The organism is Brevibacterium luteolum (assembly GCF_025147615.1).
In the GTDB taxonomy this organism is placed as follows: domain Bacteria; phylum Actinomycetota; class Actinomycetes; order Actinomycetales; family Brevibacteriaceae; genus Brevibacterium; species Brevibacterium luteolum.
The window spans coordinates 1-57,671 of record NZ_JALXPM010000012.1 but is presented as its reverse complement, the minus strand read 5'-3'; the positions used below and the strand labels follow the sequence as shown (position 1 = coordinate 57,671).

General features: G+C 66.6%; 42 protein-coding genes and 3 tRNA genes (1 of these 45 running past the window's edge). 30 read left to right on the top strand and 15 right to left on the bottom strand.

Features of this window, described 5'->3' with window-relative positions; genetic code table 11:
• Nucleotides 1-693, bottom strand: the 5' portion of a protein-coding gene (locus tag M3C25_RS04845; protein ID WP_311200497.1) for a carbon starvation CstA family protein. 1,632 nt of this gene lie to the left of the window's left edge; the window shows 693 of its 2,325 coding nt (coding positions 1-693); the start codon lies at nt 691-693; the stop codon falls past the left edge of the window.
• Between the two features lie 370 nt (nt 694-1,063).
• Here M3C25_RS04845 and trpS point away from each other — a divergent pair, with 370 nt between their 5' ends.
• The 3 genes from trpS to M3C25_RS04830 all read left to right on the top strand — a co-directional run bounded on the left by trpS (nt 1,064) and on the right by M3C25_RS04830 (nt 3,806).
• Nucleotides 1,064-2,080 (top strand): tryptophan--tRNA ligase, encoded by a 1,017-nt coding sequence (gene trpS / locus M3C25_RS04840; protein WP_259855226.1) that lies wholly within the window; start codon nt 1,064-1,066, stop codon nt 2,078-2,080.
• A complete protein-coding gene (locus M3C25_RS04835; protein ID WP_217007037.1) occupies nt 2,052-2,693 on the top strand; it encodes a 2'-5' RNA ligase family protein in 642 nt (213 codons plus the stop codon). The genes trpS and M3C25_RS04835 overlap by 29 nt, the downstream gene beginning before the upstream one ends.
• A gap of 63 nt (nt 2,694-2,756) precedes the next feature.
• On the top strand, nt 2,757-3,806 hold the full coding sequence (locus tag M3C25_RS04830) for an App1 family protein phosphatidate phosphatase (protein WP_259855225.1): 1,050 nt from the start codon (nt 2,757-2,759) through the stop codon (nt 3,804-3,806).
• Here M3C25_RS04830 and M3C25_RS04825 read toward each other — a convergent pair.
• The 5 genes from M3C25_RS04825 to sdhC all read right to left on the bottom strand — a co-directional run bounded on the left by M3C25_RS04825 (nt 3,798) and on the right by sdhC (nt 8,598).
• Nucleotides 3,798-4,820 carry a D-alanyl-D-alanine carboxypeptidase family protein gene (locus M3C25_RS04825; protein ID WP_259855224.1) on the bottom strand — a complete coding sequence of 341 codons (1,023 nt, stop codon included), beginning with the start codon at nt 4,818-4,820 and terminating at the stop codon, nt 3,798-3,800. The two genes, M3C25_RS04830 and M3C25_RS04825, sit on opposite strands and share 9 nt — an antisense overlap.
• 339 nt (nt 4,821-5,159) lie before the next feature.
• Nucleotides 5,160-5,951 (bottom strand): succinate dehydrogenase iron-sulfur subunit, encoded by a 792-nt coding sequence (locus M3C25_RS04820; protein ID WP_165882383.1) that lies wholly within the window; start codon nt 5,949-5,951, stop codon nt 5,160-5,162.
• Nucleotides 5,951-7,711: a succinate dehydrogenase flavoprotein subunit gene (sdhA, locus tag M3C25_RS04815; RefSeq protein ID WP_102161580.1), complete on the bottom strand. Its 1,761-nt coding sequence runs from the start codon at nt 7,709-7,711 to the stop codon at nt 5,951-5,953. Before sdhA ends, M3C25_RS04820 begins: the two co-directional genes overlap by 1 nt.
• Before the next feature lie 57 nt (nt 7,712-7,768).
• Complete coding sequence (locus tag M3C25_RS04810; RefSeq protein WP_102161582.1) at nt 7,769-8,215, bottom strand: succinate dehydrogenase hydrophobic membrane anchor subunit; 447 nt, start codon at nt 8,213-8,215, stop codon at nt 7,769-7,771.
• Between the two features lie 5 nt (nt 8,216-8,220).
• Nucleotides 8,221-8,598, bottom strand: coding sequence for a succinate dehydrogenase, cytochrome b556 subunit (gene sdhC, locus M3C25_RS04805; protein WP_102161584.1), 378 nt, complete (start codon nt 8,596-8,598; stop codon nt 8,221-8,223).
• Nucleotides 8,599-8,943: 345 nt separating this feature from the next.
• On the opposite strand from sdhC, the gene M3C25_RS04800 reads away from it, so the two are divergent.
• From M3C25_RS04800 to M3C25_RS04780, 5 genes are all read left to right on the top strand, one after another.
• Nucleotides 8,944-10,059, top strand: coding sequence for a mannose-1-phosphate guanylyltransferase (locus M3C25_RS04800; protein WP_217007040.1), 1,116 nt, complete (start codon nt 8,944-8,946; stop codon nt 10,057-10,059).
• Nucleotides 10,060-10,171: 112 nt separating this feature from the next.
• Nucleotides 10,172-11,347: an amidohydrolase gene (locus M3C25_RS04795; protein WP_259855223.1), complete on the top strand. Its 1,176-nt coding sequence runs from the start codon at nt 10,172-10,174 to the stop codon at nt 11,345-11,347.
• Nucleotides 11,338-12,534, top strand: coding sequence for a BMP family ABC transporter substrate-binding protein (locus tag M3C25_RS04790; RefSeq protein WP_259855222.1), 1,197 nt, complete (start codon nt 11,338-11,340; stop codon nt 12,532-12,534). Before M3C25_RS04795 ends, M3C25_RS04790 begins: the two co-directional genes overlap by 10 nt.
• A 23-nt stretch (nt 12,535-12,557) precedes the next feature.
• Nucleotides 12,558-13,670: an adenosine deaminase gene (locus tag M3C25_RS04785; protein ID WP_259855221.1), complete on the top strand. Its 1,113-nt coding sequence runs from the start codon at nt 12,558-12,560 to the stop codon at nt 13,668-13,670.
• 4 nt (nt 13,671-13,674) lie between these two features.
• Nucleotides 13,675-14,229: a hypothetical protein gene (locus M3C25_RS04780; RefSeq protein ID WP_259855220.1), complete on the top strand. Its 555-nt coding sequence runs from the start codon at nt 13,675-13,677 to the stop codon at nt 14,227-14,229.
• A gap of 20 nt (nt 14,230-14,249) precedes the next feature.
• Here the strand turns inward: M3C25_RS04780 and M3C25_RS04775 are convergent, their stop codons facing one another.
• From M3C25_RS04775 to M3C25_RS04765, 3 genes are read right to left on the bottom strand one after another with little or no spacing between them, the layout of a single operon-like run.
• A complete protein-coding gene (locus tag M3C25_RS04775; protein ID WP_259855219.1) occupies nt 14,250-15,077 on the bottom strand; it encodes a hypothetical protein in 828 nt (275 codons plus the stop codon).
• 17 nt (nt 15,078-15,094) lie between these two features.
• A complete protein-coding gene (locus tag M3C25_RS04770; RefSeq protein ID WP_259855218.1) occupies nt 15,095-15,844 on the bottom strand; it encodes a tyrosine-protein phosphatase in 750 nt (249 codons plus the stop codon).
• A complete protein-coding gene (locus M3C25_RS04765; protein ID WP_259855217.1) occupies nt 15,841-16,359 on the bottom strand; it encodes a MarR family winged helix-turn-helix transcriptional regulator in 519 nt (172 codons plus the stop codon). Before M3C25_RS04765 ends, M3C25_RS04770 begins: the two co-directional genes overlap by 4 nt.
• 331 nt (nt 16,360-16,690) lie before the next feature.
• On the opposite strand from M3C25_RS04765, the gene sucC reads away from it, so the two are divergent.
• From sucC to M3C25_RS04750, 3 genes are all read left to right on the top strand, one after another.
• Entirely contained in the window at nt 16,691-17,860 is a 1,170-nt protein-coding gene (sucC, locus tag M3C25_RS04760) for an ADP-forming succinate--CoA ligase subunit beta (protein ID WP_259855216.1), read from the top strand.
• A gap of 24 nt (nt 17,861-17,884) precedes the next feature.
• Complete coding sequence (gene sucD, locus M3C25_RS04755) at nt 17,885-18,781, top strand: succinate--CoA ligase subunit alpha (protein WP_259855215.1); 897 nt, start codon at nt 17,885-17,887, stop codon at nt 18,779-18,781.
• 811 nt (nt 18,782-19,592) lie between these two features.
• Nucleotides 19,593-20,153: a putative endonuclease domain-containing protein gene (locus M3C25_RS04750; RefSeq protein ID WP_259855214.1), complete on the top strand. Its 561-nt coding sequence runs from the start codon at nt 19,593-19,595 to the stop codon at nt 20,151-20,153.
• Here M3C25_RS04750 and M3C25_RS04745 read toward each other — a convergent pair.
• The gene (locus M3C25_RS04745) at nt 20,134-20,535 is read right to left on the bottom strand and encodes a universal stress protein (protein ID WP_165882405.1); all 402 of its coding nucleotides are present in this window, start codon (nt 20,533-20,535) and stop codon (nt 20,134-20,136) included. The two genes, M3C25_RS04750 and M3C25_RS04745, sit on opposite strands and share 20 nt — an antisense overlap.
• Nucleotides 20,536-20,688: 153 nt before the next feature.
• Between M3C25_RS04745 and M3C25_RS04740 the strand changes: the two genes are divergently transcribed.
• The 4 genes from M3C25_RS04740 (at nt 20,689) to M3C25_RS04725 (ending at nt 27,293) form a co-directional block, all read left to right on the top strand.
• Nucleotides 20,689-22,017, top strand: coding sequence for a class I SAM-dependent methyltransferase (locus M3C25_RS04740; protein WP_259855213.1), 1,329 nt, complete (start codon nt 20,689-20,691; stop codon nt 22,015-22,017).
• 75 nt (nt 22,018-22,092) lie between these two features.
• Nucleotides 22,093-23,901, top strand: coding sequence for an N-acetylglutaminylglutamine amidotransferase (locus tag M3C25_RS04735; RefSeq protein ID WP_259794354.1), 1,809 nt, complete (start codon nt 22,093-22,095; stop codon nt 23,899-23,901).
• Between the two features lie 82 nt (nt 23,902-23,983).
• Entirely contained in the window at nt 23,984-25,678 is a 1,695-nt protein-coding gene (gene ngg / locus M3C25_RS04730) for an N-acetylglutaminylglutamine synthetase (RefSeq protein WP_259794352.1), read from the top strand.
• 247 nt (nt 25,679-25,925) lie between these two features.
• A complete protein-coding gene (locus M3C25_RS04725) occupies nt 25,926-27,293 on the top strand; it encodes an osmoprotectant NAGGN system M42 family peptidase (RefSeq protein ID WP_259794335.1) in 1,368 nt (455 codons plus the stop codon).
• A gap of 57 nt (nt 27,294-27,350) precedes the next feature.
• Here M3C25_RS04725 and M3C25_RS04720 read toward each other — a convergent pair.
• Together M3C25_RS04720 and bcp are read right to left on the bottom strand one after the other, a co-directional pair.
• Nucleotides 27,351-27,432, bottom strand: a tRNA-Leu gene (locus M3C25_RS04720).
• Between the two features lie 180 nt (nt 27,433-27,612).
• Nucleotides 27,613-28,086 carry a thioredoxin-dependent thiol peroxidase gene (bcp, locus tag M3C25_RS04715; RefSeq protein ID WP_102161610.1) on the bottom strand — a complete coding sequence of 158 codons (474 nt, stop codon included), beginning with the start codon at nt 28,084-28,086 and terminating at the stop codon, nt 27,613-27,615.
• Nucleotides 28,087-28,288: 202 nt separating this feature from the next.
• On the opposite strand from bcp, the gene M3C25_RS04710 reads away from it, so the two are divergent.
• From M3C25_RS04710 to M3C25_RS04695, 4 genes are all read left to right on the top strand, one after another.
• Nucleotides 28,289-28,573, top strand: coding sequence for a DUF3618 domain-containing protein (locus tag M3C25_RS04710; RefSeq protein WP_102161613.1), 285 nt, complete (start codon nt 28,289-28,291; stop codon nt 28,571-28,573).
• 32 nt (nt 28,574-28,605) lie between these two features.
• Nucleotides 28,606-28,899: a GroES family chaperonin gene (locus M3C25_RS04705; protein ID WP_102161615.1), complete on the top strand. Its 294-nt coding sequence runs from the start codon at nt 28,606-28,608 to the stop codon at nt 28,897-28,899.
• A gap of 84 nt (nt 28,900-28,983) precedes the next feature.
• Nucleotides 28,984-29,056, top strand: a tRNA-Lys gene (locus M3C25_RS04700).
• 413 nt (nt 29,057-29,469) lie between these two features.
• Nucleotides 29,470-37,506 carry a CLIPPER-2 domain-containing protein gene (locus M3C25_RS04695; protein ID WP_259855212.1) on the top strand — a complete coding sequence of 2,679 codons (8,037 nt, stop codon included), beginning with the start codon at nt 29,470-29,472 and terminating at the stop codon, nt 37,504-37,506.
• Between the two features lie 248 nt (nt 37,507-37,754).
• On the opposite strand, the gene M3C25_RS04690 is transcribed toward M3C25_RS04695, so the two are convergent.
• Nucleotides 37,755-38,573, bottom strand: a complete 819-nt coding sequence (locus M3C25_RS04690; protein ID WP_259855211.1) for a hypothetical protein — start codon at nt 38,571-38,573, stop codon at nt 37,755-37,757.
• Between the two features lie 465 nt (nt 38,574-39,038).
• Nucleotides 39,039-40,703 (bottom strand): hypothetical protein, encoded by a 1,665-nt coding sequence (locus tag M3C25_RS04685; protein ID WP_259855210.1) that lies wholly within the window; start codon nt 40,701-40,703, stop codon nt 39,039-39,041.
• A 202-nt stretch (nt 40,704-40,905) separates the two neighbouring features.
• On the opposite strand from M3C25_RS04685, the gene M3C25_RS04680 reads away from it, so the two are divergent.
• The 3 genes from M3C25_RS04680 (at nt 40,906) to M3C25_RS04670 (ending at nt 45,669) form a co-directional block, all read left to right on the top strand.
• A tRNA-His gene (locus M3C25_RS04680) sits at nt 40,906-40,981 on the top strand.
• A 631-nt stretch (nt 40,982-41,612) separates the two neighbouring features.
• Nucleotides 41,613-43,913, top strand: coding sequence for an AAA family ATPase (locus M3C25_RS04675; protein WP_259855209.1), 2,301 nt, complete (start codon nt 41,613-41,615; stop codon nt 43,911-43,913).
• 265 nt (nt 43,914-44,178) lie between these two features.
• Entirely contained in the window at nt 44,179-45,669 is a 1,491-nt protein-coding gene (locus M3C25_RS04670) for an alanine/glycine:cation symporter family protein (RefSeq protein ID WP_259855208.1), read from the top strand.
• A gap of 12 nt (nt 45,670-45,681) precedes the next feature.
• Here M3C25_RS04670 and M3C25_RS04665 read toward each other — a convergent pair whose 3' ends face one another.
• On the bottom strand, nt 45,682-46,719 hold the full coding sequence (locus tag M3C25_RS04665; protein WP_259855207.1) for a GNAT family N-acetyltransferase: 1,038 nt from the start codon (nt 46,717-46,719) through the stop codon (nt 45,682-45,684).
• A 360-nt stretch (nt 46,720-47,079) separates the two neighbouring features.
• Here M3C25_RS04665 and M3C25_RS04660 point away from each other — a divergent pair, with 360 nt between their 5' ends.
• The 8 genes from M3C25_RS04660 to M3C25_RS04625 form a co-directional block, all read left to right on the top strand.
• On the top strand, nt 47,080-49,578 hold the full coding sequence (locus M3C25_RS04660) for a choice-of-anchor M domain-containing protein (RefSeq protein WP_259855206.1): 2,499 nt from the start codon (nt 47,080-47,082) through the stop codon (nt 49,576-49,578).
• Nucleotides 49,579-49,583: 5 nt separating this feature from the next.
• A complete protein-coding gene (locus tag M3C25_RS04655; protein ID WP_259855205.1) occupies nt 49,584-51,125 on the top strand; it encodes an anchored repeat ABC transporter, substrate-binding protein in 1,542 nt (513 codons plus the stop codon).
• A complete protein-coding gene (locus M3C25_RS04650; protein ID WP_259855204.1) occupies nt 51,122-52,087 on the top strand; it encodes a choice-of-anchor M domain-containing protein in 966 nt (321 codons plus the stop codon). The genes M3C25_RS04655 and M3C25_RS04650 overlap by 4 nt, the downstream gene beginning before the upstream one ends.
• A gap of 11 nt (nt 52,088-52,098) precedes the next feature.
• Nucleotides 52,099-52,866: an anchored repeat-type ABC transporter ATP-binding subunit gene (locus tag M3C25_RS04645; protein WP_259855203.1), complete on the top strand. Its 768-nt coding sequence runs from the start codon at nt 52,099-52,101 to the stop codon at nt 52,864-52,866.
• Complete coding sequence (locus tag M3C25_RS04640) at nt 52,863-53,729, top strand: anchored repeat-type ABC transporter permease subunit (protein WP_259855202.1); 867 nt, start codon at nt 52,863-52,865, stop codon at nt 53,727-53,729. The genes M3C25_RS04645 and M3C25_RS04640 overlap by 4 nt, the downstream gene beginning before the upstream one ends.
• Nucleotides 53,722-55,824: a hypothetical protein gene (locus tag M3C25_RS04635; RefSeq protein ID WP_259855201.1), complete on the top strand. Its 2,103-nt coding sequence runs from the start codon at nt 53,722-53,724 to the stop codon at nt 55,822-55,824. The genes M3C25_RS04640 and M3C25_RS04635 overlap by 8 nt, the downstream gene beginning before the upstream one ends.
• Nucleotides 55,821-56,741, top strand: coding sequence for a lytic transglycosylase domain-containing protein (locus tag M3C25_RS04630; RefSeq protein ID WP_239557014.1), 921 nt, complete (start codon nt 55,821-55,823; stop codon nt 56,739-56,741). Before M3C25_RS04635 ends, M3C25_RS04630 begins: the two co-directional genes overlap by 4 nt.
• Nucleotides 56,742-56,843: 102 nt before the next feature.
• Nucleotides 56,844-57,671, top strand: an 828-nt coding sequence (locus M3C25_RS04625) for a CPBP family intramembrane glutamic endopeptidase (protein WP_259855200.1), incomplete at its 3' end; no start/stop codon positions are given.

The window sequence follows — 57,671 nt, the reverse complement described above, 5'->3', positions numbered from 1 at the left end:
CATGTAGATGCCCATGAATACGGCGATCGGGATCGTCATCGCGATCGAGAAGACGCCCCACGGGCTCTCGGCCAGGGCGTTGATGATGACAACACCGAGCACGGCGATGAGGATGATCATGATGAGCAGGATGCCGAGGCTGGCGATGAAGCCGCCGACGGAGCCGAGCTCGTCACGGGCCATCTGGCCCAGCGACCGGCCGTTGCGGCGGGTCGAGAAGTACAGCACCATGTAGTCCTGCACCGCACCGGCGACGATGACGCCGAGGATGATCCACAGCGTGCCGGGCAGGTAGCCCATCTGGGCGGCCAGGATCGGGCCGACGAGCGGGCCGGCGCCGGAGATCGCGGCGAAGTGGTGACCGAACACGACGCGGCGGTCGGTCGGGGTGAAGTCGCGGCCGTTCTCGTTGATCTCAGCGGGGGTCGCCCGCTTGAGGTCAGGGCGGCAGATCTTCCACTCGATGAACTTCGCATAGAAACGGAAGGCGATGAGGTAGCTGCCGACCGCGGCGGCGACGAACCAGCTGGCTGAGAGGTTCTCGCCGCGCACGAACGCGACCATCACCCAGCCGACGGCGGCGATCGCAGCGATCGCAACCCACAGGACGATCTTGCCCGGAGTCCAACGCGGACGTTCGATCACGCCGACTGGAGGCAGACTCTCATCGGTTTTGACGTATTCAACCGACATACGTGCTCCATTTCTGCTCTGTCGCATGAGCCCAGCCGGGTCAGGCGGGGCATCACGGGAACTGGGGGGCATTCGCCTGGTGGTGCGGGCTCCGCACGGCACGGCGCAGCGACGCTGGGGGCCGGGGAGGCGGAATGCCCGGGAGAAGTGTGTGAGTTCCCTGAGACTGAATACATGGTGGAGCCAATTCTGTGATTTGTCTAACTTTTCGGCAGGTTCTGCGCGAACCACCGTCAAACCGTTACCAAAGCTGCGCATCTGTTCACTCTGCGGACAGTCCAGTGGTGCTCTGCGCCGCTGTCCGCCGCCGAGGCGGTGGTCGGGTGGCCGAGTCGCAGACCGCGGGTGCGGAAGTGGCACAATGGAATCCATGACCGCCACGCACGATCCGCAGACCCGCCTGCGGACTCTCTCCGGAATCCAGGCCACCTCCGACTCCCTCCACCTGGGCAACTACATAGGTGCGCTGCAGCAGTTCGTGGAGCAGCAGGAGACGCACGACGCGTTCTTCTTCATCGCGAACATGCACGCGATCACCGTCGAGCAGGATCCCGCGCTGCTGCGCGAGCGGACCCTGCGCACCGCCGCCCAGTTCCTCGCCGCCGGCATCGACCCGGAGAAGTCGACGATCTTCGTGCAGTCCCACGTGCCTGAGCACACGCAGCTGTCTTGGGTGCTCGAATGCACCACCGGGCTGGGTGAGGCGCAGCGGATGACGCAGTTCAAGGACAAGTCCGCCAAGCGCGAGAACGTCTCGCTCGGCCTGCTGACCTACCCGGCGCTCATGGCCGCCGACATCCTCATGTACCACCCGGATGTCGTGCCGGTCGGTGAGGATCAGCGCCAGCACCTGGAGCTCACCCGCAATCTCGCCGAGCGCTTCAACCACCGCTACGGGCACACCTTCACGGTGCCCGAGGCTGGGATTCCGAAGGAGACGGCCAAGATCTACGATCTGCAGGACCCGACGGCGAAGATGTCGAAGTCGGCGGCCTCCCCAGCCGGTCTCATCAACATCCTTGACGAGCCCAAGGCGCTGGCGAAGAAGTTCAAGTCCGCCGTGACCGACAACGACACCGTCATCGCCTACGATCCCGAGCGCAAGCCCGGTGTGTCGAACCTGCTGACGATCTACTCCTCGCTGTCCGGCCGGCCGATCGATGCGATCGTGACCGAGTTCGACGGCAAGATGTACGGCCACCTCAAGGTCGCCCTCGCTGACCTCGCCGTCGAGACGCTCTCACCGGTGCGCGAGCGCACCCTCGAGCTGCTCGATGACCCGGCTGAGCTCGAGCGACTGCTGGCGATCGGTGCCGATGCCGCCCAGGCGATTGCCGAGCAGACGATCAAGGACGTGTATGACCGCATCGGGTTCCTCCGCCGCTGAGTCACCGGGCCGGGTGCCCCGTCCCCACGAGCCGGGCCTCGGGCCGGCGTGGGGAACGCCGCCGGGCGTCCCTGAACTGCCGCCGGACGACGGCACCGGGATGGTCTCGATCGGGGTGACCCTCGACGTGCCCGAGCCCTACGGCTCCCAGCTGCAGTCGCTGCGGGCCTCACTCGGCGATGCCCGTGGCACGAGCGTCCCGGCTCACATCACCCTCATCCCGCCGATGGAGATCCCGGCCACCGCGTGGCCGATCGTGCGCGAGCACATCCGCAGCGTCGCGAACACAACGTCGCCGTTCACGCTGCAGCTGCGGGGGACCGGGACGTTCATGCCGACCTCGCCGGTCGTGTTCATCACCGTCGCCCGCGGCATCTCCGAATGCCAGCAGCTCTCCGAGGCGCTGCGCCACGGAGTGCTGAATCAGCAGCTGGCGTTTCCGTACCACCCGCACGTCACCATCGCCCAGGAGCTCGACGAGGAGGTCCTCGAACGGGCCTACCGGGAATCGGCCGACTACGACGTGTCATTCATGGCCCACGGCTTCGGCGTGTACTTCCACACCGCTGATGAGGAATGGCAGCTGTTCGACAATGTGCCCTTCGGTCCGTAACCCGGCCACCGCCTCGGGAACGGTGCGCCAGGCGGGTGGCATCTGCTCAGCTGAGCGGGAAGAATGGCAGATGTGAAGAAGAAGACTGCACCGCGCAATCTCGCCCCCGAGATGCTGCACACCGCCGCCCGCCTCGAAGACCGCTACCACACCTGGGCACGGGAGAAGGCGACGAAGCGCGGCTGGCACCGTACCGTCATCGCCTACGACTCCTACGGCAGCGAGAACTTCATCCGCGTCCTCGCCCGCGTCGTGCTGACCAAGACCGGCCAGCCGGCAGCCGATACGCAGGCCTCGATCCGCGGCTGGCGGTCGTTCGTCAATGTGCCGCTGTCCGATGACCACGCCTGGGTGCGCGTCAACGGCGCTGAGCACATGGTCACCGCCGATCGAGGCGGCATCGTCGACGCGATCATCCCCGGTGACTTCGAGCCCGGCAACGTCGAGATCGAACTGTGGACCAATGACTCGCTCGTCGACACCGCCAATGTGCGCATCATCGGTCAGGAGCAGGGCTTCGGGATCGTCTCCGACATCGACGACACCGTCATGGTCACCGCGCTGCCGCGTCCCTTCCTCGCCGCCTGGAACACCTTCGTCCTCGATGAGCACGCTCGCTCGCCGGTGGCCGGGATGTCGGTTCTCTACGACCGGCTGACCTATCTGCGCCCGAACTCGCCGATCCTGTACCTGTCGACCGGGCCGTGGAACGTCGCCCCGACCCTCAAACGCTTCCTCACCCGGAACATGTACCCGGTCGGACCGCTGCTGCTGACCGACTGGGGGCCGACAGCCACCCGCGCGTTCCGCTCCGGGCAGGATCACAAGCGCGCCACCCTCGAACGTCTGGCCCGGGAGTTCCCGCAGGTCAAGTGGCTGCTCATCGGCGATGATGGGCAGCATGACGAGGAGATCTACGGCGAGTTCGTCGAGAACCACCCGGACAATGTCGTCGCGGTGGCGATCCGGCAGCTGACCGTCGGCGAGGCGGTGTGGGCCGGCGGTCGCTCGAAGGGCTCCGGCCGTGGCCAGGGCGTGCCCTGGATCTACGCTCCCGACGGTGCCGGGCTTGCCTCGAAGCTCACCGAGCGCGGCATCTTCTCCTCACTCTGAGGCGGCTGCGCGCTGCCGGCGCTCGCGCCGCCGCAGAGTCGTGAACGCGATGCCACCGGCGGCGAGCACTGCCGCGGCTGCGGCGATGAGGACGACCGGGGAGCCCAGGGGGCTGGCCGGCTTCTGCGCCTCTGCCGCCGCGGTCTCCTCGTGCGTGGGTGCGGCGGGTTCCGGGCTCGGCTCCGCACTGGGCTCCGGGATCAGCGCAACGGTCGTCTCGACCGGCAGGTCCGACTGCGCGAACGACCAGTCGAGCAGGTCGATGGCCGCCTGACGGGTGCTGTTGTCCGAATGCAGGATCGCCGCCGCATAGGTCCTGCCGCCCCGTTTCGCCACCGCGACGAAGCTGCCCTTGGACTTGACCGTGTAGCCGTTCTTGAGCCCGAGCCCGCCGTCGATGCGCCCGACGATCTTCGTGTGATCCTGGATCGGGTAGCCCTTGAACTTCTCCTTCGTCTCCGGGTTCACACCACCAGGCATCTTGTATTCGGTCGTCTGCACGATCTTCATGAGGTAGTCGTTGTCCAGCATCGCCTTGGCGATGATGAGCTGGTCGCGCACCGTCGTCACCTGGCCGTCGGCATCCAGGCCTGAGGTGTTCTTCGGCACCGTGCCGGTCAGCCCGAGCTCGTCGGCCTTGGCCTCCATGAGCTCGACGGCCTTCTCCTGCCCGCCGGCGGCATTGGCCAGGGCATGGGCGGCATCGTTGGCACTCGACATGAGCATCGCGTGGAAGAGCTGGTCAACGGTGTACTCGTTCTTCTGCACGAGCCCGACCTTGGTGCCGTCGACGGCCATATCGTCGAAGACCGCCTCGTACTTCTGCTCTGGGTCATCGAGCACATCGACGAGAGCCAGAGCGGTCAGCAGTTTGATGACCGAGGCCGGAGCGAGCTGCCGGTCCATCTCGCGGGAGGTGAACACGTCACCGGAGTCGAGGTCGCCGACGACCCACGCGGAGGCCTTCGGCTGCGGCGCCGGGGCGCCGTCTTCGATGAGGGCGCGTTCGTACATCGTCTCTGTCGGAGATGCCTCTGGCTCGGCAACGACATCAGCTGCCGCGCCAGGGGAGGCTAATGCAGCAGGGGAGGCCAGAGCAGCGGCCGGTGTGAGCGCGCTGCCGGCCACGACGGCTGCAGCAGCAACGCCGGCGCAGAGGCAGGCGCGCAGGCGAGCACGCCGCGTCTGTGTGGAACGAATCGAGTGGTTCACAGGTCGCAAGTCTAACCATGCCAGCTGAGACCACCGGCACCTTATCGCCCACCGCCTCGGGAACGGGGGGCAGAACCAGGGTGAATGCACTCAGGCCCCGTGCCGCCAAGATGCGGGACGGGGCCTGATGCGCGTGGTGGGTCAGAAGGCGCGCTGGAGCAGCGCCTGCTTGACCTCGGCGATCGCCTTGGTCACCTCGATGCCGCGCGGGCAGGCTTCGGTGCAGTTGAAGGTGGTGCGGCAGCGCCACACGCCCTCCTTGTCATTGAGCACCTCCAGGCGCATGTCGCCGCCCTCATCGCGGGAGTCGAAGATGAAGCGGTGGGCGTTGACGATCGAGGCCGGACCGAAGTACTGACCGTCGGTCCAGAACACCGGGCACGAGGTGGTGCACGATGCACACAGGATGCACTTGGTGGTGTCGTCGAAGCGCTCACGATCCTCGATCGACTGCAGGCGCTCACGCGTCGGCTCGTGACCGGAGGTGATGAGGAAGGGCATGATCTCACGGTACGACTGGAAGAACGGCTCCATGTCAACGATGAGGTCCTTCTCCAGCGGCAGGCCCTTGATCGCCTCGACGGTGATCGTCTTGTTCGTATCGAGGTCCTTCAGCAGGGTCTTGCAGGCCAGACGGTTGCGGCCGTTGATCCGCATCGCATCCGAACCGCACACGCCGTGCGCACACGAGCGGCGGAACGACAGCGAACCGTCGATCTCCCACTTGATCTTGTGCAGGGCGTCGAGCACACGGTCGGTGCCGTGCATTGTGACCTTGTACTGCTCCCAGTGCGGGGCCTCGTCCTTCTCGGGGTCGAAGCGCGCGATCTGGAAGGTGCAGTCGAAGGACGGGATTTCGCCGCCGCCACCGCCGAGGTGGTCGGGGAGATCGACCTTGGATGCAGGCTCTGCAGTGTTCTGATTCTCGCTCATCAGTACTTACGCTCCATCGGCTGGTATCGGGTGACGACGACCGGCTTGGTCTCCAGGCGCATGCCCTTGATGCCCTCTGCCTCGCCGTCCGGATCGAGGTAGGTCATCGTGTGGTGCATGAAGTTCTCGTCGTCACGGTCGGGGAAGTCCTCGCGGAAGTGACCGCCGCGGGATTCCTTGCGGTGGATGGCTGCCACCGTGACGACCTCAGCGATCTCGAGCAGGAAGCCCAGCTCGATCGCTTCGAGGAGGTCGAGGTTGAAGCGCTTGCCGCGGTCGTGGATGCCGACGTTGCGGTAGCGCTCGCGCAGCCGCTCGATCTCGTCGAGTGCCTCGCGCAGGGTCTCATCGGTGCGGAACACCTGGACGTTGGCGTCCATGATCTCCTGCAGATCCTTGCGGATCGAACCGACGAGTTCGGTGCCGTTCGATGCGCGCATCGTGTCGACGAGCTCGACAGTGCGGTCTGCGGCACCCTCCGGCAGCTCCGGCAGCTCGGCGGTCTTGGCGTATTCCGCGGCGGCGATGCCGGCGCGCTTGCCGAAGACGTTGATGTCGAGCAGCGAGTTGGTGCCCAGGCGGTTCGAGCCGTGCACGGAGACACAGGCGGTCTCACCGGCGGCGTAGAGGCCGGGGACGATGTCGGTGTTGTTGGCCAGCACCTCGGACTTGACGTTGGTCGGGATGCCGCCCATCGCGTAGTGCGCGGTCGGGAACACCGGCACCGGCTCAGTGTAGGGCTCCACGCCGAGGTAGGTGCGGGCGAACTCGGTGATGTCCGGCAGCTTCGCGTCGATGTGCGCCGGCTCCAGGTGGGTGAGGTCGAGCAGCACGTAGTCCTTGTTCGGTCCGCAGCCGCGGCCCTCACGCACCTCGTTGGCCATCGACCGGGCGACGATGTCACGCGGTGCGAGGTCCTTGATGGTTGGGGCGTAGCGCTCCATGAAGCGCTCACCGTCGGCGTTGCGCAGCACCGCTCCCTCGCCGCGGGCAGCCTCGGAGAGCAGGATGCCGAGGCCCGCCAGGCCGGTCGGGTGGAACTGGAAGAACTCCATGTCCTCCAGCGGGATGCCGTTGTTGTAGGCAACCGCGACACCGTCACCGGTCAGCGTGTGGGCGTTCGAGGTGGTCTTGAAGATCTTGCCGAACCCGCCGGAGGCGAAGACGACGGCCTTGGCGCGGAAGACGTGGATCTCACCGGTGGCCAGCTCGTAGGACACCACGCCGGCCGGGCGGCGAACGCCGTCGACCTCGGTCATGATGAGGTCGAGGACGTAGAACTCGTTGTAGAACTCGACGCCGTGCTTGACGCAGTTCTGGTACAGCGTCTGGAGGATCATGTGGCCGGTGCGGTCTGCAGCGTAGCAGGCGCGGCGAACGGGCGCCTTGCCGTGATCGCGGGTGTGGCCGCCGAAACGGCGCTGGTCGATTTTGCCCTCCGGGGTGCGGTTGAAGGGCAGGCCCATCTTCTCCAGATCGAGGACAGCGTCGATGGCCTCCTTGGCCATCACCTCGGCAGCATCCTGATCGACGAGGTAGTCGCCGCCCTTGATGGTGTCGAAGGTGTGCCACTCCCAGTTGTCCTCCTCGACGTTGGCCAGCGCGGCGCACATGCCGCCCTGTGCCGCGCCGGTGTGGGAGCGGGTCGGGTAGATCTTGGTCAGCACGGCGGTGCGTGCGCGCTGGCCGGATTCGATGGCAGCGCGCATTCCAGCGCCGCCGGCACCGACGATCACCACGTCGTAGTCATGTACCTGCATAGAAATCCAATTCTCCTTGGCCGGAAAGAGCCGTTGGGGCGAGTGAGAGAGGCGCAATCACCGTGAGCAGAAGTCAGGGATGAGCGACGGATCGGCTCCGACCGGGCACGGATCGAACGTGAAGATCACGAGCGTGCCGAGCACGATGATGACCGCCGAGGCGATGTAGAGCGTCAGCAGCAGCGCCATGCGGGTGCGCGGCTTCTCTGCGTAGTCGCTGATGATCGTGCGCATGCCGTTGGTGCCGTGCAGCATGGCCAGCCACAGCATGAGCAGATCCCAGATCTGCCAGAACGGGCTTGCCCACTTGCCGGCGACGAAGCCGAAGTCGAGGCCCTGGACGCCCTCGCCCTGCCACAGGTTGACGAACAGGTGCCCGAAGATGAGCACGATGAGCACGACGCCGGAGAGGCGCATGAACAGCCAGGCCCAGAGTTCGAAGCGCGAGCGCGTGGACTTGTGCCGGTCATAGCCGGTGCGCGGTGCGGGAATGGTCGACGTCATGTTCCTCAGCCTCCGAACGTGTGCATCAGGTGTCGGGGCAGGAACGCGGCCATCATGATGACCCAGCCGATGATGACTGCCCAGAACAGCTTCTTCTGGTTCTTCGGGCCGCCGGACCAGAAGTCGACAGCGGCGATGCGCAGGCCGTTGAAAGCGTGGAACACAATGGCTGCGACCAAGCCGATTTCGCCGATGGCCATCAGAGGGGTCTTGTACGTCGCGATGACGGCGTCATACGCCTCAGGCGAGACACGGACAAGAGCTGTGTCGAGCACGTGTACGAGCAGGAAGAAGAAGATGCCGACGCCGGTCACGCGATGCGCAACCCAAGACCACATTCCTTCATTTCCGCGGTACAGAGTGCCCGTTGACGCATTGGCCACGGGGCATCCTCCAAGTGAAATGCGAACAGATGTGTACCACTTGAAATTACGCCGAACTGGGGAGAATCGCCAATCTGCCCGGCGGCATTGTTGCCGATTCGATGTGAATCCCCTCAAAGAGGCGTCCATAGAACGGACGCGAGATCTCGCGTTGGATTTAGGACATGCCAGTGTGCCGTAAACATGATGGGTCTGTGTCCGCATCGTCTGAGGCGCCGGTGAGCGTCTGCGCATGTGCTGAGCAGGAGAGGCGGTATCGTGGCCGGCAGGTGCGCGGTGTGCCGAAGATGCCTCCGGCGCCGCAGTCACGCCAGAGTTGCAGTCTGAGACGGAGGATGAGACGCGATGAATCCGCACTTCCACGCAGTGATCCCGGCCGGCGGCTCCGGCACCCGGCTGTGGCCGGTCTCCCGGGAGGCCTCCCCGAAGTTCCTCCATGATGTCCTCGGCCTCGGCCGCACCCTGCTCCAGTCGACCTGGGATCGCGTCCTCCCACTCGTCGACGCCGACCGCACCTGGGTCGTCACCGGCACCAGCCACGCCGCAGCCGTCGCCGGCCAGCTGCCCGAGCTGCGGGCCGACCGGATCATCACCGAACCCTCGCCCAAGGACTCCGCTGCCGCCATTGGCCTGGCCGCGATGCTCATCCACGACACCGACCCGCAGGCGATCATCGGCTCCTTCTCCGCCGACCACTCGATCACCAATGTCGCCGAGTTCCATGACGTCATCGGCCAGGCAGTCACCGCCGCCGAGCAGACCGGTGACATCGTCACCATCGGCATCACCCCCACCTACCCGGCCACCGCCTACGGCTACATCAAAACCGGCTCCCACCTCGGGATCCCCGGCGCCTATGCCGCCCGCCGTGCCGCCGCCTTCGTCGAAAAACCCGCCGCCTCGGTCGCCCGAACCTACGTCTACTCCGGCTCCTACCGCTGGAACGCCGGCATGTTCATCGCCACCACCGAGGCGATGCTCGCCGTGCTGGCCGAACAGGCCCCTGAGCTCTACGCCGCGCTGCGCTCGGTCGCCGACATCTGGCACGACGCGTCCGCCCGCGAGCAGAAGCTCGCCGAGGTGTGGCCGGGCCTGGAGAAGCGTGCGATCGACTACGTCGTGGCTGAACCGGCCGCCGAGGCCGGCCGGGTCATCGTCGTGCCCGGTGACTTCGGCTGGGATGACGTCGGCGACTTCGACTCGGTGGCCAAGCTGCGCCAGCCGGTGCCCGGCGAATCCTCAGCCGTCTACGCGATCGGCGAGGAATGCCAGATCGTCGACGTCGACACCTCGGGAGTGGTCTTCTCCAGCACCGACCGGCTCGTCGCCCTCGTCGGACTCGACGATGTCGTCGTCGTCGACACCGACGACGTGCTGCTCGTCGCCTCCCGCTCCCACGCCCAGGACGTCAAGGCCGCCGTCAGCCGGGTCGCCGAGATGGGCCGGGACGACCTGCTCTGACCCCGCACCCGAGGCGGGACCGCCACCCGGCACCGGCTCGCCTGAGCGGATTGTGAAGTTTTGGGACGCCCGCCCAGGATCGTCGCAGGTCGGCTGACTAGAATCGGACGCTGTGATCCAAATCCACCTTGCGCCCTTCTACGATGAGCTGCTCGAGTTCCGGCGTGACATCCACGCCCACCCCGAGCTGTCCTACGAGGAGTTCCGGACGACGGAGAAGATCCTCGGGTTCCTGCGCAACGCCGACCTCGACCCGCAGGCCCTCGAGGGCACCGGCGTCGTCTGCGAAGTCGGCGAGGGCCCGCTGGTCGCCGCTCTGCGCGCCGACATCGACGCTCTGCCGCTCGATGACCTGACCGGCACCCCGTTCGCCTCGACGGTGCCCGGCGTCGCCCATGCCTGCGGCCACGACATCCATCTGAGCTCGCTTGCCGGAGCCGGCCGGGTGCTGAGTTCCATCCACAAGGAGCTGCCCGGCGGACTCGGCGGGCGGATCCGGATGATCTTCCAGCCAGCCGAGGAGGTCACCCCCGGCGGTGCGCTCAAGGTCATCAGCCAGGGTGTGCTTGCCGATGTGCCGCGCGTCTTCGCCATCCACTGCGACCCCAACGTCGACGTCGGCAAGGTCGGCTCGCGCATCGGCCCGATCACCGCGGCCGGTGACACCGTCATCATCCGGCTCTCCGGCCACGGCGGCCACACCTCGCGCCCGCACCTGACCGAGGACCTCGTCTACGCCCTCGGCAAGCTCACCACTGACCTGCCGGCCACGCTCTCACGCCTCATCGACCCCCGCCATGCGATCTCGCTCGTGTGGGGCGAGATCCGCGCCGGCCACGCGCCCAATGTCGTGCCGTCCGACGGGTTCCTGCAGGGCACCCTGCGCTGCCTCGACGTCGACGGCTGGAACCAGGTCGCCGAGGTGCTGCCCGACCTCGTCGAACGCGTCACCGGGCCCTACGGCGTCACCGTCGACCTGGAGCACCGCCGTGGCGTCCCACCGGTGGTCAACACCGAAGAGGACGTCTCCCTGCTCGAGGCCGCCGTGCGCGATGAGCTCGGCCCGGGCAGCGTGCAGCTGACCCCGCAGTCGATGGGCGGGGAGGACTTCGCCTGGTACCTGACGAACTGTCCGGGCGCGCTCGTGCGCGTGGGCACCCGCACGCCGGGCGGGATTACGTACGATATCCACCAAGGCGATTACCTCGTCGATGAACGCGCACTGGAGATGAGCGTCCGCGTCTACACCGCGATGGCGCTTCGAGCCCTGGGAGTCCCGTGGTCTTGAAACCTGCCGCAGCCCTCACCACGGCCCTCATCGTGCCCGGAGTGGTGCTGCTGACAGGGTGCGGCTCCGAGGAGCCGGCCGAGCCGCTGCTCACCAGCGGCTGCATGGTCTCCTCACCGGCCGGCTTCGACGACCGCTCGATCGGCCAACTGAGCTTCGGCGAGGTGTCCAACGCCCAGCGCTCCGACTTCCTCGGCTCGACCTCCACCCAGCGCGTCGACTCCCTCGGTGACACCCGCCGCGCGCTGGAGAACTACGCCGAGCGTGGCTGCACGCTCACCGCGCTGCTCGGCCCCGGTGGGGCGCAGATGCTCGCCGAGGTCGCCGCCGGCCACCCCGAACAGGCGTGGATGGCCGTGGCCACCGGCGGTGCTGGAGCCGGCGGGCAGGAGTTCCCGGACAACGTCATCACCGTCGACTTCGACCTGCTCGAACCGGCCTTCATCGCCGGTTACATCGCCGCCGCCAGCTCCAAGACCGGCATCGTCTCGGCCTACTCCTCCTACGGATTCGAGAACAACCGCGGACTGCTCACCGCCTTCGACGCCGGCGTCGACCTGTTCAACGAGGACACCGATGCGGCAGACGACGAGCGCGTGCGCAGCCACCGCGCCGGCCAGATCGAGGGCCGCACCGTCTCCGACACCACCGCCGCCGGCTTCGACATCACCGCCGAAGCGATCGAGGCCGACGCTGATGTCATCGTGCCCTTCGCCTCGGGTGCGGCCAGCGGTTCGCTCACCTGGTTCCAGGAGCACTACTTCCCGCCGGTCGAAGAGACCGCCGGGCCCGAGGCGGAAGACGCCCCTGCAGACGAGCCCACCGAGGTGCCCGCAGACGAACCCAAGCGCACCCTCGTGTGGTACGGCGCCGACGGCTCGGAGGCCCTCGGGCGGGTCGGCCGCTACGTCATCGCCTCGATCGTGCCCAACATCGCCGCCGGCTTCCAGACCACCATCGAAGGCTGGCCGCAGACCGGCTTTGCCGGCGAACTCGAACCGGCCGGGCAGAAGCCGGAGCCGATCGGTGACCTGCTCGTGCGCTCCCACAGCTACCGCGGCACGATCGAAAACGGTGGCATCACGATGGTCGCCTCCGATGTGCCGCTGTCCGGAGTCGCCGGGGTCGGCCGCGAGGTCGCCGATGTGCAGGAGCGGATCCGCTCCGGGGAGATCGAACTGCCCTGAGCCCATGCCGTAAGCTGAGGGACGTGGATTCCAAACTCTTTGAGACTCCCTTCGGAGTCGACCCCGATGACCCGATCCTCGAACTGCCGAAGGTGTCGCTGCACGACCACCTCGACGGCGGCCTGCGCCCCCAGACGATCATCGATCTTGCCGCCGAGGTCGGCCATGAGCTGCCGGCCACCGATGCCGAGGCGCTGCGCCGCTGGTTCTCCGAGTCCGCGAACTCCGGTGACCTGCCGCGCTACCTGGAGACCTTCGACCACACCATCGCCGTCATGCAGACCGCCGAGGGCCTGACCCGGGTGGCCCGGGAGTGGGCGCTCGACCAGGTCGCCGACGGTGTCTTCTACGCCGAGGCTCGCTGGGCGCCCGAACAGCACGTCCAGCAGGGACTGTCGATGGACGAGGCCGTCGAAGCAGTCCAGCGCGGACTCGACGAAGCCGATGCGATCGCTGCTGACAACGGCCGCTTCATCCGCACCGGCCAGATCATCACCGCCATGCGGCACGCTGACAACAGCCTGGCTGTCGCCGAACTCGCCCTGCGCCACCGCGACCGCGGCGTCGTCGCCTTCGACATCGCCGGCGCCGAGGACGGCTTCCCGCCGGCTGACCACCTCGCCGCCTTCCACCTGCTGCACCGTGAGTGCTTCCCGATCACCATCCACGCAGGCGAAGCCGCCGGGGTGGAGAGCATCCACGCCGCCGTGCAGATCTGCCACGCCCAGCGCATCGGCCACGGCGTGCGCCTCATCGACGATATGCAGTTCACCGGGGACAACGGCAGCGGCAGCCTCGGCCGGCTCGCCGCCTGGATCCTCGACCATCAGGTGCCCCTGGAGCTGTGCCCGTCGTCGAACCTGCAGACCGGGGCGGCGACCTCGATCGAGGACCACCCGATCACCCGGTTCAAGGAGCTCGGCTACGCCATCACCGTCAACCCGGACAATCGGCTGATGTCGGCGACCTCGATGACCCGTGAGATGCGCCTGCTCGTCGACCGCGCCGGTTGGCAGCAGCCAGACCTCGAATGGGCGACCGTCAACGCCCTGGGCGCGGCGTTCCTGCCCCACGATGCGCGCAACCGGTTCCTCGATGACCTCGTGATCCCGGGCTTCGAGCGTCTGGACCTGTGATTCCATGAGCGGCAAGCGACGCAAGCGCAGCGCCGGGGGAGACGACTCCGTTCACATCCACCCGTCCGACACCGCGCCGGCCCCGTCTGCCGACGAGACCGCAGGCGCAGCCGGCAGCCCGCTGACCCCGGGCACCCCGATGGCGACCCACCCGTGGACGCTGTGGCTGGCCATCGCTATGGTCGTGCTCGAAGCGGTCGTGCTCGTTGTGGCTGCGGTGTTCTTCGTGCGCACCGGCGGTGCCGCCGGGGCCGAGCTGCGCAGCTCCCTGTTCGGGCTGGCCGTCATGTTCATCATCATGGCCACCGGCCTCGTGCTCGTCGCCCGCGGGCTGCACCGGATGCGCCGCTGGGCGCGCCCGGCCACCGTGGCCTGGCAGCTGCTCCAGGCGCTGTTCGGGCTCTCGATGTGGGGTGCTGGCATGGCTCTGCAGGTCGGGGCGATCCTGCCGGCGGTGCTGTGCCTCTTCGGGCTCTTCAGCCCCGCCAGCGTGCGCGCTTACGAACAGGCGCTCGGCGCCGGCGGCAGCGAACAGCACTTCGACCAGCAAGACGACTGACGAGCCCGGGCCGGCTGGGATCAGCCGCCGAGCTCGCTCTGCTCGGAATCCTCGTTCGAGGTGACGTCGTCATCGGAACCTGAGCCGTCACCGGCCCCACTGCCGTCTCCTGACCCGCCGTCGTCGCCGCTGCCGGCTCCATCGCGGTACGGGCCACAGGCCTCGCCGAGGAAGTCTCCGGCGAAATCGCCATCGGAATCGCGCAGGGACAGTGCTGTCTGCTGGATGCCCCACCACACCTCGGGCGCGGCAGCCCAGCGCAGGCGCATGTCCTCACGCTGATCAGGATCCTTGGCCAGATCCGAGGCCGCCAGCTCAATGCGGTCCTGGGCGTCATCGGCGGTGCAGCGGGCCTGCGAATCCGGGCCCTGCGGGTTGAGCTCGGCGATCTCATCGCCGTTGACCGTTGTGAGGGTGAACGCCGAATCGCCGAGCTGCTCGACGTCGAAGGTGCCCAGCACCTGGTAGAAGCTGCCCTCATGCGCGCTCACCTGCTCAGCATCGACGTTGACCGTCACGCTGTTGGGCATGTCCGGGGTCAGCGACACCTCGCCGGAGTCGGCGACATCGTTGAACGTGCGCAGGTAGACATTCAGGTAGGCCTCCTCGCCGTCGGCGGCGGCCTTCTCCAGGCCCTGCCACAGCGGGTCGTTGTCCTTCGCCCCGCCCGGGGAGGTGTCGACAACGACGACCGGGGGAGCGGAGTCCGGAGTCTCGACCGGGGTGACCTCGTCCGGTGACAGAGAGGGGCGCTGCTCGGGGCGCTCGGACTCGTTGACCGCACAGCCGCTCAGCAGCAGACCGGAGGCGCACACTGCGGCGGGGAAGATGAGGAGGCGTCGGCTCATGTGTCGAGTCTAGAGAATCACGGCCGCAGAGTGGCCAAGGCGGCCACGTGTGCCGGGGAGATTCTCAGCTGCGCAAGCGTCTTTTCGGCCGGATGCCGGTCGAGGAACTCCAGCAGCGCCGCCTTGCGGGAACCGGACCAGGAGGCGAACTCGTCGGCCTCCATGAAGTACTCCACCGGGTGCCCGGAGGTCTTGTGGTGCTCATTGACGACGGCCAGTGAGCGCACGTACTCCTCGGCGACGACCGCAGGCTCGACACCGGCCAGCTGCAGCATCCAGGCCGAGAACAGACCGGTGCGATCTCGGCCGGCCGAGCAGTGCAGGTACACCGGGCCGGTCTCCAGCGCCTCGGCGAGACTCTCCAGCGCACCGGCCAGCAGCCGCGGGAAGTGGGTGAGCAGCAGCGGGTACTGCTCGGGGTGGTTGAGGAACGGGTGGTCGATCGCCTTGACATAGGCCTCATCGCTGAAGTCCTCGACCGGGCAGGTGCGGATCGCAAACCGGTCCCAGGCCGCCTCGGGAACCTGCGGATCTGAAGGCCTGCGGCCCACCTCGGCGGGGGTGCGCAGATCAACGACCGAACGAATCCCCAGATCAGCCAGCTGGTCGACCCCGCGGGCGGTAATGAGCTCGCGGCGCCCTCCAGCGAACACGCGCCCGAGGCGGGTCATGCCCCCAGCGGCGGGCAGGCCGCCGAGGTCGCGCGGGCCGAGGGCACCGTCGACGGTGGGGAAGCGGTCAGCGGTCAAGAGGCGATCAGTGCTCACGTGGCAGTCTCCGGGGTCACGATGCGGGAACCGGTCTCGAAACCGGTTGACAGGGTGCGCAGCAGCTCGGTGAGCTTGCGCTGCTGGGCGTCGGTCAGCTCGGCGAGCAGGTCGGCCTCGTGGACGAGGAGGTCGGATAGGGCGTTGTCGACCTTCTGCTTGCCGACTTCGGTCAGAGTCACGAGGATCGACCGGCGGTCCTTGGGATCCGGGCGGCGAGAGACCCAGCCGACCTTGACGAGACGGTCGATGCGGTTGGTCATCGTCCCAGACGTCACCATCATCTCGCTGATGAGCCGGGAGGGGGAGAGCTCGTAGGGCTCACCCGCGCGGCGGAGTGCCGAGAGCACGTCGAAGGCCCAGACCTCCAGCTCATGGTCGTGGAAGGCCGACTTGCGCGCCTTGTCCAGCTGCTTGGCCAGCCGGGAGACCCGCGAGAGCACCTCCATCGGGGCGACATCGAGATCGGGGCGCTCGCGCCGCCATGCCGCTACGATCCGATCGACTTCATCCATGACCCCATTCTACTGCGATAGGGCCAGCGTCAAGATACTTTCCCGCAAAGCATCTTGATATCAAGGAACTTCCAGGCGGCGGCAGCGCCGCCCAGACGTCAGCACAATCACACTGCGTGCGCGGGATTCACCTGCCTGACGATGTGGCCAAACCGCCGAAGGATACTAAAGTGAGGAATGGTCGACATGCGCTGGAGCCATGCCAGCCCAGCGGTCCGCACTCAGGTGGGGACCGCCTCGGCGGCGGTGACCCCAGCCATCCGCAGAAGGAGCACCCGGCACACGGGCCCGACCCCGCGCCGGGGCACCAACACTGACGTTAGGAACTCACGTGGATCTTTTTGAGTATCAGGCCCGTGACCTGTTCGAGAAGCACGGTGTGCCCGTGCTCGGCGGACGGGTCGCTGAGACGCCGGAGGAAGCACAGTCCGCAGCCCAGGAGCTCGGCGGCGGCACCGTCGTCGTCAAGGCCCAGGTCAAGACCGGCGGCCGCGGCAAGGCCGGCGGCGTCAAGCTCGCCAAGTCACCCGAGGACGCCCGTGCCAAGGCCGAGGAGATCCTCGGACTCGACATCAAGGGCCACACGACCGAAAAGGTCATGATCGCCGAAGGCGCCGACATCGCCGAGGAGTACTACTTCTCGATCCTGCTCGACCGCGCCAACCGCTCCTACCTCGCCATGTGCTCCAAGGAAGGCGGCGTCGAGATCGAGACGCTGGCCAAGGAGCGCCCCGAAGCGCTCGCCAAGGTCGACGTCAACCCGCTGACCGGCATCGACGATGCCAAGGCCGCCGAGATCGCCTCCGAAGCCGGCTTCGACGGTGAGGACGCGAAGAAGGTCGCGGAGGTCTTCACGCAGCTGTGGACCGTCTACGCCGAAGAGGACGCCACCCTCGTCGAGGTCAACCCGCTGGTCAAGACCGGCGACGGGAAGATCATCGCACTCGACGGCAAGATCACCCTCGACGACAACGCCTCTTTCCGCCACGAGGACCACGAAGAGCTGCGCGACATCAGCGCTGAGGATCCCCTCGAGCTCAAGGCCAAGAAGCTCGACCTCAACTACGTCAAGCTCGACGGCGAGGTCGGCGTCATCGGCAACGGCGCAGGACTCGTCATGTCGACCCTCGACGTCGTCGCCTACGCCGGTGAGGAGCACGGCGGCGTGAAGCCGGCGAACTTCCTCGACATCGGCGGCGGCGCCTCGGCTGAGGTCATGGCCAACGGACTCGACGTCATCCTCGGCGACGACCAGGTCAAGAGCGTCTTCGTCAACGTCTTCGGCGGCATCACCGCCTGCGACGCGGTCGCCAACGGCATCGTCAAGGCTCTCGAGATCCTCGGCGACACGGCTTCGAAGCCGCTCGTCGTCCGCCTCGACGGCAACAACGTCGATGAGGGCCGCAAGATCCTCGACGACGCCAACCACCCGCTGGTGACCCTGACCGACACGATGGACGGCGGCGCCGACAAGGCAGCCGAACTCGCCGCCAGCCGCTGATCCCATCCGAAAGGCTTAAGAATCATGTCGATTTTCCTCCACTCTGACTCGAAGATCATCGTGCAGGGCATCACCGGCGGTGAAGGCACCAAGCACACCGCCCGGATGCTCGCAGCCGGATCGCAGATCGTCGGCGGCGTCAACGCCCGCAAGGCCGGCACCACCGTGTCCCACAAGGACAAGGACGGCAAGGACATCGAGCTGCCCGTCTTCGAAACCGTCGCTGAGGCGATGGAGAAGACCAGCGCCGACGTCTCCGTGGCCTTCGTGCCGCCGGCCTTCTCGAAGGACGCCGCGTTCGAAGCCATCGATGCCGGTATCGGACTGCTTGTCATCATCACCGAGGGCATCCCGGCCCAGGACTCCGCCCAGATCTGGGCGCACGCCTGCGAGAAGGGCAACAAGACCCGCATCATCGGCCCGAACTGCCCGGGCATCATCAGCCCCGAGCAGTCGCTGGCCGGCATCACCCCGGCCAACATCACCAACCGCGGCAAGCTCGGCCTGGTGTCGAAGTCGGGCACGCTGACCTACCAGATGATGTACGAGCTGCGTGACCTCGGCTTCACCACCTGCATCGGCATCGGTGGTGACCCGATCATCGGCACCACCCACATCGATGCGCTCGAAGCGTTCCAGAACGACGACGAGACCGAAGCCATCGTGATGATCGGCGAGATCGGCGGTGACGCTGAGGAGCGTGCCGCCGAGTACATCAAGGCCAATGTCACCAAGCCGGTCGTCGGCTACGTTGCCGGCTTCACCGCGCCCGAGGGCAAGACCATGGGCCATGCCGGCGCGATCGTCTCCGGGTCCTCCGGCACCGCCGAGGCGAAGAAGGAAGCGCTCGAAGCTGCAGGCGTCAAGGTCGGCAAGACCCCGTCCGAGACGGCACGCATCATGCGCGAGATCCTCGGCTGAGTGAGCTGATGCGCTGAGAGCTGCTGCGGCTGACAGCCGGTGCGCTGGTAGCTGCGTGCAGTTCAACTGCTTGAATCTGCGGGCCCTGGTCATGACGACCGGGGCCCGCAGTGCTGTACAGGGGACTGGGACGGGTCGATCTGAGGCTTGTCGTCCTCTGTGCAGGCGGGGTGTGAAAAGACTGGTCGAAGTTTGGCTCTCGAAGTGGTCGACCAGGGTCAAAATGTGACCAGTCTTTTCGTTGTGCCCCGTTGTGACGCGCTTCTTCTTGCGTCTCGAGAGCGATACTCTGCGCACTGACTTTGGGCGTCTGCGACTATCCACAACCGAGAACAACTGCTCGCTCCACCGCGAGGCTCGGCCCAAGCTACGCAACATGAGCAGAAACGCCGCCCAAAACCGGAACCACAATCCTGACCTCGACCGAACGCCGGTCTCATCATCGTCCCCGGCAGGCAAGAGCATCTCGCACTATGCCATGTACCGAAGTCGGAATCGCCTCTCAACCCACTGGCATGGTGTCACGATCGACCCGTCGCAGCCGCGGCTGCCTCCGGGGCCAGCATGGGCTGACGAAGAGTGGTACCGGGCGCGCTTCGAACTCGCATGCCTCAACGCTGTGCGCCCGGACGCCTTGGGCAGTCAGGTTACTGCGGCACTTCTGCGCGGTTGGCCGGTGCCTCGACGGTTGGCAGGGCGAGAGTTGACTGTGACAATCCCTGAAGATCATCGGCTGCGGCGCAAAGGTGTCAGAGCCACGCGTTCGCCACGCTACGCACCCCATGCAATCTACAACGTTCGGCTCAACCGCATGGACTACGTCGTCTACGAACTCGCACGCGTCATGAACGTCGGCGAGCTCGTCTACGTCATCGACGCGATGTGCGGGACGTGGAGGACGAACCCGGTGGCCACAGTCGAGCGGATCAGAGCTGCCGCGCTTGAGGCTCGCAACGTCTTCGGCAAGAAGAACCTGCTCACCGCTCTCGATCTCGCTCGCGACAAGGTCGGCTCACCGCAGGAGACGCGGCTTCGGCTGCACATCGTCGGTGCCGGGCTGCCGACGCCGCTTGTGTGCACGCCGATTCAGCTGCCGCACGCCGAGCAGCTCTACCACCCGGACCTGACCTACCGGGGTTCGCGGATCGCCATCGAGTACGAGGGCGGGCACCATCGCACGGATGCGTGGCAGTGGGACCATGACATCAAGCGCGAGCGCGCCTTCCGCGCCGCCGGGTGGGAGTACTTCCGGGTCACGAAGCGCACCGACATCCCGGAGTTCCTGGCAGACCTCACGGCCGCGCTCGACGAGCGCGCACCGCAGTGGCGCCGCAGCTCGACAGGCTCTGGCCTCAGTTCTTCTTCGCTTTGACGGACACGACCGGCACCTCGGCGCCGAGGATGATGCGCTGGGCGGTCGAGCCCATGATGAGCTTGCCCACCAGCGAGCGCTCACGCGAACCGATGACGATCATCCGCACCTCCGGCGTCGCCTCGGCGAGGGCGAGGATCTCCTCGACCGGGTCGTTGCCGCGCAGGAACTGCTTGAGCTCCTGCCGGATCCCAGCGGCCTCAAGCTTGTCGCCAAGCTCTTTGAGGTCCTCGGCGGTGGCGATGCCCTTCTCCTCGTGCGCTTCCCCGATCCCGGCGTTGAGCACGAGCAGCGCCTCGTCGAACGCCCGCGCCTGCTCGATGCCGAAGTCGACGGCTGCCATGCCTTCGGGGCTGGGGGTGTATCCGACAAGAATGGTCATGCGTCCTGGCTCCTCTGCCGTTGCTCTCGCTGTCGCGCGCGGGAAACGTCCTGCTCACAAGCCTATCGACCGAGGCTGGCGAACAGAAGATGGAACCAGGCGTTTCATCGGTCACATCCGCACGCTCCCCGGACTGGTGGGAGACTGGTGGGCATGGTCCAGTCTCTGCTGCCGGTTGCCTGCGTGCCCGATCACACCGCTCTGCGCGCCCGCCTCGGCCCCGCCGCCGAGGTGGTGGCCCGGTTGTGGCCGGACTGGCCGGCCGGGCATGGAACCTCCCGGCTGGTGTGCGAGTACCTGCTCGGCCGCAGCCGCGGCTGGCTCGACATCTCCGGGCGCCCCCAGAGTGGGGAGCAGGGGGAACAGGCGGAGACCGCGCGGTCGCCGCGGCCGACGGTCGTCATCGACGATGCCGACGGCGCACTGTTGGCCGCCGCAACCGTCGCGGGCCCTGCGATCACTGCCTACTGGGATGACCTGCGTGGCGAGCGTCGGGGGAGCGCGGTCGCAGGTCTCCTCACTGAGGCAGGCCTGCCGCAGCCGCACATCGCGGCTGAGCTCGGGCACGTCGGAGCACCCGGCGGCCCGGAGATCTTCCCGCCTGGCTGCCGGGTCGTGCTGGCGGCACCGAAGGCGACGGCCGCGCTGCGGGAGTACCTGCAGGCGGCCGCCGGGTTGGCTGAGGAGTTCATCGTCGTCGGCCGGGAGAAGCACATGAGCACGGCGATCAACGAGGAGCTGGCCGAGGTGTTCGACCGAGTCGACGTCTCACCCGGGCTGGCGAAGTGCCGGCTCATCATCGGCAGCCACCCGCGTGGCGGCAGCGGTGCTGGACCGGCCGAGGCTGCCCCGGTGTTCCCGCGCAGCGACATCCGGCCGCTGCGCGTGCCCGGTGCAGCACCCCTCGAGGTCGCGGCCTACGGCGCCTGCTACGGCGGCACCCAGATCGATCACGGCACCGACGTGCTCGTCACCAGCCTCATCGACCACCGCGCCAAGCTCACTCCTGCTGCCGGCAGTCACGATTCTGCCGGGCTCACGGTCGCCGACCTCGGCTGCGGCAACGGCTGGCTGCTGGCCAACCTCCAGGGGCTGCTGAACCCAGCCACGAGCATCGGGATCGACGTGTCCAAAGCCGCCCTCGCCTCGGCCACGGCCACCTTGAGCACAGGCAACCCGGACGTCCAGCTCGTCCTTGCCGACGCCTCAGCCGAGACCGACCCGGCACTCGATGCGCTTGCCGGCAGCTGCGATCTCATCGTGCTCAACCCGCCTTTCCACACCGGGCACACGATCGAAACCGGCACCGCACACGCAATGATCCGCACAGCCCACCGGATGCTGAAACCTGGTGGGAGACTCGTCTGCGTCTACAACTCCCACCTCGGTTACCGTGGTGCGGTCGAGCGGACGTTCGGGGCCAGCCGGCAGTGGGCCAGGGACCGCAAATTCACCGTCGTCACCGCCGTGCGAGGAGCCTGACCGAGGCTGCGCTGCGGGGTGGTGCGTTGTATAGGATGGTGAGCACTGCAACCTACCTGAAGGATGTGAGCCGGCGTGAGCGGCATCTGCGGACAGATCTCGACAGCCCAGGCACCACACAGGGACGCGAAGGCCGCGGTTGAGGCCATGAGCAAGGCGATGGCCGGCCGTGGCCCTGACGGTGACGGCATCATCGACGACGGGCGGGTCGCACTCGGCCACCAGCGTCTGGCGGTCATCGACCTCGGGGAGACCGGCGCGCAGCCGATGCACGACCCCGATGTGCGCATGACGATCGTGCTCAACGGCGCGATCTACAACTACGAAGAGCTGCGCGAGGAGCTCCACGGACTCGGCCACACCTTCCGCTCCAGCTCCGACACCGAGGTGGTGCTCAAGGCCTTCGCCGAATGGCGCGAGAAGGCCCTCGAGAAGTTCCAGGGCATGTTTGCGCTGGCCATCCACGAAGAGGAGTCCGGGCGCGTATTCATCGCCCGCGACCGGATGGGCGTGCGCCCGGTGTACTTCGCCGAGGTCGACGGCGCCTTCCGCTTCGCCTCCACCCTGCCGGCGCTGCTGGCTGCCGGCGGCATCGACACCCGCATCGACCCGGTGGCGCTCAACCATTACATGACCTTCCACGCCGTGGTGCCCTCGCCGTTCACCATGCTCCAGGGCGTGCGCAAGCTGCCGCCGGCGACCTACATGTGGGTCGAGACCGATGGTTCGCAGACGCAGACGCAGTACTGGCAGCCGCTGTACGGCACCGGTGAGGACAAGGCCGACTGGTCCGAAACCGACTGGCAGGACGCGATCTACGACAGCCTGCGCGAAGCCGTGCGCCGCCGGCTGGCCGCCGATGTGCCCGTCGGCGTGCTGCTCTCCGGCGGCCTGGATTCCAGCCTCATCGTCGGGCTCATGGACGAGCTCGGGCAGAAGGACATCGAGACCTTCTCGATCGGCTTCGAGTCCTTCGGCGGTGAAGAGGGAGACGAGTTCAAGTACTCCGACGTCATCGCCGAGCACTTCAAGACCAACCACCACCAGCTGCGCATCTCCACCGACCGGATGCTGCCGGCCCTCGACGAGGCGATCGGGGTCATGAGCGAGCCGATGGTCAGCCACGACGCGGTCGCCTTCTACCTGCTGAGCCAGGAGGTCGCCAAGCACGTCAAAGTCGTGCAGTCCGGGCAGGGGGCCGACGAGGTGTTCGCCGGCTACCACTGGTACCCGCCGATGTACGAAGCCGGCGACGACGTCGAGGCTGCGCTCGCCAGCTACCAGCAGTCGTTCTTCGACCGCAGCTACGAGGAGATGGGCCAGCTCGTCTCCCCGCAGTTCATGACCGGCTCCGATGTCTCCACCGAGTACGTCGACGCCCACTTCCGCAGCCCGGGTGCGACCACCGGCATCGACCGGGCGCTGCGCATCGACACGACGATCATGGCCGTCGACGACCCGGTCAAGCGCGTGGACAACATGACGATGGCCGCAGGGCTCGAGGCGCGCATGCCGTTCCTCGACCACGACCTCGTCCAGCTCGCCGCCGAATGCCCCGCCGAGTACAAGACCGCCCAGGAGGGCAAGGGCATCCTCAAGGAGGTCGGCCGCCGGGTCATCCCGAGCGAGGTCATCGACCGGCCCAAGGGCTACTTCCCGGTCCCGGCGCTCAAGCACCTGCAGGGCCCGTATCTGGAGAAGGTCCGCGAGGCGATCTCCGGCCAGGTCGCCCGCGACCGCGGCCTGTTCCAGCCGGCCGCCGTCGAGGCGCTGCTCGAGGCCCCGAACGACAACCTCACTCCGCTGCGCGGCAACCGGCTGTGGCAGATCGCCCTGCTCGAACTCTGGCTGCAGAACCACGGCATCACCGGCCCGGCAGCCTGACCCACCGACTTCACGCCGAGACCACCGGGCTGGGCAGGGATCCCGGCCCGGTGGCTGAAGGCACATCCCGGCAGGAGGGACCTTGAAGCACGACGTCATCCAGGAGCTCGGCTGGGGCCGGCTCGTCTTCGGCCAGACCTTCTCAGAGATCGAGGAGATCGGCCGGGTGCTGCGCGATGAAGCAGGCGGCACCCGCGATATCTGCATGTACCTTTCGGATCCGCATGTGCTCGTGGCGCTGCATCCGGAGGAGTACTTCATTGACCCGAGCCACACCTACCGGCTCGATCTGGAGAACCGGCTTCCCGATCCGGCCGAGGTGCCCGGCGTGCGGGTGCGTTCCATCGAGACGGAGGCCGACTGCGAGGCGATCAACCGCATCTACGTCACCCGCTCGATGGTCCCAGCCGATGTCAGCGTCATCTGGGACAACCACCGCAACGCCGAATCGATGCACTACCTCGTCGCCGAGGACGAATCGACCGGCGAGATCATCGGCACCGTCACCGGTGTCGACCACTCCGAGCTGTTCGACGACCCCGAGCGCGGCTCCTCGCTGTGGACGCTGGCGGTCGATACGACCAGCGGCCACCGCGGCCTCGGCCGGTTCCTCGTCGTCGCACTCGCCCGCCTGCTGGCCGAACGCGGTGCGGCATTCATGGACCTGTCGGTGATGTGGAACAACGAAGCCGCCATCAGCCTGTACGAGCACATGGGCTTCACCCGCATGCCGATCTACGGCGTCAAGCGCAAGAACGCCATCAACGAGCAGCTCTACGCCCAGCCGCGCATCGAGGGCCTCGACGAGCTCAACCCGTACGCCCGCATCATCGCCGATGAGGCCACCCGACGCGGCATCCGCGTCAGCGTCCTCGATGCCGACACCGGCTACATCCAGCTCGAATTCGGCGGCCGGACCGTCATCACCCGCGAGTCGCTGTCGCAGTACACTTCGGCGGTGGCGATGAGCCGGTGCGAGGACAAGCGCGTGACCCGCAAGATCGTCGAAGCCGCCGGCGTGCGCGTCCCGCAGGGCCGCAACGCCACCTTCGACGAAGGCGACGTCGACTTCCTCGACGAGTACGGTCCGCTGGTCGTCAAGCCGGTGCGCGGCGAGCAGGGGGCTGGCATCACGATCGGCGTGCAGACGGAGAAGCAGCTCAAGGACGCACTCGGCCGCGCCGGAGGCGAGGGCTCCGAGGTGCTGCTCGAGGAGTTCTGCGAAGGTGAGGACCTGCGCATCCTCGTCATCACCGGCCGCGTCATCGCCGCAGCGATCCGACGGCCGGCCGCCGTCGTCGGCGACGGCAAGACCCCGGTCGCCGAGCTCATCCGTAAGCAGTCCAAGCGCCGGGCAGCAGCCACCGGCGGGGAGTCAAAGATCCCGCTCGATGAGTCGACCGAGGCGACAGTGCGCGAGGAGGGCTACAGCCTCGACGACATCCTCGAACCCGGCAAGCGACTGCAGGTCAGGCGCACCGCCAACCTCCACACCGGCGGCACCATCCACGACGTCACCGACCGCCTGCACCCGGAGCTGGCGAGGGCCGCGATCACCGCCGCAGCGGCCATCGACATCCCGGTCACCGGCATCGACCTGCTCGTCCCCGACGTCGAGGGCCCCGACTACGTCTTCATCGAAGCCAATGAGCGCCCCGGGCTGGCCAATCACGAGCCGCAGCCGGTCGCCGCCGAATTCGTCGACTACCTGTTTCCCAACTCCAAGCGCACCCCGTGGGCGTGGGAGCCGGACAAGCCCGCCGATCCGACGAACTGACACCGGCCAGCCCGGAGAACCGGCACCGACCGGCCCAGCGACCTGATCCACCGAGCCCGAGGCGGGGGCTGAGTGCGTGCCGGGAGCCGCCTCGAAAGGCCCTCAAGACTCTGACATGCGGCTGGCCACAGCGCCTGCGGGCGCTATGGTGGCCACTGTGCGGGCATGCCCGGCATGCCCGCCACCGTCCGCAGAGCCGACCGGCTGTGCGGACGCCCCCTTGAGCACGACAGAAGGAGGAGTCAGAGTGCCCCACGACGACACCGCCGACAGCGCCTACAACGTCGCTGAACTCGGCAACGACAATGCCACCGGATTCACTGATCTCACACCCGGAGTCATCGACCAGGGGTGGATGCTCGACATCCTCTTCCGCCTGCTGCGCACCCCCTCTCCCTCGGGACGCACCGATGCCGTCATGCAGTTCATCGGCGACATCGTCGCCGACCTCGGCCTCAACGCCCAGCTCACCCGCCAGGGTGCGCTCATCGTCGAACTGCCTGCCGCCTCGGGCACGGATGACGGGGAGGCCGACGACGCTGACCTGCATGAGGAGATCGACGCCGAGCGCTGCATCGTCGTCCACGCCGACACGATCGGCTGCATGGTCTCGAAGCTCAAGGACAATGGCCGGCTGTCGGTCGTGCCGGTCGGCACCTTCTCCTCCCGGTTCGCCGAAGGGGCGCGCGTGCAGATCATCACCGAGTTCCCCGATGTCGTCTACACCGGTACGATTCTGCCCCTCAAGACCTCCGGCCACGCCTACGGCGACGAGGTCGATGAGCAGCCGGTGAGCTGGGATGAGGTCGAGGTGCGCGTCGACGAGGCCGTCAGCGACAAGGCCGGCCTGGAGGGGCTCGGCATCGAGGTCGGCAACACGGTCGCGCTCATGACGCATTCGTCGATGTCGAAGTCCGGCTACATCAACTCCCGCCACCTCGACGGCAAGGCCGGTGTGGCGATCGCACTCGCCGCAGCCAAGAGCGCGATCGACGGGAAGCTGCGGCTGCCGGTGAAGACGACGATCCTCGTGACGATCTTCGAGGAGGTCGGCCACGGCGCCTCGGCCGGTGTGTCACAGAACGTCGCCGAGCTCGTCTCGATCGACAACGCGGTGTGTGCGCCGAACCAGAACTCGCTCGAGCGCGGGGTGACTATCCCGCTCAAGGACATGCACGGCCCCTTCGACTACCACCTGACCCGCAAGCTCATCCGGCTCGGACAGCGCCACGGCCTCGACATGGCCCGCGACATCTTCACCTACTACCGCTCCGATGTCGCCGCCGCGCTGGAGGCAGGAGCCGGTGCGCGTGCGGCACTCATGGCGTTCGGGCTCGACGGTTCGCACGGCTGGGAGCGCACTCACGTCGATTCGCTCATCCAGTGCGCGAAGCTTGTGACCCTGTGGCTGCAGACGCCGCTGACGCTGGAGAAGTGGGATGAGCACCGCCTCGGCGGGCTGCGCGACTTCCCGTCCCAGCGCCAGCCGGCCATCGCTGAGCGGGTCGGCGACCGGCAGCATGAGGGTGCGATCTCCAATGTGCCGCGCTATCGCGGCGCCGATGAGCCGGTCGATGCCAACGGGGTCGGCCCGGAGGGCTGGGATGAGGAGTGAGCGCCGGTCCCGGGGCCGGCGCGCTTGGGGGCTGCGATACGGCCAAGGGGACCACGGTGCGCGAGGAGGGACTCGAACCCTCACGTCCGCAGACACTGGAACCTAAATCCAGCGCGTCTACCAATTCCGCCACTCGCGCGAAGCGCTCACCAGCTTAGACCAGCCGCCTGCCCGACGGCGAACCGGCTCGGCACACGGCGAGGGAAGCAGATCCCCCGCGTGTGCCGGGCTGGTTGCGTCAGGTCTGCCGGCCCCGAGGTGCGGGTCCGGTCCCGAGGCCTGGGCCCGGTTCCGAGTTTCGGGTCGGCTGGCCGTCGGGTCAGCCGTCGTCGATGCCGAGCTGCTTGCGCAGCCGGGCCACGTGGCCGGTGGCCTTGACGTTGTACTGGGCGTGCTCGACCGTGCCGTCGGCGTCGACGACGACAGTGGAGCGGATGACACCCTGGACGATCTTGCCGTAGTTCTTCTTCTCCCCGAAGGCGCCCCATTCGGTCATGACCGCCTTGTCGGCATCGGAGAGCAGCGGGAAGTTCAACGACTCCTTCTCAGTGAACGTCGCAAGCTTCTCGGGCTTGTCCGGGGAGATGCCGAGGACCTGCAGGCCAGCACCCTGGAGGGCGGCGAGCGAATCGCGGAAGTCGCAGGCCTGGGTGGTGCAGCCTGGGGTCATGGCAGCAGGGTAGAAGTACACGACGACGCGCTGGCCGCGGAAGTCCGAGAGCGTCACCTCCGAGCCGTCCGCTGCGGGCAGGGTGAAATCAGGGGCGGTGTCGCCGACCTCAAGACGGGGCATGCTCATTCCTTTCAGGTGCACGGGTGCCGCGTTCACAGCTGCGGCGCTCGACTCGTCGAACGCCGGTTCCACCATATCCGGCGTGAACCGGTAAGCTCTAGAAGCAGAGACAATGATGTGGGACGACGGCATCTGCCGCCACTGTCTGGGCACCTGCCGGTCTCCTGCACGCCAGCCCCTTCGTGAGTGAGGAAGCATCCTGATGAGCAGCAATGTTTACACCTCCGACGTCACCGTCGACAGCGCCAATAAGTCCCAGCTCGAAGAGTCGATCCGACTGCGCGAACAGCGGCTGGCTGCCAATATCGACGAGTTCGTCGGCCGGGTGCATCCGAAGGCGCTGACCCGTCGCGCCACCGACAACGCCAAGTCCGTCGTCATCAACGACGACGGTTCGGTCAAGGCCGACCGCGTCGCTCTCATCGGCGGTGCCGTGCTCGCCTCGGCCGCGCTGGTCACCCTGCTTGTCCTTAGGGCCAAGCGCTGAACGTGGGCCAGACATCGTCGCTACCCATCCGCATGCTCCACGACCGGCTCCTCGTCGAGCCGGACGCGGAGCTCGGTGAGCGCACCTCGGCTGCCGGTATCGTCATCCCGGCCACGGCTGAGGTGGGCAAGCGGCTGGCATGGGGCAGCGTCGTGGCAGCCGGCCCTCATGTCCGGCAGGTGCAGCTGGGAGACACCGTGCTCTTCGATCCTGAGGAGCGCGCTGAGGTCGAGCTCGAGGCCACGACGTACATGCTGCTGCGGGAGCGGGACGTCCATGCGATCTCCGAGCAGAGAGCCTCAGAATCAACTGGCCTGTACCTCTAGTGCGTGAACCTCACCACATTCGGCGCTGAGGCTTGGATCTGATTTTGCAAGCCGCCGACGGATGTGTAGAGTTGTCTCTCGTTCGCACCTCTAGCTCAATTGGTAGAGCAACTGACTCTTAATCAGTGGGTTCCGGGTTCGAGTCCCGGGGGGTGTACAGATCCTTCGAAGAACCCGCTGTCCAGCGTTGCTGGACAGCGGGTTCTCTGCTGTGACCCGGCGGTCGTTGACGAGAGCCGAAACGTGGATTGCCCGTCAGGGGCTAACGTCTCCTTCGGCTCAGTCCGCGGATCCGGTCAGCGTTGATCGGCGTGCGCTGAGTCTGGGGCCTGGCGCTCTCTGGCCTGGGGCTCAGGGGTCGGGGCGACATCTTGTCAGCTGCCGGGCGGCGCTGATTGCTCCGGTCCGGGCGAGTTTGATAACGATCAGGTAACGCACATGGGGAACTCAGGAGATTGACATTATAATGAAATCAACTTCATCCGTATATATGTCGATATCAGCTCCACCCCGATGCGCTCGCGTGACGTTCGGCCGAGGCATCCCTGACTGATCAGAATCAGGTGGCTCATGCCCTCTCTGCACACCTCCCGGCGACCCTACTGGCGCGTCAGTCTCCGCGAGATATGGCGGCAGGCTGCTCATACTCCCATCTTCAAGACCGTGGCCGGGGCGCTGGCTCTGGCGCTCGCGGTCGGGCTCGGCGTCGTTGCCGGCGTCATCGTGCCGGCAGGTGAGGCTGAGGCCAAGCCCATCACGCCGATGTCGCAGCGCTACAACGCCACTGTCAACGGCGACTTCCTCATGGTGGGCAATGGTGCCCTCGAGTGCGATAAGACGAAACCGACATGGCGCACCGATGCCAACTGCACCGGCCTGCACGGCGGCTCCGCGAGCAACTCTCCGAATGACTTCCTGTGGATGAAGAACAGCGTCAACGGTGCTGCCGGCATGGGTGCGAACTCCTCCTCAGCGAGCGTCACCGTGCCGGCCGGAGCGAAAGTCGTCAAAGCGCAGCTGTACTGGTCGGGCAACACCGGCTACGTCAACGGGGTCGCCGGTGTGCGCTGCACGGCGAACGCGCGCGGCACCCTGCCGGACTGGGTGGCCAGTGAGGGCAGCCCGCAGTCGACGCGGCCGCGCATCTCCGTCGCCGGCAGCGCACCGGTGTCGGTCGATGTCGGGCGCTACACGCAGGAGAGCAACGCTGACCTGGGCAGCAACGGCATTCAGTACTACTCCGCCTCAGCCGACGTCACCGCACAGTTCGCCAATGTGCCCACCGGTTCAGCACAGACCGTGACGGTCGGTAACCTGTGGTCGGTCCAGGGATACGGCTGCTACACCGGCTGGTCGCTGGCGGTCGTGTACGACTTCGGCACATTCGTGCCCGGCAACGCCGCCGCCGCGGCCCGCACTGTCATTCTCTACGACGGTCACGTCCGCAAACAGCCGGGCGAGCAGTCGGAGAACGTCACGTTCGACGGGTTCACCGCCCAGGGCGCCGGAGGTCGCGCCGGGTTCAGCCTGTATGAAGGTGACCGCTCGATCAGCGGCGATACCGCCCGCTACCGGACATCGAGCAGCCCGACGCTGCGCGAGATCCCCAACGCCTACGGGGAGACCGGCAACATCGGTGTGTCCCGGGCTGAAGGCTCTCAGAACTACCGGTCGTACCCGAACTCGAATCCCTTCGTCAACGCCAGCGTCGACGTGCTCACCAGATCGCTGCCCAACGTCAGGGAGGGCGACACGAGCGCCACGCTCAGCCTGTCGACGACCGGTGACTCGTACCTGCTGCAGAACTCGATCTTCTCCGTGCCCACTGGTGCGGTGCGCATCAAAAAGAGCTTCAATGGCACCGACGATACGCAAACCGTCAAGCAGGGGGAGCGGCCGAGCTACACGATCACCGTCACCAACAGCGGATCCACGGACCTGAGAAACGTCCGGGTCGAAGACCCTGCAGCCCCGGAGTGCGCCCGCACGATCGGAAGTATGCCGGCACCGACTGCTGACGGATATGAGCAGACCTACACCTGTGAGGGCCCGGAGACAACGCAACCGCTGACGAACACCGCCTCAGTGAAGGCGACCACGCCGAACGGCGCAGACCTGGCATCCAGTGATACGAGCCAGGTCGAGACAGCTGGCATCGACGTCTCGAAGAACGCCGATCCCACCGTGGTCCCGGCAGGCGAGGACGTCACCTGGACGATCTCGGTGACCAACAGCGGATCCGTTCCGCTGGAGAACGTCACCATCGAAGACAGCGTGCTGGACTCCTGTGACCAGTCAGGCCTGTCGCTGGCACCGTACGAGTCTCGCGAGTTCACCTGCAGCGGCCCGGTCACCGGTGTCACGACCAACAAGGTCACCGCCACCGGTGAGGCCGGATCGCTCACCGTCTCCGACGAAGCGACCGCCAGCGCCTCGGCGATCGCCCTGCAGCTGCAGAAGCAGGCCGGTGCGTTCACCGACGTCGACAACTCCGGCACCCAGAACGCCGGCGACACCATCGAATACACCTTCAAGCTGACGAACTCGGGCTCGGCACCGCTGACGAACCTGTCAGTCTCCGACCCGAAGATCGGTGACATCACCTGCCCATCGGACACCACCCTCGGCGTGGGTGAGAGCATCGACTGCACGGCAGCGACCTACACCCTCACGCAGGCGGACGTCGATGCCGGCAAGGTCGACAACACCGCCACAGCCGAAGCGACCGACCCGAACGGAATCGCCACAGCGAAAGCCGAGAGCTCAGCGACCGCAGAGATCTCCTCGATCTCCTCGATCAACCTGCAGAAGTCCGCTTCGCAGATCACCTCTCCCGACGGCACTCCGCGCGAACCCGAAAACGTGGTTCCCGGCGACACGATCACCTACTCCTTCAGCGTGACGAACACCGGCACCTCGACCCTGCGCGACGTCCGGCTCACCGATGAGCTGCTCGGCATCGACAATGTCGCCTGCCCGATTCCCGGCGGAGCGCTGGCCCCGGGTGAGACCGTCGAATGCCCGTCGGAAACCCACACGATCACGCAGGCCGACCTCGATGACGAGAAGCTGGAGAACACCGCCACCGCGACCGCCCAGCCGCCGCTGGGCGACCGGATCTCCAACGACTCCAGCATCACCGTGCCGGTCGGCAGCGACGCCGGTGCACTGCAGCTGATCAAATCGATCACCGGCGGCAGCGATGCCGACGGCAATGGCCGCGTCAGCGCCGGTGACACCGCTGAATACAGCTTCACTGTCACCAACACCGGCAACGTCACACTGCGAGATCTGGCCATCAGCGACCCGCAGGCACAAGGCGACATCACCTGTGAGGCGACGTCACTCGCCCCGCGCGAATCGACCACCTGCACCGGCGCGTTCCACGTCCTCACCCAGGGCGACCTCGACTCCGGATCGTTCACCAACACCGCCACAGCCACCGGCAGGACTCCGCTGAACCAGGAGGTCAGCGCCGAGGACAGCGTCACCGGCATGGTGACCCCGGCCTCGGGCATCAAGCTGACGAAGACCGTCGCCGACATCCCCGAGGGAGCAGGCGCAGGAACCGACGTGGAGTACACCTTCACCATCGAGAACACCGGCGAGACCACGCTGCGCAACGTCACACTCGAGGACAACCGCCTCGACGCCCCGGCCACCTGCGACCCGGACACGACGACACTCGCCCCGGGAGAGACGCTGACGTGCACCGGCACGCACGCGCTGACCCAGGACGAAGTCGACGCCGGAGTGGTGAGCAACGACGCGCTCGTCACCGGCACCCCGGACAAGGGCGACTCGGTCACCTCCGATGACCACACCGCAGCAGTCATCCCGACGGAACCGAGCATGTCGGCGATGAAGTCCTCCGGTGAGATCGTCGACGCCAACAACAACGGCCGCGTCGATGCCGGGGACACCGTCGACTTCAGCATCACGGTGAAGAACACCTCGACCGTGACGCTGACCGACCTGCGCGTCGAAGACCCGCTCATCTCCGATGAGCCGCTGGAATGCGGCACGACGACGATCGCTCCGCTCGATGAAGTCGTCTGCGGGCCGTTCACCTACACGCTGACGCAGGCTGACATCGACGCCGGCGTTATCGTCAACAACGCTCACGCCGAGGTCACCCCACCGAGTGGGGAGAAGCTCACCGACGACCCGGTCGAGAGCGTCATCATCGAACGGGATCCAGCGATCAGCGTTGAGAAGTCGGTCTCGGATCTGAAGGACACCGACGGCAACGGACCAGACCCCGGTGACACGCTGTCCTACAGCTTCGAGGTCACCAACACCGGCAACACGACCGTGACCGGCATCGAGCTGACCGATGAGATGCTCGGCGGTGTCCTCGAATGCGGAACCGAGTTCCCGACGACGCTCGCACCAGGGGAGTCGGCGACCTGCGGGCCGATCGACTACTTCCTCAGCTTCGACGACGTCGACGCCGAGGGCGTGCGCAACACGGTGAAGGTCACCGGCGACTCCCAGGGCACACCGGTCGAGAGCACCGATGAGCTGCTGACGCCGATCACCGGCGCGACACCGTCGATCGACCTGAAGAAGACCGGTGAGCACTCCGACGTCAACGGCAACGGCATCGTCGACGTCGGTGATGAGATCACCTACACCTTCGATGTCACCAACACCGGTGCGATCACCCTTGCCGACATCGAACTCACCGACCCCCGCCTCGGCGGCGCCGTCGAGTGCCCTGAAGAGGTGCTCGCCTCCGGATCGCAGATGACGTGCACCGGTGCGACGCTGACGATCACCCAGGAGGACATCGACTCCGGGTCCGTCGACAACACCGCCACCGTCAACGGCAAGCCCCTCAACGGAGCCGACGAGGTCACCGACGACGGCAGCTTCAGCCTGCCGGTCACCGGCATCCCGACCTTCACCATGGAGAAGAGCGCGAGCTCCGGTGAGGACCGCGACGGTTCGGGAACCGCGACCCCGGGTGACACCATCGACTACACCTTCGAGGTGACGAACACCGGAATCCTCACGATCTCGAACCTCGCCATCGACGACCCGAAGCTCGGCGAGGTCACCTGTGACCCGTCGACGCTTGCACCGGGTGCCTCGGTGACGTGCACGGCAGAACCGTACGAGATCACGCAGGCCGACATCGACGCCGGAGAGGTGGAGAACACCGCCACCGTCACCGGCACCGGCCCGCACGGCGACGATCCCGAGCCGGTGACCGACTCGGCCGTGCTGCCGCTGCCCAGCGCCCCGGACATCAACCTCGTCAAGACGAGCGGCCGTCCGATCGACGATGACGGCAACGAGGTCGGTGACAGCCCGGACAATCCGGTGCGCGAAGGCAACCGGATCCCGTACACCTTCGAGGTCAAGAACACCGGCAACCTCACCCTGACCGACGTCGTCGTCAACGACGCCACCGTCAGCGACGACCCGATCACCTGTGAGGCCGACACCCTGGCCCCCGGAGAGACGACGACATGCGGGCCGGTGTACTACTCGCTCACGCTCGACGACGTCAACGCCCGCCACGTGCTCAACACGGCAACCGTGACCGGCTCGGCGTCGAACGGTTCTGAAGTCGACGACACCGACACAGTCGACACCGCGTTCTCCGGCCGCGGCGCGCTGATGCTGACGAAGGACAACTCGGGTGTCAACGACATCGACGACAACGGCGTCGACGTCGGCGACACAGTCGACTGGACCTTCACGGTGCGCAACACCGGCACGCAGACCGTCAGCGACATCTGGATCGACGACGAGCTGCTGGCCGACAGCACCATCACCTGTGAAGCCACCGAACTCGCCCCCGGCGAGACGACCGACTGCACCGTCGCCCCGGCCTACGCGCTGACGCAGGCCGACGTCGATGCCGGCATGGTGGAGAACACGGCGATCGCCCGCGGGAAGTTGAGCGAGTTCGACATCGAATCCCCGGAGACGATCTCGACGGTGACCTTCACCGGATACGGTGCCTTCGAACTCGACAAGACCGCCGGAGACGTCGTCGATGCCAACGGCAACGGCTGCACCGATGCCGGTGACACCATCACCTACGGCTTCCGTGTTGAGAACACCGGCAAGACCACGCTGACGTCGGTGAGCCTCGATGATCCGAAGCTCGGTCTCGAAGGCGTGGCCTGTCAGTTGCCCGACGGCGGACTGGCACCAGGTGCCGCCGTCGACTGCGCAGAGCAGACCTACACGCTCACCCAGGCTGACATCGACGCCGGCGAGGCGAAGAACATCGCCACGATCTCCGGTCGCGGTCCCGGCGCCCCGCCGGAGGACTCGACCGATGAGGTGACGAAGGAACTCGACACCGCCAGCGCGATCGGACTGGAGAAGTCCGTCTCCGAGGTCGTCGACACCAACGGCGACGGCCGTGTGAGCGCGGGTGACCAGGTCGAGTACTCCTTCGAGCTGACCAACACCGGTGTCACCACCCTGACCCGGGCGACCCTGACCGATGAGAAGCTCGGACTCGACGGCGTTGAGTGCGCGCTTCCCGACGAGGGCCTGGCACCAGGGGAGAAGGCCACCTGTGACAGCGTCACCTACACGCTCACCCAGGACGACGTCGACGCCGGGAAGGTGACCAACACGGCTACCATCACCGGCACCGACACGAAGGGCACCACCACCTCGGGCAAGGACGACGCCGAACGCACGTTCACCGCCGAGACCGCCCTGAGCCTGGAGAAGCAGGCCGGCGCCGCCACCGACGCCAACGACAACGGCCGCGTCGATGCCGGTGACACGATCGACTACACGTTCACGATCACGAACACTGGTGCGACGACGCTCGATGCGATCAGCCTCGACGACCCGCTGCTCGGCGGCGACCTCAGCTGCCCGGCGCTGCCCGATGAGGGACTGGCGCCAGGCGAGTCGCTCGAGTGCGGACCGCACACGTACACGATCACGCAGGCCGACGTCAATGCCGGTGAGGTGACGAACACAGCGACCGCCGGCGGTGAGCGCGAGGCCGGGGACAACCCGCCGGACGCCACCGACGAGACGCGCACGCCGATCGACGGCAGTGCGAGCCTGGCGGTGATCAAGACCGCCGGCGACATCGTCGACGCCAACGGCAGCGGCAAGGTCGATGCCGGTGACACGATCGAGTACACAGTCGCCGTCGAGAACACCGGCACCCTCACCGTCCGCGACGTCACCGTCACCGACCCGCTGCTCGGCGGGGAGATGACCGACTGCAGCCCAGCCGTCCCGGCCACGCTGCAGCCCGGTGACGACCCGCTGACCTGCACCGGCACCTACACGCTCACGGCTGCCGACCTCGACCGCGGATCGGTCGAGAACACGGCCAAGGCGAGCGGGACGTCAGGACCGGACGACGCACCGGTCGAGGATGAGAACACGATCACGACCCCGGTCGACGGCAACGCGGCAGTCTCGCTGTCGAAGACCGCAGGTGCGGTCGAGGACACCAACGGTAGCGGCCGCATCGATGCGGGTGACCAGGTGAGCTACACGTTCACCATCACCAACACCGGTGACGTCGGCCTGCGCAGCGCCACCCTGACCGACCCGAAGCTCGGCCTCGACGGGCACGACTGCCAGCTGGCAGACACCCTCGAGCCAGGCGAATCGGCAGAGTGCCAGGCGCCGGCCTACACGCTCACGCAGGAGGACATCGACGCCGGAACGGTGGAGAACACCGCGACGGTCGATGCCGTCGACACCCGCGACCGCACGGTCAGCGCCGACGATTCGGCAGACGTGACCTTCGATCGGGAAGGCGGCGTCGAGCTGAAGAAGGAGGCCGGCGAGGTCACCGACGTCGACGGCGACGGCATCGGGGCAGGGGACACGATCTCCTACACCTTCACCGTCACCAACACCGGCACGACGACTCTGACCGACATCGCGGTCACCGACCCGATGCTCGACGGCACCGAGGTCACCTGCGCGCAGACGACCCTGGCGCCAGGGGAGTCGACGCAGTGCGGCCCGGTCGACTACGAGCTCACGCAGGCGGACGCCGATGCCGGTGAGGTGACCAACTCCGCGAACGTCACCGGCAAGCGGCCGGACGGCGAGACCGAGACCGACGAGGACTCGATCACGACACCGGTGCCGGCGCAGAAGTCGGTCAAGCTGGAGAAGCACGCCGAGGGTCCGAAGGACACCAACGGCAGCGGCAAGGCCGACGCCGGCGACACCATCGAGTACAGCTTCACCGTCACCAACGACGGCCATGTCACGCTGACCGAGATCGTCATAGACGATCCGCTGCTCGGCGGTGAGATGGCCTGCGACATCGGCACGCTGGCACCCGGAGAATCCGCGGAGTGCGGCCCGTATCCGTACACGATCACCGCCGAGGACATCGCACGCGGCGAGGTCACCAACGACGCCACGGTCATCGGCATCCCCGACGACGGCGACGACGATGACGGCGGCCGCGATGATCACGACAAGCCCAAGCCGCCGCCGACCGAGGACGACGACTCGAAGAAGATCGAGACGGACAAGCTGCCGCGCACCGGCACGGAGATCGCCGCGATGGCGATCCTGGCCGCCCTGCTCATCGGAGCCGGCGTGACCGCCGTGCTCGTGATCCGCAGGCGCCGGCGCAGCTGACCGGCCGCAGGGAGGGCGGGCGCGCCCGAGGCAGTGGTTTCCTTTCGAGCACTGGTCAGGTCGAAAGGAAACCGGTTTCGGCAAGCGGCACCGCAGTCTGACAGCGGCACACGGGCGGTGAGTCTTGAGGACTCACCGCCCGTGGCGTGCGTGGGGGCCTCTCAGGAGCTGTCGCCGGCCGTCAGCCCGTCGGCACGGCTGCTCCCTATTGGAGCAGCGAAGTTAGTGCGCCAGTCAGCAAGGTGAGGTCAGTGCGCGCGGCGCCGGTCGCTGCGGCCGAGAAAGAAGACGACGAGGCCGATGGCCATCGCGGCGATGCCGACGAGCCCGCCGATCGCCCAGCCGGAACCGGTCGCGCTGGCCAGGTCGGCGGCATCGTCATCGGCGCTGTCAGCGCCCGCTTCAGCCGACCTTTCAGTCTGCCCACCAGGGGAGCCCTCGGCGCTGATGGCATCGTCAGTCGCGGACTCATCGTCATCGGGAGCTCGCGGGACCGGGTCGGCGTAGTTGTACTGCGGCTGCTGATTGCTGCCGTCACCCGTAGGGGCCCAATCATTGCCAGCCTGACCGGGGACGCGGATGGACCGGCGGCCGTTGCCGCTGTTCGGGTCCTCCGGGCTGCTCGGCGGCGCTGTGGAGTCCGGCTGGTCGTCCTCGCTTGGGTCGGGCTCGCGACGCAGGTCATCGTCAGTCGGCGGATCGTCGTGTGGGGGAGGGGTCGTCGGTTTTGGCGAAGGCTCGCGCGTGGGCCCGTGGGATGGCGTCGGGTCGCCTGTCGGCGTCGGAGTCGCTGTTGGAGACGGTGAAGGCGGGTTCGAATGGCGGAGTGATTCAAGAGGGATCGGGTCAGAGGTGACCTTCAGCTTCCGGTCGGATCCCAATTCGAAAGTAATCTGCGGATCGTCTTTGAACTTGATGCGCTCGCCGGCCCGCGGCATCGAACTCGATGCGGGCTCAGCATGGTGGGACTTCGCGACGATGAGGAATCCGTCGTCATCTACAGAGCATTCGGGATCGAAGCTGCTGATATTGCAGTCGAAAGTGCTGTCTAAATCGCCGGGTTTCACAACACCGCCGTGACTTTTGACGAACTGGACGGCGCCGTCGATCTTCCGATACTCGGACCTGCCCTTGATGCTGCTCTCGTCCGGGCTTCGTAGGCTGGACGGGCCATGAGGTTCTGCGCTCGGCACCGGCCCACTGGGGGAAGAAGCTCCGGTGGAAACTGCCGAAGCCTCAGCAGACCCTGCCACGCCGGGCACAGCGCCGGTGAGCGGCACGCTCAGGGCAGCAACGACAGCAATCGCAGCGGCAACGCGTGCTGCGGCGGTGCGGTGTGGGGTATGCATCTGTCCTATAGGGCTCGCTGGCAGAATTCGTCGCCGGTCACGTCTTGCATTGCAAGAATGCATCGACGGCCAACAGTATGATAGCCGCCGGCCAAAGGGCGAACCAAAGCGAGGCCCCGAAACGGGGCGGCATTCGAGCCGCCCGTCGGCACCGTGAGAGAAACGGCGTATGCGACTGACCGGTCACTGCTCACTGCGGTATCCCACCACTCGATCGGCGCCCTCCCGGGTGATGGCGTAGCCGTCGGCGGCGGTGACGGCCAGCAGATTCGTGCGCACCTTCCAGGCAGTGTCGGCACTGACGAGAACCGGGGTATTGTCGATGACGGCCGGTACCACATGGCCGCGCGGTTCAGAGAAGCGGGCGTTAGACTCCGAACCGTCGCGCACGAGCAGTCCGTCCTCCATCGAGAACAGGTACGGGCCGATGACGGCAAACTGGTAGCCCTGCCCGCGCACCCAGTCGGCCTCGCCGACGGTGTCCGTCGTCGTCGACACGGTCGAGGCGATCGTGCCATCGGACAGCGAATGGACGACGAGCTGGATCCGGTGCCCGGAGTTCGTGCTTGCCCCCGGCTGACCCCACAGTGTCACAACCTTGCCGTGTCCGGCGGTGACCCAGCGGATGATTTGCAGATCATCGCGCGGGGCCTCCAGGTCAAGCGTGCGCTCCTCACCGGACTCGACATCGGTGACGGTGAGCGGGCCGGCGAATGTCGCGCTGACGAGCTCTCCGCCGTCAAGGGCCATCGGCGTCGACCCGGCAGCCGGTGTCGGCAGATGGGTGAGCCCGTCCCGGGCGAAGGTCGAGAGCTCATCACCGTTCTTGATGAGCACATTCGTCCCCGCCGACGAGATCCTCGCACCACTCGGCAGCTCGTACTCATACGGCTCATGGCTGCCGTCGACCAGCGCGTAGGCGCGATCGCCGATCCGCCACACAAGCGAAGACCGGCCGTCGATGACGGTGTCGACGGCAAAGCTCGGCGGCTCGTCGATGTCGGTCTCGAAGCGCTGCTGGCCGGTGCGCGCATCGAGCACCTGCAGCTGGGAGTTCGTGACGACGACGACCCCGCGGGCGGTGGCCGTGACCGAGGCGCCGGGCGGGATCGTCTCCTCCCACGCCGGGGTGGCCTCGAAGCCGGGCACCGCACTGCTGCCGGTGGCCATCGACAGGCTCTGCTGCGTCGCCGCCCCATGCGCGGCGGGAATGCTCTCGGGCGCCTGGCTCTCCGGAGTGCCGATGATGCGCGGCATGATGTAGGCGGCTAAGGCGATGATGAGGAGGATCGCGAGCACCAGCGTGGGAACGGTGAGCCCGCTCATCTGCAGCCGGCTGCGTGCCCGCTTGGCCCGGCGCCGAGGTGTGCCGGCCTGCGCCTGGCGCTGCCTGTCCGCCTGCTGCCGGCCGGGGTTGTGCCGGGATTTCTGCTCGGGAATCGAGCCGGTCGGCGGGCCGGTCGGGTCGGCCGGACCGGAGAACCGGTCGCGCACCGGATAGTCGGCCTGCGCCTCGGGGGCGGTGAGCGGATACTGCGGCCCGTCGGCGTCATCGCCGACGGCATCAGCGGCGTCTTCCTCGCCACCCTGCCCGGAATCTGCGGCGGCTTCGGGTGCGGAGGCGACCTCCGCCTCGGGCACGGAACGCAACCTGCCGGAGGTGTCGATGTGCAGCGCCCGTTCGGTCCCGTGGTCGTCGAGCTTGACGGTGACTTCGCTGCCCTGCTCGCGCGCCAGCGCCGTCAGGTGCGCGATCGCAGACCCGACATCGGGGTGCTGCGACGTCGTGCCGGCGGCCGTGACCTGCACGGTCCGGTCGGCGGCGACGCGCACGTGCGCAATGGGCATGGACAGTTACCTCGGAGGATGCGGCGGGGAAGGGTCGATCCCAGTGTAGGGACACGATCTGCTGAAAGGCCTGGCCGAGTCCGAATAGTTATCTGGCAGCGATCCGATCGTGTCCTGCGCGCCTGAGAGCGGGCCCAGAAGCCGGTTTGCTCTTGGCCGGGTGAGGACCTAAGATAGTCGATGCTGTCTGAAGGCAGCGATGGTGGCTATAGCTCAGTTGGTAGAGCACCGCGTTGTGGTCGCGGGGGTCGCGGGTTCAAGCCCCGTTAGCCACCCCATATGTATAGGTCTCGGGGCATCGCTTGCGCGGTGCCCCGAGATTTTTTGTTTTGACGTTGATGTCTCGCGTCATCGTTCCGGGTTGCACGTGAGAACCGCCAGATACGATCATGCTTGAGAGACTCTCATTCGGGGTCTCGCTGGTGCCCGCACAGTGTCTCGTTTTGACCTGCTCCTATGCATGCAGCTATTGACGACAAGGAGGCGGGACCCGGCGAGTGTGTGCTACCGGCGTCAGGTCGATTCGCTCAGGTTGTTCGGTTAACGGTAAAGCGCGAAATGAGCGTGAGACGTGAGTATCCCGAACCTGGGGCGCAGTTGTGCGATCCCCGAAACCCTTCTCTGGCGCAAAATTCTCCGGCCGACGTGGATGGAATCGGCCGCAATCACGACCCATTGGGCAGACAGCTGGATCTTATAGATTTCCGACACTAATTCGGAGTACCTTGCCCAACTCATGATTAGCTTGGTCACTACAGCGTTGCGGCGCCTTCCACTGTACGAAATACGCAGACGCAACAACCCCAGTCCGCCTTGCGCACCGACAACTCGCTTTTGCACTTTCATTTTGTTTCCGGTTAGCCGTGTACCATCGATCCAAAGGACGGAGCGTGCGGCAAGGAGGCAAGTATGCTGACCAAGATTCTCAATGTTGAGGGCGTAGGGCTTCTACGTCGAGCCAATGGAGGCGCTAGGCACCTTTTCGGCAAGAACACTTTACTCTACGCCGAGAACGGTCGTGGAAAGTCGACCCTGTCCAGCGTGCTCACATCGTGCGCAACCCGAGACACAGATTTAATCGAGGATCGCATCACGATCGGCGGCCAGGTACAACCAGCGGCGAAACTCCTGTTTGAGTCTGCACTTGCCGAGTACAGGAACGGGTCATGGAGCGGGTACGCCCCTGAGATCCTCGTATATGACGGCCATTTTGTTAACTCGAACGTCCATACTGGAAATGAGGTCACGAGCAACCAGAGAGCGAATTTGCTCGACTTCGCTCTGGGTTCGTCAGCAGTTAAGGCGCGACAGCGCGAGCAAAAGGCCACATTGGCGGAGAAACGAGAGAGCAGTGACGTAAAGGAAGTGCGGCAAAAAATAGAAGCGCTTCTAGCAGGGAAAATGGCGGTACCGCAGTTCCGTGCGCTCAAGAAAGACACCAAGATAGACCAGAAGATCGAAAGGGCTGAAAAGCGCTTGAGTGAGCTGGTCCGGTCCGCTGATATTAAACGTCAGCCGATACCCGAACAGTATGAAATTCCAAAATTGAACATCGGTGAGGTAGTCGAGGTGCTGAATTCGACCCTCGAAAGCGTTCACGCCAAAGCAGCGGCTAAAGTGTCTGATCATCTCGCTAGTTTGAAAGATGCGAACTCAGCGGCCTGGATTCGTCAGGGATTGGATATTGCCAACGACGATCATTGCCCATTCTGTGGACAGGACACGTCCGCAGTTGACTTGCTAGATATGTATAAGATCTACTTCGACCAAGCGTACACAGATTTGCAACAGAGTGTGGGGCGGACGGCGCGGCAGGTTCTGGAGCGGACTGATCTTAGTCAAATTGGCGCGTTCGCAAAGGTTCGCACGCGGAACAACGAGATTTTGGAACAATGGAAAGACTATATTCGGATTCCAAATCTGGACGATAGTCAAGACGAGTTTGCTCGCCTTGCCTTAGAAAACCTCAGGGAGTCACTGGAGTCGCTCTTTTTACGAAAGGAGGCGTCTCTAGGAGATGCGTGCGTCGAAGATAGTCAGATTGAAGATCTTCAAGCGGAGTGGGATCGTTTTACGAACGTTTATAAAGAAGAGAATCAAGTGATTCTTTCAACGTTGTTCGATATCGATAAGTACAAGAAGAACTTGGATGCTTCTAGTCTGGATGAGCAGCGCGATGAACTCGATAATCTGCGTCTCGTGAAGTTACGGTATGACGCAGACACTGTCGCATTGCTCTCCACGCTGAGTGCTGCTGAAACCAGCTTGAAGAACGCTCGGAAGGCCAAGAAGGAAGCTCGGGGCGAGCTTAATCAGATCATGAAGGACACGCTCATTCAGTTCAAGGATACGATTAATGACCATTTGGCTGCCTTTAATGCGGAATTTCGGATAGCGGAATTCAATCATAATTACTTAGGTCAGGCCCCGCGCGTTGAGTATCAGATTCGTTTGCGAGGGGAGTCTATTGAGTTGAGCGGGGGTCGACCCACCTTTGCGACCGCCTTAAGCGAAGGAGACAAGAAGACTATGGGCTTTGCATTCTTCGCAGCCTCTACTCTTGCTGATCCAGACTTGGGTGAGAAGATTGTCGTAATCGATGACCCTATGAGTAGCCTTGATGCGCCTCGTCGCGAACACACTATGAAAGTTATTGAACAGATTTCGGGTGAGGCGAAGCAGTTAATTCTGATGGCGCACGATGGCCACTTCCTCAGGGGCGTACGGGATCGCTTGTTGAGATCAGGCGACGCTCCCGATGTGACCGAAGTCTCATTAAGGATGTCTAGCGGTCACTATTCTGATATTGGACCCATCGACCTGGATGCTCTTTGTCAATCTGATTATTTGAGAAATTACAAGCTTGTTTCAGGGGTAGTGTCCGGCGAGCTCAACGGCGTTGATGATGTGAAGTCCGGGGCGATTGCTTTGCGCCCCTTGCTTGAAGGTTATCTGCATCGTAAGTATCCGGAGGTGATTCCGACTGGAGTGACGTTAGGTTCAGCAATCACAGCAATTGAGGACTCATCAGGTTCAGACTCCCCCTGTGCAGCTATGGCCTCTCGCGTTGAAGAACTCCGAGAGATGAACGCTTACGCTAGCCGTTTCCACCACGAGACTCAGCCAGACTACGTTGCTGCGCAATGTGCTGATCACCGTGAAGTTGCTAATCATGGTAAGAGGATTTTGGAGTTTATTCATTCTGCGTAGGTCGGGCCCGCGGAGCCTATTTTAAGTGGAAGAAACATGCGCACAATAGCTGTGGCGTAGGCGTCGCGACGCTACCGGTCTACCCGCCTTTTATCGTTTGGTTCCGGTGTGGGTGCGGAAGGTTGTTCTGACTGGGGGAGCGTAGGAGGTAGTGTTTGGCTGTCGTCCTACGTTGCCTTTAGCGCACTTTCTGCCCTGGCCGACTCACCCGTCTTGTCAGTGTCAACACATGAGACACTCAGGAGATCGATCAAGGAGGCTTGCTATGAGCGACGACTCGCCGATCATCGACGTCATCACGACGATCAACACCCCACTGACCTATGTCCTCATCGCCGTTCTCAGTGCCGCCGGACTGTACCTGTCGATCCGCACCGGAATCGTGCAGCTGCGGCTGCTGCCGGAGATGTTCCGGGTCATCGGCGAATCGGCCGGACGCGACTCGGCAGGGGAGAAGCAGATCTCCTCGTTCCGCGCCTTCTGCGTCTCCGCCGCCTCCCGCGTGGGCACCGGCAACATCGCCGGCATCGCCCTGGCGATCTCCGTCGGCGGCCCCGGTGCGGTGTTCTGGATGTGGCTGCTGGCCCTCATCGGCTCGGCGACCGCGTTCACCGAATCCACGCTGAGTCAGCTGTACAAGGTCAAGGACCAGGCCGCCTACCGCGGCGGTCCTGCCTACTATATGAAGCTCGGCCTGCGGAAGCAGTGGATGGGCGCGTTCTTCGCTGTCATCATCGCCATCACCTACGGGCTTGTGTTCAACTCCGTGCAGTCGAACTCGATCGTCGATGCCACCAGCACCTCCTTCGGCGCCCAGGGTGAGGCCGGCCGCGAGATGATGGCGATCGTCATCGGCATCGGCCTGGCCCTGCTCGTCGGCGTCATCATCCTCGGCGGCGTGCACCGCATCTCGATGCTCTCGTCAATCATCGTCCCGGTCATGGCGGTGCTCTACCTCATCCTCGGCATCATCGTCGTGTTCATGAACCTCGACGCAGTCCCGCGCATGTTCGAGCTCATCGTCTTCAACGCCTTCGGCCTGCGCCCGGTCATGGGCGCCGGGGTCGGCCTCATCATCATGACCGGCATCCAGCGCGGCCTGTTCTCCAACGAGGCCGGCATGGGCTCAGTCCCGAACGCCGCAGCGACCTCCTCGGTGTCGCACCCGGTCAAGCAGGGACTCGTGCAGAGCCTCGGCGTGTACTTCGACACGATGATCGTCTGTACGATCACCGCCTTCATCGTGCTGCTGTCCAACCCCGAATACGGCACCGCCGCCGGCGCCTCGCTGACGCAGACCGCGCTGTCGGGCCAGCTCGGCCAGTGGGCCGTGCACTTCCTGACCATCGCGATCTTCCTCTTCGCCTTCTCCTCGATCCTGGGCAACTACTACTACGGCGAGACGAACATCCAGTTCCTCACCGACCGCCGTTGGGTGCTCAGCGTCTACCGCGCGATCGTGCTCATCGCCGTGTTCGTCGGCGCCGTGCTCGCCCTGCCGGTCGTGTGGGAGGCGGCGAACCTGTTCATGACGATCATGGCGCTGACGAACCTCGTGGCCGTCATCCTGCTCGGCCGCAAAGCCGTGTGGCTGCTCAAGGACTACCTGCGCCAGCGCAAGGACAACCGCGAGCCGGTCTTCAGCCGTGAGCAGCTCGACGACCAGCGCGGCATCGAAGCCTGGGACGGTGCCGATGAGGTGACCCGCCCAAAGTTCTGGGACGAGCAGGCCCAGGCGAAGCAGAAGAACCGCTGAGCCAGCAGGCGATCAGAGCCTGAGCTCGAAGATCGCCTCAGCGAGGAAGCCGGTGAAGCCGAGCTCCTCATTCACCCGCAGCATCGGGGTGTTCTCCGCGGCATTCCACGTCATCACGTAGGGCGCCTCGGGCACCTCGACGCGCAGGCGCAACAGGTTGGCCGCCTTGACGAGCTTCCCGAGGCGGTGGCCGCGGTGCGGGCCGGCGACGAGCGTGTCCCACTGCTCGACCGCGTTGGACGGTGAGGCTGCCGGGCTGGCGAGCTCGTTGTAGGCGACGAGCTCACCGGTCACGGCGTATTCGACATAGGCATCGCGGATCCGCTCGGCATCCCAGCGTTCGGCGACGATGTCGAGTCCGCCGTGCGGAATGTCGATCGACATGCGGCGGACGAGGACCGCCATCGCCTCCAGGCGGTCGTCGAGAACTCCGCCCTCCCACAGGTGAACCCGGTAATCGGACCCGGCAGACGCCTCGGCGTCGGCAAACGCGCGTTCGAGCAGCTCGGTGCTGCCGGTGAGCTCATACCGGGAGACCCGCTCGATCTGGCCGAGCGTCATCCCCAGGCCGCGCGCGAGGCGGACACCGGGGTGGTCTGCGGGCACGACTCCGTGCCCGGTGGGGGAGCGCAGCAGCTTGACCGCACTCGGCTCGGTGATGACCGGGGTCGAGACATAGCCGTGCACAAGCCGAGCGCCGGCGCTGCGGGCAGCGGTCAGTGCCGCCTCGGCGAGCCGGCGGCCGATGCCCTGGCCGCGGTGGTCGGGGTGGACGAAGACAGCGAGCTCGGCAGCAGCATCGGTATCGCGCAGCTGCAGTCCCAGCCGGGCATGGCCGAGGGCGGTTTCGCCGTCGCGGGCCAGCCAGCGGCGGACGTGCAGGTTCGTGTTCGCGACCTCGGAGCGGTAGTCCTCGGCCGGGTCGGTGTCCCATTCGCCGGAGCCGATGGTCTCGGCGTTGCCGAGGCGGACGAGATGGCGGTGGTCGAGCCAGTCGGGGTGGTCAGGTGATGAAGGACGGGCGACCTCTGCGACGGTGCAGGCAGGCATGACGGGGCCTTTCGGACAGTGATGACAGTGATGATCAGGTGGGGTCGCTGAGACCGCCGTGGAGCGACGGTGCTCGACACGGAACAGTCAGCGGGCAGGGTCGTCTCAGACGCCCTGCAGCAGCGTGATGATCGTCATAGCTGCCGACGCTACCACGCCTGTGGCGCGTGTGGATCGCACCGGAATCATCGACCTTCCGCCTGGTTGCTGAGCTCGCGCAGAATCGGCTTCATATCGGTGTATATGCACGTAATTACGTGAACGTACTTACATATGACCCTGCGGATTTCTGGGCGTACGCTGTGCACGACAACCCGACTTATTGACTAAGTGTTCATATAAAAGAAAGCGGTTCTGGCCATGCGTTCCATCCGGCGATTCCTCGTCGCAGCAGCCACCTCAGCAGCACTCATCGCCGCGCCATTCTCCACCTCAGCGCTCGCCGCTCCGGCCCCGGGTGACACCGCCGTCGCCCCCGCCGCTGCCGGCACCTGCGGGGATGACCGGACCGACCTGTGGGACGACGTGCCCCAGGTCGGCAAGCGCAACGTCGTGACGACTGAGCATTCCGATTCCGTGGCGATGTGCCTGACCGGAGGTCAGATGCACATGTTCAGCCTCGTCGACTGGGCGCCGGAAGGAGGTCAGTACCGCCCGCACACCCGGCACGCAGCTGACTCGCTGTTCTTCAACGTCAACGACGAGCTGCAGACGACTCTGCCAGACACACCGCAGTTCCAGTTCACCGGCGCAGCCGGCAAGAAAGCATGGTTGATTCCCCAGGTCCAGAATCACGACGGCATCTGGGCCGGTTGGAACACCCAGGACATCCGGGAAACTGACATCGACGGGCCGGTCACCATGTCGATCGATCCGGCCAAGTCGAGCGTGCCTGAAGGCGCCAATGTCGAACTCTTCCAGTTCGGCACATTCGGAGGGGCAAATCGCATTCTGTCGCTCAACGACGATGCGCACCGCACCTACCAGCAGCCGGCGAACCAACACGTCCACGCGAACTGGACGTTCACCCACCCGGGCATCTACAAGCTGCACTTCACCGCGACTGCCACCCCGAAGGGCGGACAGCCGACGAGTGCCGGACAGGACTACTACTTCGTCGTCGGTGACTACAACGACTACGCCGACGAGCTCACGGAGATCGACAACCCGCCGACTGAGGACCCGACCGAGGATCCCACCGGCGAGCCGACCGATGATCCCAGCCAGACGCCTCCCGAGGACAGCGATCTGCCGCGGGTGAGCATCAAGGGCGACCGCACCCACTACCGTGTGGGCGACCCGGCGAACTTCTCGGCCGTGCTGCAGGACAGCGATCGCATCGGCGTGCTGTACTGGGAGACCGCTGCAGCCGGTTCGAAGCACTGGAACCGGCAGGGCAACAACGCCGACAACACCTACACGATCCGCGAGATCACCGACAAGCACGACGGCATGCGCGTGCGGGCGATCTACCAGGTCGACGGCGGTGGAATCGCAGCCTCGAACGAGTTCGTCATCAAGGTCCGCGGCTCCGCCGAGGACGAATCCGATGACAACGGCGGGGATGAGCCCGGCGGCGACGAGACCGCAACGCCTGATGAGACCGAATCGCCCGATGAGGGCGAGGGGTCAGAGAAGGACGGCTCCGAGAACGACGGTTCGAAGGACTCTGACGCCAAGGGCAACGGCAGCGGCAGCGGCTCCGGCAGCGGTGCTGGCAGCTCCGGTTCCGGTGCCAGCGGCACCGGCGCCTCGGGCGCGGGATCTGGCGGATCCGGTGGCAAGACCTACGCCGTGTGCACCCCTGATTCCGCACCGAACGGACACGGCGGCACCGGAGCCTCCGGTGGCGGCGGTGCTGGTGGCGGCGCCGGCGGCGGCGCCGAGGGCCAGGGCACCGAAGGCGACGAGGCACCCGCTGGTGAGCGCGTGCAGGTCTCCGACGGACACTTCGACTTCGGCCCCCGGATGCGCGGGAACTCCGTCAAGGCGCAGCTCAAGGACGACCGCGAGGCGCCGCCGACCTGGCGTGACCCGGCAGACGTCGAGTTCCTCATCGGCGATGCGGCCAAGCAGCCGCTGCCGGATCAGGGCTTCGACTTCGTCGGCAACCCCGGCGACGAGGTGTGGATGATCAGCCAGGTGCAGCAGACCGGTGTGCCGTGGCTGGGCTGGAACACCCAGGACCCCGAGCTCGTCAACAACGCCTCGGCCGTCAACATGCGCCTCGACTCCGTCAACGGACCCGGCAAGCTCAACGTGTTCGTCGGCGGTGGCGGATTCGGTGGCACCGACGTCAAGCAGGTCTTCCAGCAGGCCGGCGACTCCTACGACATCCCGATGCGCACCCATGAGCACGGCTACTGGGTGTTCACCGCAGCGGGACAGTACACCGCGGACATCACCTTCACCGTCACCACCGCAGCCGGTGAGCAGCTGAGCGCCTCGGGCACCCTGCACTTCACCGTCGGCGGCGACGCCAACGCCGGTGGCGCGGCCCAGGCTGGCGGCGCCGTTGCACAGGCCGCCGGCGCACAGCCGGGCCAGCCGGGTCAGCCCGGTGCTCCCGGACAGCCGGGCCAGCCAGGCGAAGCTGGCCAGCCGGGAGCCGATCCGAGCGCCTCGGCAACCCCGTCGAGCGCACCGGCCGGTGCCGGCGCCTCGGGCGCGGGCAGTTCCGGGACGATGACGGACAAGGGCGGCAACCCGGTTCCGGCCGGCGCCAAGATCCGCTACGTCGACTGCTCGAACCTGCCGCGCACCGGTGCCGGCTCGATCGGCTACTACGTCGCCGGCGGCGCGGTGCTCATCGCGCTGGGCGTGGTGCTCCTGTCTGCCCGCCGAAAGGAAGACAGCTGAGGCGCATGCGCCGGCTGGCCGCACTGTGCACGACCCTGACCCTGGCCATCTCCGGGTGCGTGGCGAAGCCGCTGCTGAGCGCGCACCCGGAGGACGGCAGGCTGCAGGTGGTGGCGACGACGAACGTCATCGCCGACATCGCCGCCCAGGTCGGCGGAGAGCACGTGCAGGTCGCCAGCCTCGTGCCGCCGGGGGCGGACCCGCACTCCTATGAGCCGACGCTGCGCGATGTGCGCAATATCGTCTACGCCGACGTCGCGTTCTCCAACTACGTGCTGCTCGAAGAGCACAAGCTCATCAAGACCCTCGACTCCAACATCAGCCCGCAGGCGGCGAACGTCGCCCTGGCCGAAGGTGCGGTGAAGTACGCCGCCGAGGTGATCCCGCTCGTCGAGGACGTCTCGCTCGACACGATCTGGCTGGGCCTGCGCGTCCACGGCGACGGCAGCCGGTTCGGCGCCGACCGCACAAGCGATATGCACCTGCGGCTGACCGGATTCTCCGGGCCGGGTACGATGCACGGGTTCCTCACCGAGGGTCTGGGCCAGACGTCGATGTACTTCGATACCAGCGACGGTGTCGACCCGAGTGAGGACGAGGCGGTGCTGCCGGCCAATGCGCACACGCACTTGAGCTGGGCGTTCTCCGCACCAGGCGTCTACACCGCGACCTTCGCCGGCAGCGTGCGGCCGGAGGCCGACGGGCCGCAGAAGCGGGTCGGGGAGTCGACGTTCACCTTCGTCGTCGGTCAGGACCCGTCCCAGATCCCCGAGCTGGCCGGACGTCAGCGGCTGGCCGGCGGGCATGCCGATGTCACGATGAACCTCGACAAGCAGGCGATGGAGATCGTCTACGACGACACGAGCGGCGGGACGGTCGAGCACCGGCACATCCCCGCCTCGGACGCGGTCATCGAGGTGACGAACAAGGCCTGGCAGGAGATCCCGTCCGGGGCCGGGTTCCTCGGGCCGAGGGGCTCATCGGTGTACCTGCTGCCGCAGGCGGTGCTCGGCAAACACGTCCACGGTGAGATCGACCCGCACCTGTGGCATTCGGTGACGAACGCGATCGCCTACGCCAAGCTCATCCGCGACACCTTCATCGCAAAGGACCCTGCGCACAGGGACGAGTACCACGCCGCCGCCGAGGCATACATCGACCGGCTCGATGCGCTCGATGACGAGGTGCGGAAGACGATCGCCGAGATCCCCGAGTCCCGCCGCCACCTGGTGACTACGCATGACGCGTTCGCCTACCTGGCCAAGGACTACGGCATCCCGGTCGCAGGCTTCGTCACCCCGAACCCGTCGACCGAACCGTCGATCACCGACATGGTCCGGCTCACCGACACGGTGCGCAACCTCAAAGTGCCCGCCGTGTTCCTCGAACCCCAGCTGGCCAGCCGTGCGCAGACGCTGCGCGAACTCGCCTCCGTCACCGGCATCGACGTCTGCCCGATCTACTCCGATGCCTTCGATGACACCGTTACGACCTATGAAGAGCTCATGCGCTTCAACGCCCGATCACTCACGAGGTGCCTGTCATGACCATCCGCTCCGCCCTCAGCTCCGCCTGCCTGGCCGCCGCCCTCATCATCGGCCCGGCCGCCGCCCCGGCACTCGCCCAGCCGACCGAGGACCCCAACCTCGAGCAGACTGTCACCGGTGAGGAGAAGCTCGTCGACGACGAGGCCGTCCTCGACGCTGGCCACGTCGACATCGGGCCCAAGCAGGTCGGCAGCGAGTTCCAGCTCGTCATGCGCGATGACACCGAAGCCCCGCCGGTGTGGCGCAGCCTCGACAAGACCGTCCTCAAGGTCAGCGACGAGGGCGCGAAGATGCTGATGCCCGAAGACGAGCAGTACTCCTTCATCGGCGCGAAGCCAGGCGAAGACGTCTGGCTCATCCCGCAGGTCGAGAAGCCCGGCCTCATCTGGGTCGGCTGGAACACCCAGGACCCGGCCTTCACACAGACCGCCCAACGCGGCATGAACCTCGAATACCACGGCATGCAGGGGCCCGGTGACATGGTGCTGTACCTGCAGAACGGCAGCTTCGGCGAACCCGAGCAGCTGTGGGATTCGCGCAAGGGCGCGGACCAGAAGATCTTCGTGGAGAACAACACCCACACCCACGCCAACTGGGTCTTCACCAAGCCCGGCGTCTACCTCCTCGACGTCGGCGTGTCCTTCACCGACGCCTCGGGCAACGAGGTCTCCTCCCGGCAGGTGCTGCGCCTGGCCGTCGGCGATGCCGCCAGCACCGATGAGGCGATGAGCGCCGAGTACACCGGCGGTCAGGACAGCGGCGACGGTGATGCGGCCGGCAAGGCTGATGCCGATGCCGGCGCCGAGGCGGGGGCCGGGTCGGGTGCCGATCCGCTCATGTTCGTGCTGCTGGGTGTCGGCGCGGTGCTCCTCGTCGTCGCCGCCATCGCAGTCATCGGCACCGCACGCGCCAAGAAGCGCGCCGCGGCAGCCCAGGACAGCAGCCAGGGGACCGGCCAGTGAGGCAGGCAGACGTGACCAGCACGGCTACCGCCTCGGGCGCGGCACTGACGGTCGCCGGGCTCACCGTCGACCTTGGCGGCAGGCCGGTGCTCACCGGACTGAACCTCACCGTCGAGCACGGCCAGTTCCTCGGGCTGCTCGGACCCAATGGTGCGGGCAAGACGACCCTGCTGCGCGCGATCCTCGGGCTCCTCCCGCACCGCGGGGACATCCGCGTCGCCGGCAAGCCGGCCGCAGCGCTGCGCGGGCGGATCGGGTATGTGCCCCAGCGCCACGAATTCACCTGGGACTTCCCGATCAGCGTCGAAGACGTCGTGCTCACCGGCCGGTCCTCACGGCTGGGCTGGCTGCGCCGCCCGCAGGTCGCCGACTTTCAGGCCGTCAACACCGCGCTCGCCCAGGTCGAACTCGACCATGTGCGGGGTCGCCCGGTCGCCGAGCTCTCCGGCGGGCAGCGCCAGCGGGTGCTCGTCGCCCGGGCACTTGCGATGGACTCCCAGCTGCTGCTGCTCGACGAGCCGTTCACCGGCGTCGACATGCCGACCGCCGAACTGCTCACCGGCCTCTTCGGCCGGCTCGCCGCACACGGGCGCACCGTCATCATGTCCACCCACGACCTGCCTTCAGCAATGGCCACCTGCACGCAGATCGCGCTGCTGCGCGGAACCATCCGCCAGCAGGGCACACCGGATGAGGTCCGCGACCGGCAGGCGTGGATGGACACCTTCAGCGTCTCGGCGACTTCACCGCTTCTCACCAGCATCGGACTGATCGCATGAGCTTCATCGACTTCCTTTCCGACCTGACCAACCCGATGCTCGCCTTCCTGCCCAAGGCGCTGCTCATGGCGGTCATGGCCTCGATCATCTGCGGTGTCGTCGGCACCTACGTCGTGCTGCGCGGCATGTCCTTCATCGGCGACGCTGTCGCCCACTCGGTGTTCCCCGGCCTGGCGATCGCCTTCGTGCTGCAGGGCTCCCTCGTCCTCGGCGGGGCGGTAGCCGGCGTGTGCACCGCGATCCTCGTCGCGATCTTCTCCCAGAACCGCCGGCTGAAGGAGGACAGCATCATCGGCGTGTTCTTCGTCGCCGCCTTCGCCGCCGGCATCGTCATCATCTCCCAGGCACCCGGTTACGGCGGCTCCCTGACAGACTTCCTGTTCGGCTCGATCACCGGCATCCCCACCCGCGACGTCTACACCGTCGCGATCACCGGCACGCTCATCATCACGCTGCTCGTCGTGCTGCACAAGGAACTCGTGGCCGTCAGCCTCGACCGCGACTTCGCCCGCGCCATGGGCCTGCCGGTGTTCTGGCTCGACATCGTCCTCTACGTGCTCGTCACCCTGGCGATCGTCGTGTCCGTCCAGACCATCGGCAACATCCTCGTCCTCGCCCTGCTCATCGCCCCGGCCGCCGCCGCCCGCCTGCTGACTGACCGGCTTGTTTCGATGATGATCCTCGCCCCCGTCATCGGTGCGGTCGGCGCATTCGCCGGCCTGTACCTGTCCTGGGGCTTCGATCTGCCCGTCGGCGGCACCATCGTCCTGGTGCTCACCGCGGTGTTCCTCGTGCTGTGGGTCATCGCCCCACGCCACGGCCTGCTCATGCGCGGCCGCCAGCGGGTGGTCGCCCATGCCTAAGACCCTCCGGCAGGCAGTATCGCTGCTGGTGGTCACGCTGTTTGCCGCCGCACACGTCGCGTTCGGCTGGGTGCCGGTGACCGCAGCCGAGGCGCCGGGCACCGACAGTGCCGACGCTCCCGTGTCGTTGAAGACCACTGGTGAGGGCGCCGCTCGCCTGCACGTCGACACGCGTTCCTTCGCGCGTGCTCTCGGTCCGGTGACCGTGCGCATCGACCGTTCGACCGTGCCCGAGGCGGAGCTCGCCGGCCGTGATCTGCCGGCAGCTGTGCAGATGCGCCCGCAGACCACCGGCCACCTGCCGGTCACCGGCCTGGAGTCACGTGCCTGCCTGGGCGTGCGCGTCTCGGCTGTCGTGAAGAAGGGTGAGAAGACTCAGCGCCGCACCATCGACACCGTCGTCACCACCAGCGGCACGGGTGCAGGCGACGCGACGACCTGCCCGGACTACACCGAGCTGCCCCACATCGCACCGCAGCCGATGCCCACCCCGAAGGCGAAGCCCGGTCCAGGCGAGGGTGCCGTGCACATCACCCCAGAAGGGGCCTTCACCCGCGCTGGCCGGGAGTGGGCGAAGGCCAGTGACCTCGACCGGAAGCTCGAGAAGCACGAGGACGGTGCGATCGCCGAGGACATCACCCTCGACATCGACCAGCTCACCGGCACCACCGCCTCGGGCGCGGAAGCCGAGAGCACCTCGGGAGCCCGCGACTGGGTCGAGGTGCGCATCCGCAGTGCTGAGAAGGTGCAGCTGACGAACCCCGCCGACCCGCGCGGCACCCAGCATCATCCCGGGGACGCCAAGACCGTGACGATGCGCATGACCGACCCGACCCGGCTCGTCTTCGACGCCGCGTTCCCCACCACCGGCCCGCACTGCCTGGGCCTCGACATCGCCGCGGCGGGGAGGAAGGAACCGGCCGTTGCCACCACACTGCACTACGGGCTGCGCGGCGCTGATGCACGCACCTGCCCCGATCCGCGCGACCCCGACGCCGCCCCGGACGACGACGAGTCCGAGGACCCCGACGACTCCGGCGACCCCGATGACACCGACACCGGTGACGACGGAGACAAAGACGACGACACCGGCGAGGACACCGACAGCGATGACACGGACAGCCGCGACTCCGATCCTGAGAGCGGTCTGAGCCTAGAGGAGCGGCGCACGCTGGCCGACCAAGGGGCCGTGTTCGGCTCCGATATGGTCGCCTCTGCTCCGGTGCCCGGCCTGCCGCTCGTCCAGAGCATCTCCGCTCCGGTGGTGCCGGCTTTCGGGCTCATGTGCACCCCGGCAGCCGCAGGCCAGCGCGTCCAGGTCCGCTCCGGGCTCACCCAGCTGGCCATCACCCACGACTTCACCGGTCCGCGCGCCGAACTCACCGACCTGCGCACCCACACCCCGGTCACCCGCCAGCTCGCCGATGTCGACTACGTGCTGCCAGCAACCGCCACCCTCACCGTCGGCGACGACGGACTCGGTGACATCGCGAAACCCGGTGACGAGCTGTGGGCCAGCTCCCAGGACGGGATGAGCGCACCGGCGATCGGCATCGCGGCTGTCGGCGGGCAGCTGCGCGGCAGCGTCGAGGTTGGCATCGACACCGTCGCAGGGCCCGGCGACGTCGCCCTCATCGGCACCGATGAGTTCGGCGACAGCTCCCTGCTGGCTGCCGCCGGATCGGCGATGAGTGTGCCGGCCGGCGGCACCGAGTTCCCCCGCTTCGCTTTCACCCAACCGGGCACCTATACCGTCAACACCGTCATTCGCACCGGCAACAGCAGCACCTCGGCCCAGGAGATCGTCGTCCCGCTGCACTTCTCCGTCGGCGAGGTCGCCTCCCCAGTGGCGACCAACACCGCGCTCGCCGCCCTGGTGGGAACCTGCACCGACGTGTCGATGGCCTCCACTCTCGCCCAGCCGGACCTGCCCGAACAGCAGCCCAGCCCCGAGGCGGCACCCCCACCGGCCGTCACCGGCCCGGCTGCCTGGATGTGGCTGGTGGCAGGCCTCGGTATGGGCATCGCGCTCACCGCCGCCGGCTGGGGAACCCTGCTGCTTGTGCGCAGCCTCAGCCCCGGGAGGTTCACATGAAGCCGGCCCGCCTGCGCGCCGTCGGGCTCATCGCCTTCGGGCTGAGTCTGGCCGTGCTCACGATGCTCTTCCTCAGCGACCTCGTCGGCGCCCACCAGCGGGCGAGAGCCCAGTCACCGCACGACCCGCGGCCCACCGCCGAGGCGGTGCCCACCCCAGCCCAGGAGGCACCGGCTGGCCCGGACGCCGGTGGGGGAGCAGACACCGCGCAGCTGCAGCGCACCCAGGTGTCCTCCCAGTGGATCGCCGACCAGTCCAGGCGCACCGGCATCCCCGCCCGGGTGCTGCAGAGCTATGTCGCAGCCGAGATCTGGGCGGCCCGCCAGTTCCCGCAGTGCGGGCTGCGCTGGAACACCCTGGCCGGCATCGGGTTCGTCGAATCCGCCCACGGCACCCTCGGCGGCACCTCGGTGACAGCCGCAGGAACTGCCGCCCAGCCGATCATCGGCCCGCAGCTCAACGGCCGCGGACTCGCCCGCATCACCGACACCGACGGCGGCAGACTCGATCAGGACCGCGACTTCGACCGGGCGGTCGGGCCAATGCAGTTCCTGCCGGCAACGTGGCAGGCCTTCGGCATCGACGGCAACGGCGACGGCACCGCGGACGCCCAGAACATCGACGACGCCACCGCCTCGGCGGCGAAGTACCTGTGCAACGGCCAGCGCAACCTCGCCACCCCGGAGGGCTGGACCCAGGCGATCCTCGCCTACAACCCATCCGATGCCTACGTCCGCGCGGTCTTCGACGCCGCCAACCGCACCGCCCATGCCAGCAGCGGCGCCCCGCTGACCCCACCGCAGCCGGCCCAGGCGGGAACCCAGCCACCAGCCACTGACGGGGCCCAGCCCCCAGGGTTCGGGCCCTCCCACCAGCCCGGAGCGCAGCCGAGCACACCGCACCCGGGCGCCGGCTGAGGATCGGGGGGATTTCCCCACCCGAGGCGGCGGGCACCTCCATCCCGGCAGCACGCGGCAGCGACGAGAGTGGAAGCACAGCTTCGACGACGAGGAGTCGCCATGACCATCCCGGCCGCCCCTACCGCACCGACCCCCACCCCGGACAGCCTCACCGGCGAGCGGCTGGAGGCTGCGGCGAGCATCCCCGCTGACGTCATCGCGATCGGCGCGATCCTGCTGGCCATCAGCACCGCAGCGGTCGTGCCGTTCTGGTTCGGCGCCGATCCCATACTCCTGCCGGTCGTCATCCTCACCGTTGCCTGGACCCCAGCGTTGACGTGCTTCATCGCCGACCGCATCACCCGGTCCCGCGCCGCGCCCGAGGCGGTGGCGGGCTTCAGGAGCCAGGCTGGGCTGACGACCGGGCGCCCGTGGACCGGCAGCCTCGCAGCGCTGGCGGTGCTGCTGAGCGTTGCAGCCGTGTCGACCGGCATCGGGGCGTTCGCCGGCTGGCAGCCGCTGAACATCGGCGCAGATGCGCTCGCGGTGCTCACCCTGCTGCCGCTGGCGGCAGTGCTCATGCTCGTCCAGGTCACCGGTGAGGAGATCGCCTGGCGCGGCTACCTGCACACCCGGCTGACGGGCCTCGGCACCGGCACCGCGGCCGGGGTGATCGCGGTGTTCTGGGTGATCTGGCACGCCCCGCTCATGCTGACCTACCTGCACTTAGGCGAGATGAGCGAGCGCGCGGTCATCGTCACGCTCATGAACCTCGGGCTGGCGTCGCTGACGCTGACCGCCCTGCGGGTGCTGAGCAGTTCGGTGATCCCGGCGATCATCGCCCACACGGTGCTCAACACCGTCTTCGCCTACATCGCCTCGAATCTCGTAGTCGCGCAGACGAGTTGGTCAGGCACCGCGTTCTGGCTCACCGCCGCGACCGGCTGG

What these genes read in the sequence shown, in the direction of transcription:
- M3C25_RS04800 (WP_217007040.1), top strand. Translation starts at nt 8,944, where the DNA reads ATGAATCCGCACTTCCACGCAGTGATCCCGGCCGGCGGCTCCGGCACC.
- M3C25_RS04750 (WP_259855214.1), top strand. Translation starts at nt 19,593, where the DNA reads ATGGACTACGTCGTCTACGAACTCGCACGCGTCATGAACGTCGGCGAG.
- M3C25_RS04630 (WP_239557014.1), top strand. Translation starts at nt 55,821, where the DNA reads ATGAAGCCGGCCCGCCTGCGCGCCGTCGGGCTCATCGCCTTCGGGCTG.
- M3C25_RS04745 (WP_165882405.1), bottom strand. Translation starts at nt 20,535, where the DNA reads ATGACCATTCTTGTCGGATACACCCCCAGCCCCGAAGGCATGGCAGCC.
- M3C25_RS04675 (WP_259855209.1), top strand. Translation starts at nt 41,613, where the DNA reads ATGCTGACCAAGATTCTCAATGTTGAGGGCGTAGGGCTTCTACGTCGA.
- M3C25_RS04775 (WP_259855219.1), bottom strand. Translation starts at nt 15,077, where the DNA reads ATGAGCCGACGCCTCCTCATCTTCCCCGCCGCAGTGTGCGCCTCCGGT.
- M3C25_RS04780 (WP_259855220.1), top strand. Translation starts at nt 13,675, where the DNA reads ATGAGCGGCAAGCGACGCAAGCGCAGCGCCGGGGGAGACGACTCCGTT.
- M3C25_RS04695 (WP_259855212.1), top strand. Translation starts at nt 29,470, where the DNA reads ATGCCCTCTCTGCACACCTCCCGGCGACCCTACTGGCGCGTCAGTCTC.
- M3C25_RS04640 (WP_259855202.1), top strand. Translation starts at nt 52,863, where the DNA reads ATGAGCTTCATCGACTTCCTTTCCGACCTGACCAACCCGATGCTCGCC.
- M3C25_RS04685 (WP_259855210.1), bottom strand. Translation starts at nt 40,703, where the DNA reads ATGCCCATTGCGCACGTGCGCGTCGCCGCCGACCGGACCGTGCAGGTC.
- M3C25_RS04710 (WP_102161613.1), top strand. Translation starts at nt 28,289, where the DNA reads ATGAGCAGCAATGTTTACACCTCCGACGTCACCGTCGACAGCGCCAAT.
- sucD (WP_259855215.1), top strand. Translation starts at nt 17,885, where the DNA reads ATGTCGATTTTCCTCCACTCTGACTCGAAGATCATCGTGCAGGGCATC.
- M3C25_RS04740 (WP_259855213.1), top strand. Translation starts at nt 20,689, where the DNA reads ATGGTCCAGTCTCTGCTGCCGGTTGCCTGCGTGCCCGATCACACCGCT.
- sdhA (WP_102161580.1), bottom strand. Translation starts at nt 7,711, where the DNA reads ATGCAGGTACATGACTACGACGTGGTGATCGTCGGTGCCGGCGGCGCT.
- M3C25_RS04635 (WP_259855201.1), top strand. Translation starts at nt 53,722, where the DNA reads ATGCCTAAGACCCTCCGGCAGGCAGTATCGCTGCTGGTGGTCACGCTG.
- M3C25_RS04830 (WP_259855225.1), top strand. Translation starts at nt 2,757, where the DNA reads ATGGCAGATGTGAAGAAGAAGACTGCACCGCGCAATCTCGCCCCCGAG.
- M3C25_RS04665 (WP_259855207.1), bottom strand. Translation starts at nt 46,719, where the DNA reads ATGCCTGCCTGCACCGTCGCAGAGGTCGCCCGTCCTTCATCACCTGAC.
- trpS (WP_259855226.1), top strand. Translation starts at nt 1,064, where the DNA reads ATGACCGCCACGCACGATCCGCAGACCCGCCTGCGGACTCTCTCCGGA.
- M3C25_RS04820 (WP_165882383.1), bottom strand. Translation starts at nt 5,951, where the DNA reads ATGAGCGAGAATCAGAACACTGCAGAGCCTGCATCCAAGGTCGATCTC.
- M3C25_RS04670 (WP_259855208.1), top strand. Translation starts at nt 44,179, where the DNA reads ATGAGCGACGACTCGCCGATCATCGACGTCATCACGACGATCAACACC.
- M3C25_RS04765 (WP_259855217.1), bottom strand. Translation starts at nt 16,359, where the DNA reads ATGGATGAAGTCGATCGGATCGTAGCGGCATGGCGGCGCGAGCGCCCC.
- M3C25_RS04810 (WP_102161582.1), bottom strand. Translation starts at nt 8,215, where the DNA reads ATGACGTCGACCATTCCCGCACCGCGCACCGGCTATGACCGGCACAAG.
- M3C25_RS04650 (WP_259855204.1), top strand. Translation starts at nt 51,122, where the DNA reads ATGACCATCCGCTCCGCCCTCAGCTCCGCCTGCCTGGCCGCCGCCCTC.
- M3C25_RS04655 (WP_259855205.1), top strand. Translation starts at nt 49,584, where the DNA reads ATGCGCCGGCTGGCCGCACTGTGCACGACCCTGACCCTGGCCATCTCC.
- M3C25_RS04660 (WP_259855206.1), top strand. Translation starts at nt 47,080, where the DNA reads ATGCGTTCCATCCGGCGATTCCTCGTCGCAGCAGCCACCTCAGCAGCA.
- M3C25_RS04835 (WP_217007037.1), top strand. Translation starts at nt 2,052, where the DNA reads ATGACCGCATCGGGTTCCTCCGCCGCTGAGTCACCGGGCCGGGTGCCC.
- M3C25_RS04705 (WP_102161615.1), top strand. Translation starts at nt 28,606, where the DNA reads ATGCTCCACGACCGGCTCCTCGTCGAGCCGGACGCGGAGCTCGGTGAG.
- M3C25_RS04825 (WP_259855224.1), bottom strand. Translation starts at nt 4,820, where the DNA reads ATGTACGAACGCGCCCTCATCGAAGACGGCGCCCCGGCGCCGCAGCCG.
- bcp (WP_102161610.1), bottom strand. Translation starts at nt 28,086, where the DNA reads ATGCCCCGTCTTGAGGTCGGCGACACCGCCCCTGATTTCACCCTGCCC.